Origin of the sequence: Citrobacter sp. CK180 (assembly GCF_030333655.1) — a bacterium.
GTDB lineage: Bacteria > Pseudomonadota > Gammaproteobacteria > Enterobacterales > Enterobacteriaceae > Citrobacter_B > Citrobacter_B koseri.
In genome coordinates this window covers 97,290-153,234 of sequence record NZ_JAOWFM010000057.1, presented here as the reverse complement: position 1 = coordinate 153,234, position 55,945 = coordinate 97,290, and the positions used below count along the sequence as shown (strand labels likewise).

The 55,945-nt window shown below is 56.9% G+C and carries 56 protein-coding genes, 2 tRNA genes and 1 pseudogene (1 of these 59 running past the window's edge); 34 read left to right on the top strand and 25 right to left on the bottom strand.

The window, feature by feature from the left end; all coding sequences use genetic code 11:
- The 5 genes from truD to rpoS form a co-directional block, all read left to right on the top strand.
- Positions 1-202 carry the 3' end of a tRNA pseudouridine(13) synthase TruD gene (gene truD / locus OGV50_RS23050; RefSeq protein ID WP_115608917.1) on the top strand. The gene continues 848 nt to the left of window position 1, outside the view, so 202 of the gene's 1,050 nt are visible here — the last part of the coding sequence; its start codon lies off the left edge, out of view; the stop codon is at positions 200-202.
- A complete protein-coding gene (surE, locus tag OGV50_RS23045) occupies positions 183-944 on the top strand; it encodes a 5'/3'-nucleotidase SurE (protein WP_012134860.1) in 762 nt (253 codons plus the stop codon). The genes truD and surE overlap by 20 nt, the downstream gene beginning before the upstream one ends.
- Positions 938-1,564 carry a protein-L-isoaspartate O-methyltransferase gene (gene pcm, locus OGV50_RS23040; RefSeq protein WP_012134859.1) on the top strand — a complete coding sequence of 209 codons (627 nt, stop codon included), beginning with the start codon at positions 938-940 and terminating at the stop codon, positions 1,562-1,564. The genes surE and pcm overlap by 7 nt, the downstream gene beginning before the upstream one ends.
- Before the next feature lie 138 nt (positions 1,565-1,702).
- Positions 1,703-2,830: a murein hydrolase activator NlpD gene (gene nlpD / locus OGV50_RS23035; RefSeq protein ID WP_104868264.1), complete on the top strand. Its 1,128-nt coding sequence runs from the start codon at positions 1,703-1,705 to the stop codon at positions 2,828-2,830.
- Between the two features lie 62 nt (positions 2,831-2,892).
- Positions 2,893-3,885 carry an RNA polymerase sigma factor RpoS gene (gene rpoS / locus OGV50_RS23030; RefSeq protein WP_000081498.1) on the top strand — a complete coding sequence of 331 codons (993 nt, stop codon included), beginning with the start codon at positions 2,893-2,895 and terminating at the stop codon, positions 3,883-3,885.
- 150 nt (positions 3,886-4,035) lie between these two features.
- On the opposite strand, the gene OGV50_RS23025 is transcribed toward rpoS, so the two are convergent.
- Positions 4,036-4,440, bottom strand: coding sequence for a MarR family winged helix-turn-helix transcriptional regulator (locus OGV50_RS23025; RefSeq protein WP_200092742.1), 405 nt, complete (start codon positions 4,438-4,440; stop codon positions 4,036-4,038).
- 167 nt (positions 4,441-4,607) lie between these two features.
- Here OGV50_RS23025 and OGV50_RS23020 point away from each other — a divergent pair, with 167 nt between their 5' ends.
- The 4 genes from OGV50_RS23020 to OGV50_RS23005 all read left to right on the top strand — a co-directional run bounded on the left by OGV50_RS23020 (position 4,608) and on the right by OGV50_RS23005 (position 7,292).
- Positions 4,608-5,201: a non-oxidative hydroxyarylic acid decarboxylases subunit B gene (locus OGV50_RS23020; RefSeq protein ID WP_200092744.1), complete on the top strand. Its 594-nt coding sequence runs from the start codon at positions 4,608-4,610 to the stop codon at positions 5,199-5,201.
- On the top strand, positions 5,201-6,628 hold the full coding sequence (locus OGV50_RS23015) for a non-oxidative hydroxyarylic acid decarboxylases subunit C (protein ID WP_200092745.1): 1,428 nt from the start codon (positions 5,201-5,203) through the stop codon (positions 6,626-6,628). The genes OGV50_RS23020 and OGV50_RS23015 overlap by 1 nt, the downstream gene beginning before the upstream one ends.
- Positions 6,629-6,638: 10 nt before the next feature.
- Positions 6,639-6,875, top strand: a complete 237-nt coding sequence (locus OGV50_RS23010) for a non-oxidative hydroxyarylic acid decarboxylases subunit D (protein ID WP_012134852.1) — start codon at positions 6,639-6,641, stop codon at positions 6,873-6,875.
- 198 nt (positions 6,876-7,073) lie between these two features.
- The gene (locus OGV50_RS23005) at positions 7,074-7,292 is read left to right on the top strand and encodes a hypothetical protein (RefSeq protein ID WP_200092747.1); all 219 of its coding nucleotides are present in this window, start codon (positions 7,074-7,076) and stop codon (positions 7,290-7,292) included.
- Positions 7,293-7,339: 47 nt separating this feature from the next.
- Here OGV50_RS23005 and mutS read toward each other — a convergent pair whose 3' ends face one another.
- The 5 genes from mutS to sitA all read right to left on the bottom strand — a co-directional run bounded on the left by mutS (position 7,340) and on the right by sitA (position 13,481).
- Entirely contained in the window at positions 7,340-9,901 is a 2,562-nt protein-coding gene (gene mutS, locus OGV50_RS23000) for a DNA mismatch repair protein MutS (protein WP_012134851.1), read from the bottom strand.
- Between the two features lie 148 nt (positions 9,902-10,049).
- Positions 10,050-10,898, bottom strand: coding sequence for an iron/manganese ABC transporter permease subunit SitD (gene sitD, locus OGV50_RS22995; protein WP_012134850.1), 849 nt, complete (start codon positions 10,896-10,898; stop codon positions 10,050-10,052).
- Positions 10,889-11,749: an iron/manganese ABC transporter permease subunit SitC gene (sitC, locus tag OGV50_RS22990; RefSeq protein ID WP_012134848.1), complete on the bottom strand. Its 861-nt coding sequence runs from the start codon at positions 11,747-11,749 to the stop codon at positions 10,889-10,891. Before sitC ends, sitD begins: the two co-directional genes overlap by 10 nt.
- Positions 11,746-12,567 (bottom strand): iron/manganese ABC transporter ATP-binding protein SitB, encoded by an 822-nt coding sequence (sitB, locus tag OGV50_RS22985; protein WP_047461649.1) that lies wholly within the window; start codon positions 12,565-12,567, stop codon positions 11,746-11,748. The genes sitC and sitB overlap by 4 nt, the downstream gene beginning before the upstream one ends.
- Positions 12,564-13,481 (bottom strand): iron/manganese ABC transporter substrate-binding protein SitA, encoded by a 918-nt coding sequence (gene sitA / locus OGV50_RS22980; protein WP_047461652.1) that lies wholly within the window; start codon positions 13,479-13,481, stop codon positions 12,564-12,566. The genes sitB and sitA overlap by 4 nt, the downstream gene beginning before the upstream one ends.
- Before the next feature lie 187 nt (positions 13,482-13,668).
- On the opposite strand from sitA, the gene OGV50_RS22975 reads away from it, so the two are divergent.
- Positions 13,669-14,013, top strand: coding sequence for a nitrous oxide-stimulated promoter family protein (locus OGV50_RS22975; RefSeq protein ID WP_024130896.1), 345 nt, complete (start codon positions 13,669-13,671; stop codon positions 14,011-14,013).
- Between the two features lie 76 nt (positions 14,014-14,089).
- Here OGV50_RS22975 and OGV50_RS22970 read toward each other — a convergent pair whose 3' ends face one another.
- From OGV50_RS22970 to hypA, 8 genes and pseudogenes are all read right to left on the bottom strand, one after another.
- On the bottom strand, positions 14,090-14,518 hold the full coding sequence (locus OGV50_RS22970) for a TOBE domain-containing protein (RefSeq protein WP_012134844.1): 429 nt from the start codon (positions 14,516-14,518) through the stop codon (positions 14,090-14,092).
- Positions 14,519-14,562: 44 nt separating this feature from the next.
- The gene (gene flhA / locus OGV50_RS22965; protein ID WP_024130895.1) at positions 14,563-16,641 is read right to left on the bottom strand and encodes a formate hydrogenlyase transcriptional activator FlhA; all 2,079 of its coding nucleotides are present in this window, start codon (positions 16,639-16,641) and stop codon (positions 14,563-14,565) included.
- A 296-nt stretch (positions 16,642-16,937) separates the two neighbouring features.
- Positions 16,938-17,054: pseudogene (locus OGV50_RS23700) on the bottom strand (hypothetical protein); the annotation flags it as partial.
- A gap of 62 nt (positions 17,055-17,116) precedes the next feature.
- Positions 17,117-18,127, bottom strand: coding sequence for a hydrogenase expression/formation protein HypE (hypE, locus tag OGV50_RS22960; RefSeq protein WP_047461655.1), 1,011 nt, complete (start codon positions 18,125-18,127; stop codon positions 17,117-17,119).
- Entirely contained in the window at positions 18,124-19,245 is a 1,122-nt protein-coding gene (gene hypD / locus OGV50_RS22955) for a hydrogenase formation protein HypD (RefSeq protein WP_200092748.1), read from the bottom strand. Before hypD ends, hypE begins: the two co-directional genes overlap by 4 nt.
- Positions 19,245-19,517, bottom strand: coding sequence for a hydrogenase 3 maturation protein HypC (hypC, locus tag OGV50_RS22950; protein ID WP_047461662.1), 273 nt, complete (start codon positions 19,515-19,517; stop codon positions 19,245-19,247). Before hypC ends, hypD begins: the two co-directional genes overlap by 1 nt.
- Complete coding sequence (gene hypB / locus OGV50_RS22945) at positions 19,508-20,380, bottom strand: hydrogenase nickel incorporation protein HypB (protein WP_012134839.1); 873 nt, start codon at positions 20,378-20,380, stop codon at positions 19,508-19,510. Before hypB ends, hypC begins: the two co-directional genes overlap by 10 nt.
- Before the next feature lie 103 nt (positions 20,381-20,483).
- The gene (gene hypA / locus OGV50_RS22940; protein WP_024130894.1) at positions 20,484-20,855 is read right to left on the bottom strand and encodes a hydrogenase maturation nickel metallochaperone HypA; all 372 of its coding nucleotides are present in this window, start codon (positions 20,853-20,855) and stop codon (positions 20,484-20,486) included.
- 208 nt (positions 20,856-21,063) lie between these two features.
- Between hypA and hycA the strand changes: the two genes are divergently transcribed.
- The 9 genes from hycA (at position 21,064) to hycI (ending at position 28,933) form a co-directional block, all read left to right on the top strand.
- Complete coding sequence (gene hycA, locus OGV50_RS22935; RefSeq protein ID WP_012134837.1) at positions 21,064-21,525, top strand: formate hydrogenlyase regulator HycA; 462 nt, start codon at positions 21,064-21,066, stop codon at positions 21,523-21,525.
- 146 nt (positions 21,526-21,671) lie between these two features.
- Positions 21,672-22,283: a formate hydrogenlyase subunit HycB gene (gene hycB / locus OGV50_RS22930; protein ID WP_047461668.1), complete on the top strand. Its 612-nt coding sequence runs from the start codon at positions 21,672-21,674 to the stop codon at positions 22,281-22,283.
- Complete coding sequence (hycC, locus tag OGV50_RS22925) at positions 22,280-24,106, top strand: formate hydrogenlyase subunit 3 (protein WP_200092749.1); 1,827 nt, start codon at positions 22,280-22,282, stop codon at positions 24,104-24,106. Before hycB ends, hycC begins: the two co-directional genes overlap by 4 nt.
- Before the next feature lie 2 nt (positions 24,107-24,108).
- The gene (locus OGV50_RS22920; RefSeq protein ID WP_012134833.1) at positions 24,109-25,032 is read left to right on the top strand and encodes a respiratory chain complex I subunit 1 family protein; all 924 of its coding nucleotides are present in this window, start codon (positions 24,109-24,111) and stop codon (positions 25,030-25,032) included.
- 17 nt (positions 25,033-25,049) lie between these two features.
- On the top strand, positions 25,050-26,759 hold the full coding sequence (gene hycE / locus OGV50_RS22915) for a formate hydrogenlyase subunit HycE (protein ID WP_012134832.1): 1,710 nt from the start codon (positions 25,050-25,052) through the stop codon (positions 26,757-26,759).
- Positions 26,760-26,768: 9 nt separating this feature from the next.
- Positions 26,769-27,311, top strand: coding sequence for a formate hydrogenlyase complex iron-sulfur subunit (locus OGV50_RS22910; protein ID WP_114848662.1), 543 nt, complete (start codon positions 26,769-26,771; stop codon positions 27,309-27,311).
- The gene (hycG, locus tag OGV50_RS22905; RefSeq protein ID WP_200028773.1) at positions 27,311-28,078 is read left to right on the top strand and encodes a formate hydrogenlyase subunit HycG; all 768 of its coding nucleotides are present in this window, start codon (positions 27,311-27,313) and stop codon (positions 28,076-28,078) included. The genes OGV50_RS22910 and hycG overlap by 1 nt, the downstream gene beginning before the upstream one ends.
- Positions 28,075-28,485: a formate hydrogenlyase maturation HycH family protein gene (locus OGV50_RS22900; RefSeq protein ID WP_200092750.1), complete on the top strand. Its 411-nt coding sequence runs from the start codon at positions 28,075-28,077 to the stop codon at positions 28,483-28,485. The genes hycG and OGV50_RS22900 overlap by 4 nt, the downstream gene beginning before the upstream one ends.
- On the top strand, positions 28,478-28,933 hold the full coding sequence (gene hycI, locus OGV50_RS22895; RefSeq protein ID WP_200092751.1) for a hydrogenase maturation peptidase HycI: 456 nt from the start codon (positions 28,478-28,480) through the stop codon (positions 28,931-28,933). Before OGV50_RS22900 ends, hycI begins: the two co-directional genes overlap by 8 nt.
- Before the next feature lie 82 nt (positions 28,934-29,015).
- Here hycI and OGV50_RS22890 read toward each other — a convergent pair whose 3' ends face one another.
- Together OGV50_RS22890 and ascF are read right to left on the bottom strand one after the other, a co-directional pair.
- Positions 29,016-30,440: a 6-phospho-beta-glucosidase gene (locus OGV50_RS22890; RefSeq protein ID WP_060815974.1), complete on the bottom strand. Its 1,425-nt coding sequence runs from the start codon at positions 30,438-30,440 to the stop codon at positions 29,016-29,018.
- 22 nt (positions 30,441-30,462) lie between these two features.
- Positions 30,463-31,917 carry a PTS cellobiose/arbutin/salicin transporter subunit IIBC gene (gene ascF / locus OGV50_RS22885; RefSeq protein WP_071257935.1) on the bottom strand — a complete coding sequence of 485 codons (1,455 nt, stop codon included), beginning with the start codon at positions 31,915-31,917 and terminating at the stop codon, positions 30,463-30,465.
- A gap of 264 nt (positions 31,918-32,181) precedes the next feature.
- Here ascF and OGV50_RS22880 point away from each other — a divergent pair, with 264 nt between their 5' ends.
- The 3 genes from OGV50_RS22880 (at position 32,182) to hypF (ending at position 36,279) form a co-directional block, all read left to right on the top strand.
- Positions 32,182-33,195 (top strand): LacI family DNA-binding transcriptional regulator, encoded by a 1,014-nt coding sequence (locus tag OGV50_RS22880; RefSeq protein ID WP_110493900.1) that lies wholly within the window; start codon positions 32,182-32,184, stop codon positions 33,193-33,195.
- A gap of 154 nt (positions 33,196-33,349) precedes the next feature.
- The gene (hydN, locus tag OGV50_RS22875) at positions 33,350-33,895 is read left to right on the top strand and encodes an electron transport protein HydN (RefSeq protein ID WP_286488795.1); all 546 of its coding nucleotides are present in this window, start codon (positions 33,350-33,352) and stop codon (positions 33,893-33,895) included.
- Positions 33,896-34,038: 143 nt separating this feature from the next.
- Positions 34,039-36,279 carry a carbamoyltransferase HypF gene (gene hypF, locus OGV50_RS22870; RefSeq protein WP_200026904.1) on the top strand — a complete coding sequence of 747 codons (2,241 nt, stop codon included), beginning with the start codon at positions 34,039-34,041 and terminating at the stop codon, positions 36,277-36,279.
- Between the two features lie 257 nt (positions 36,280-36,536).
- On the opposite strand, the gene norW is transcribed toward hypF, so the two are convergent.
- Positions 36,537-37,670 (bottom strand): NADH:flavorubredoxin reductase NorW, encoded by a 1,134-nt coding sequence (gene norW, locus OGV50_RS22865; RefSeq protein ID WP_012134821.1) that lies wholly within the window; start codon positions 37,668-37,670, stop codon positions 36,537-36,539.
- On the bottom strand, positions 37,667-39,115 hold the full coding sequence (gene norV, locus OGV50_RS22860) for an anaerobic nitric oxide reductase flavorubredoxin (protein ID WP_012134820.1): 1,449 nt from the start codon (positions 39,113-39,115) through the stop codon (positions 37,667-37,669). The genes norW and norV overlap by 4 nt, the downstream gene beginning before the upstream one ends.
- A 186-nt stretch (positions 39,116-39,301) precedes the next feature.
- On the opposite strand from norV, the gene norR reads away from it, so the two are divergent.
- A complete protein-coding gene (gene norR / locus OGV50_RS22855) occupies positions 39,302-40,822 on the top strand; it encodes a nitric oxide reductase transcriptional regulator NorR (protein ID WP_012134819.1) in 1,521 nt (506 codons plus the stop codon).
- Here norR and gutQ read toward each other — a convergent pair.
- From gutQ to srlA, 7 genes are all read right to left on the bottom strand, one after another.
- The gene (gene gutQ, locus OGV50_RS22850; RefSeq protein WP_012134818.1) at positions 40,819-41,784 is read right to left on the bottom strand and encodes an arabinose-5-phosphate isomerase GutQ; all 966 of its coding nucleotides are present in this window, start codon (positions 41,782-41,784) and stop codon (positions 40,819-40,821) included. The two genes, norR and gutQ, sit on opposite strands and share 4 nt — an antisense overlap.
- The gene (srlR, locus tag OGV50_RS22845; protein ID WP_012134817.1) at positions 41,777-42,550 is read right to left on the bottom strand and encodes a glucitol operon DNA-binding transcriptional repressor SrlR; all 774 of its coding nucleotides are present in this window, start codon (positions 42,548-42,550) and stop codon (positions 41,777-41,779) included. The genes gutQ and srlR overlap by 8 nt, the downstream gene beginning before the upstream one ends.
- A gap of 73 nt (positions 42,551-42,623) precedes the next feature.
- Positions 42,624-42,983, bottom strand: a complete 360-nt coding sequence (gutM, locus tag OGV50_RS22840) for a transcriptional regulator GutM (RefSeq protein ID WP_012134816.1) — start codon at positions 42,981-42,983, stop codon at positions 42,624-42,626.
- A gap of 101 nt (positions 42,984-43,084) precedes the next feature.
- Entirely contained in the window at positions 43,085-43,864 is a 780-nt protein-coding gene (gene srlD / locus OGV50_RS22835) for a sorbitol-6-phosphate dehydrogenase (RefSeq protein ID WP_012134815.1), read from the bottom strand.
- An 18-nt stretch (positions 43,865-43,882) separates the two neighbouring features.
- A complete protein-coding gene (gene srlB / locus OGV50_RS22830; protein ID WP_012134814.1) occupies positions 43,883-44,245 on the bottom strand; it encodes a PTS glucitol/sorbitol transporter subunit IIA in 363 nt (120 codons plus the stop codon).
- 11 nt (positions 44,246-44,256) lie between these two features.
- The gene (gene srlE, locus OGV50_RS22825; RefSeq protein ID WP_115625847.1) at positions 44,257-45,228 is read right to left on the bottom strand and encodes a PTS glucitol/sorbitol transporter subunit IIB; all 972 of its coding nucleotides are present in this window, start codon (positions 45,226-45,228) and stop codon (positions 44,257-44,259) included.
- The gene (gene srlA / locus OGV50_RS22820; RefSeq protein WP_012134812.1) at positions 45,225-45,788 is read right to left on the bottom strand and encodes a PTS glucitol/sorbitol transporter subunit IIC; all 564 of its coding nucleotides are present in this window, start codon (positions 45,786-45,788) and stop codon (positions 45,225-45,227) included. Before srlA ends, srlE begins: the two co-directional genes overlap by 4 nt.
- A 255-nt stretch (positions 45,789-46,043) precedes the next feature.
- Here srlA and mltB point away from each other — a divergent pair, with 255 nt between their 5' ends.
- From mltB to OGV50_RS22765, 11 genes are all read left to right on the top strand, one after another.
- Positions 46,044-47,144 (top strand): lytic murein transglycosylase B, encoded by a 1,101-nt coding sequence (mltB, locus tag OGV50_RS22815; protein ID WP_104868275.1) that lies wholly within the window; start codon positions 46,044-46,046, stop codon positions 47,142-47,144.
- 303 nt (positions 47,145-47,447) lie between these two features.
- Positions 47,448-48,101, top strand: coding sequence for a metal ABC transporter ATP-binding protein (locus OGV50_RS22810; RefSeq protein WP_153258541.1), 654 nt, complete (start codon positions 47,448-47,450; stop codon positions 48,099-48,101).
- Complete coding sequence (locus tag OGV50_RS22805; RefSeq protein WP_012134809.1) at positions 48,098-48,958, top strand: metal ABC transporter permease; 861 nt, start codon at positions 48,098-48,100, stop codon at positions 48,956-48,958. Before OGV50_RS22810 ends, OGV50_RS22805 begins: the two co-directional genes overlap by 4 nt.
- Positions 48,959-48,972: 14 nt before the next feature.
- Complete coding sequence (locus OGV50_RS22800) at positions 48,973-49,851, top strand: metal ABC transporter substrate-binding protein (protein ID WP_286488794.1); 879 nt, start codon at positions 48,973-48,975, stop codon at positions 49,849-49,851.
- Between the two features lie 129 nt (positions 49,852-49,980).
- A complete protein-coding gene (pncC, locus tag OGV50_RS22795; RefSeq protein ID WP_286488806.1) occupies positions 49,981-50,478 on the top strand; it encodes a nicotinamide-nucleotide amidase in 498 nt (165 codons plus the stop codon).
- A gap of 96 nt (positions 50,479-50,574) precedes the next feature.
- Complete coding sequence (gene recA / locus OGV50_RS22790; RefSeq protein WP_110493905.1) at positions 50,575-51,639, top strand: recombinase RecA; 1,065 nt, start codon at positions 50,575-50,577, stop codon at positions 51,637-51,639.
- Positions 51,640-51,745: 106 nt separating this feature from the next.
- The gene (gene recX / locus OGV50_RS22785) at positions 51,746-52,246 is read left to right on the top strand and encodes a recombination regulator RecX (RefSeq protein WP_047461718.1); all 501 of its coding nucleotides are present in this window, start codon (positions 51,746-51,748) and stop codon (positions 52,244-52,246) included.
- Positions 52,247-52,377: 131 nt separating this feature from the next.
- A complete protein-coding gene (gene alaS / locus OGV50_RS22780; RefSeq protein WP_049010251.1) occupies positions 52,378-55,005 on the top strand; it encodes an alanine--tRNA ligase in 2,628 nt (875 codons plus the stop codon).
- A 239-nt stretch (positions 55,006-55,244) separates the two neighbouring features.
- A complete protein-coding gene (gene csrA, locus OGV50_RS22775; RefSeq protein ID WP_000906486.1) occupies positions 55,245-55,430 on the top strand; it encodes a carbon storage regulator CsrA in 186 nt (61 codons plus the stop codon).
- A gap of 340 nt (positions 55,431-55,770) precedes the next feature.
- A tRNA-Ser gene (locus OGV50_RS22770) sits at positions 55,771-55,863 on the top strand.
- A 3-nt stretch (positions 55,864-55,866) separates the two neighbouring features.
- Positions 55,867-55,943, top strand: a tRNA-Arg gene (locus tag OGV50_RS22765).
- Positions 55,944-55,945 lie beyond the last annotated feature (2 nt).

Here is a 55,945-nt window from a genome sequence, read left to right as displayed (position 1 = left end):
CGAACTGCAATCGTTACTGCTGCGCGAAAAGGTTGAAGCGGCGCGCAGAGCGATGCTGCTCTATCCGCAACAATTACGCTGGAACTGGTGGGATGACGTCACCGTTGAGCTGCGCTTCTGGCTACCGGCAGGCAGTTTCGCCACCAGCGTCGTAAGGGAACTGATTAACACAATGGGTGATTATGCGCATATTGCTGAGTAACGATGATGGGGTCCACGCGCCCGGTATACAAACGCTGGCGAAAGCGCTGCGTGAGTTTGCTGACGTACAGGTCGTCGCCCCGGATCGTAACCGCAGTGGCGCGTCAAACTCGCTGACGCTGGAATCCTCGCTTCGTACCTTTACCTTTGATAACGGCGATATCGCCGTGCAGATGGGCACACCGACCGACTGCGTCTACCTGGGCGTGAACGCGCTGATGCGTCCGCGCCCGGATATTGTGGTTTCAGGCATTAACGCGGGCCCCAATCTGGGCGATGATGTCATCTATTCCGGGACCGTCGCAGCAGCGATGGAGGGCCGTCACCTGGGTTTTCCCGCGCTGGCGGTATCGCTTGACGGTCATCAGCACTATGAGACGGCGGCAGCGGTAACCTGCTCTATTTTGCGTGCATTACGTCGGGAGCCGCTGCGTACCGGACGCATTCTGAATATCAATGTCCCGGATCTGCCGCTGGATCAAATCAAAGGCATTCGCGTAACCCGCTGCGGCAGCCGCCATCCGGCCGATCAGGTTATTCCACAGCAGGACCCGCGCGGCAACACGCTGTACTGGATCGGCCCGCCGGGCGGCAAATGCGACGCCGGGCCGGACACCGATTTTGCGGCGGTGGATGAGGGCTATGTCTCCGTTACCCCGCTGCATGTGGATTTAACGGCGTATAGCGCGCATGATGTGGTTTCGGACTGGTTAGACAGCGTGGGAGTTGACGCGCAATGGTAAGCAGACGCGTACACACTCTTCTTGAACAATTGCGCGCTCAGGGCATCAAAGATGAGCAAGTGCTGGATGCGCTTGCCGCCGTCCCGCGTGAAAAATTCATTGATGAAGCGTTTGAACATAAAGCCTGGGACAATATCGCTTTGCCGATTGGCCAGGGGCAGACCATTTCGCAGCCCTATATGGTGGCGCGAATGACAGAATTGCTTGAGCTGACGCCGCAATCCAGAGTGCTGGAGATCGGCACCGGCTCCGGGTATCAGACGGCGATTCTCGCGCATCTGGTACAGCATGTGTGCTCGGTGGAGCGCATTAAAGGGCTGCAATGGCAGGCGCGTCGTCGCCTGAAACAGCTTGATTTACACAATGTTTCAACTCGTCATGGCGATGGATGGCAAGGTTGGCAGGCTCGCGCCCCGTTTGACGCCATCATCGTGACGGCAGCTCCGCCGGAAATTCCGACGGCGTTAATGACGCAACTGGATGAAGGCGGGATTCTCGTTTTACCCGTGGGTGAGGAGCATCAGTTCTTGAAACGGGTGCGTCGCCGGGGAGGCGAATTTATTATCGATACCGTGGAGGCCGTCCGCTTTGTGCCTTTAGTGAAAGGCGAACTCGCTTAAGCATCCTTTAATACCCGGATTTTTCCTGGTTATTTTATAAAGGGTAAGCGTATTGTGGGGACGTTTCCAGCGTCCAGGCCGATGCCTTGCACGGTTATTACGTCACTGGTTGTTAACCAAATTTTTCCTGGGGGATAAATGAGCGCGGGAAGCCCAAAATTCACCGTTAGCCGCATTGCGGCATTGTCGCTGGTTTCGCTATGGCTGGCAGGTTGTTCCAATTCTTCGAATCCTCCTGCGCCGGTAAGCTCAGTTAATGGTAATACCCCGTCGAGCACCAGCTCCGGGATGCTGATCACGCCGCCGCCCAAAATGGGGACCACGGCGCAACAAACGCCGCAGATTCAGCCCGTGCAGCCTGTTCAACCGGTTGCCCAGTCCCGGCAGATTCAGCCGGTCGCTGAGCAGCCTGTGCAAATGGAAAATGGCCGTATCGTGTACAACCGCCAGTATGGGAACATTCCGAAAGGCAGCTACACCGGCGGCAGCACATACACCGTTAAAAAAGGCGACACGCTTTTCTATATCGCCTGGATCACCGGGAACGATTTCCGCGACCTTGCTCAGCGTAACAACGTTCCGGCCCCATATGGCCTGAATGTGGGGCAAACGCTCCAGGTCGGCAATGCCTCAGGCACGCCAATTACCGGCGGCAACGCGATTACGCAGGCGGATGCAGTAGAGCAAGGAGTTGTGACCAAACCTGCACAAAATTCCACCGTTGTAGTTGCGTCGAAACCGACAATTACGTATTCTGAGGATTCAGGTGAACAAAGTGCTAATAAAATGTTGCCGAACAACAAGCCTGCTGGGACCGTGGTCACAGCGCCTGTAACGGCACCAACAGCGAGCACAACCGAACCGACCGCAAGCAGTACGTCAACCAGTTCGCCAATCTCCACATGGCGCTGGCCGACTGAGGGCAAAGTGATCGAAAACTTCGCGGCTACCGAAGGTGGCAACAAAGGGATCGACATTGCAGGCAGTAAAGGACAGGCTATTGTCGCGACCGCAGATGGACGCGTCGTATATGCCGGTAACGCGCTGCGCGGTTACGGTAATCTTATTATCATCAAACACAACGATGATTACCTGAGTGCCTACGCCCATAACGATACGATGCTGGTCCGGGAACAACAAGAAGTTAAGGCGGGGCAAAAAATCGCTACCATGGGTAGCACCGGAACCAGTTCTACACGCTTGCATTTTGAAATTCGTTACAAGGGGAAATCCGTAAACCCGCTGCGCTATTTACCGCAGCGATAATTCGGCGGAACCAGGCTTGCACTTGCTAGTTCCGTCCAGGGATCACGGGTAGGAGCCACCTTATGAGTCAGAATACGCTGAAAGTTCATGATTTAAATGAAGACGCGGAATTTGATGAGAACGGAGTAGAGGCTTTTGACGAAAAAGCCTTGAGTGAAGAGGAACCCAGTGATAACGACCTGGCTGAAGAGGAGCTGTTATCGCAAGGGGCCACACAGCGTGTGTTGGACGCGACTCAGCTTTACCTTGGTGAGATTGGTTATTCGCCACTGTTAACGGCCGAAGAAGAAGTTTATTTTGCGCGTCGCGCACTGCGTGGAGATGTTGCCTCTCGCCGTCGCATGATTGAGAGTAACTTGCGTCTGGTGGTAAAAATTGCCCGCCGTTATGGCAATCGTGGACTGGCGTTGCTGGACCTGATTGAAGAGGGCAATTTGGGGCTTATCCGTGCCGTCGAGAAGTTTGACCCTGAACGTGGGTTCCGTTTCTCAACATACGCTACCTGGTGGATTCGCCAGACGATCGAACGGGCCATTATGAACCAAACCCGTACGATTCGACTGCCGATTCACATTGTTAAAGAGCTGAACGTCTATCTGCGTACCGCACGAGAGTTGTCGCATAAACTGGACCACGAACCGAGCGCGGAAGAGATAGCAGAGCAACTGGATAAACCGGTTGATGACGTCAGCCGTATGCTTCGTCTCAACGAGCGCATAACCTCGGTAGACACCCCGCTGGGTGGTGATTCCGAAAAAGCGTTGCTGGATATCCTGGCCGATGAAAAAGAGAACGGCCCGGAAGACACCACGCAAGATGATGATATGAAACAGAGTATCGTCAAATGGCTGTTCGAACTGAACGCCAAACAGCGTGAAGTGCTGGCACGTCGTTTCGGTCTGCTGGGGTATGAAGCGGCGACACTGGAAGATGTGGGGCGTGAAATTGGTCTCACCCGTGAACGTGTTCGTCAGATTCAGGTTGAAGGCCTGCGTCGTCTGCGCGAAATTTTGCAGACTCAGGGGCTGAATATCGAAGCGCTGTTCCGTGAGTAAGTGATTATTCGTCAAAAAAAGGCCAGTCGTGAGACTGGCCTTTTTCTTTGGCCGTCAATTCGTAGGCCAAATAAAGCGTAGCCGCCATCCGGCACTTATTGCCCGATGGCGCTTTGCTTATCGGGCCGACAAAAATATCCCAGGCTGACTTTACCTCATCATCTTGCGCACCAGCTGCGTGAACTGCGCACGCTCATCGTCGCTCAGGCGCCCTAAAAATTCATCATCCACACGATCCCCCAACGGCATGGCGCCGGTCAGCAGCGTTTCTCCTTCGCCAGTGAGATAAACAAAGCGGCGGCGTTTATCTTGTGGATCGCTTTCCCGCGTCACCAGTCCCCGGCTTTCCATTCGGCTTAGCATCTCCGCCAGCGTCGCTTTTGTACTGACCGCCGCCTCCATTAGGGCAATCTGCTCAATGCCTGGGTGCTCAGCAATAGCGCGCATTACCGCATACTGTGGCTTGGTCAGTTCCGGTAATTCGTGCTGCCAGCGGGCCGTATGCTGTTGAAAAAGCTGACGTAACAGATGAAACGCTGTGTTTCGTAACTCCATGTGCGCTCCTGGCAAAATATCTGTTGCTATCATAACGGGTTGTAGCAATTTTTATAATGCTCAATCTTTTAGCTCTCCGTGCGGCTATGGGGAATGAAGCTTGTCCAGGTATTCCGGGTAGCGTATTTTATCTAAAACGTTCGTATGCGAACAAAATGGAGTGATGGATGAGACTGATTGTGGGGATGACCGGCGCAACGGGGGCGCCGCTAGGCATTGTGCTGCTACAGGCGCTGCGGCAAATGCCGACAGTAGAAACACACCTGGTAATGTCTAAGTGGGCCAAAACGACCATTGAGCTGGAAACGCCTTACAGTGCGCGAGATGTTGCCGGACTGGCTGATTACTGCCATAACCCGGCGGATCAGGCGGCGACGATCTCTTCCGGCTCATTTCGCACCGACGGCATGATCATTATTCCTTGCAGTATGAAAACGCTGGCGGGGATTCGCGCAGGATATGCCGAGGGGTTAGTTGGCCGTGCCGCCGACGTGGTGCTGAAAGAAGGGCGCAAACTGGTGCTGGTGCCGCGTGAAATGCCGCTCAGCACGATCCATCTGGAAAACATGCTCGCCCTTTCCCGCATGGGGGTCGCGATGGTGCCGCCCATGCCTGCTTTCTACAACTATCCGCAAACCATTGATGATATTACGCAGCATATTGTGGCGCGTGTGCTGGATCAGTTTGGTCTGGAGTATCCGCGCGCCCGGCGCTGGCAGGGGTTGCAGCAGGCGCAGAATTTTTCACAGGAGAATGAATAATGGCATTTGATGACTTACGCAGCTTTTTGCAGGTGCTCGACGAGCAGGGGCAACTGCTGAAAATCAGTGAAGAAGTGAATGCAGAGCCGGATCTGGCTGCTGCGGCTAACGCAACCGGGCGCATTGGCGACGGCGCGCCGGCGCTGTGGTTCGACAATATCCGTGGCTTCACGGATGCGCGCGTGGCGATGAACACCATTGGTTCCTGGCAGAACCATGCCATCTCTTTAGGCTTGCCGCCTAATACGCCAGTAAAAAAGCAAATTGATGAATTTATCCGCCGCTGGGACACGTTCCCCGTCGCCCCCGAGCGCCGTGTCAACCCGGCGTGGGCGGAAAACACCGTTGATGGCGAGGCGATCAACCTGTTTGATATTCTGCCGCTGTTTCGCCTCAACGATGGCGATGGCGGCTTCTATCTGGATAAAGCCTGTGTCGTCTCCCGCGATCCGCTCGACCCGGATCACTTCGGCAAGCAGAATGTGGGTATCTACCGGATGGAAGTGAAAGGCAAGCGCAAGCTGGGCCTGCAACCGGTGCCAATGCACGATATCGCGCTGCATCTGCATAAGGCGGAAGAGCGTGGCGAAGATCTGCCGATTGCTATTACGCTCGGTAACGATCCGATCATCACTCTGATGGGCGCCACGCCGCTGAAATACGATCAGTCTGAGTATGAAATGGCGGGCGCGCTGCGCGAAAGCCCATACCCGATCGCCACCGCGCCGCTGACCGGCTTTGATGTGCCGTGGGGTTCAGAAGTGATCCTTGAAGGGGTGATCGAAAGCCGTAAGCGTGAAATTGAAGGGCCGTTTGGCGAGTTTACCGGCCACTATTCTGGTGGGCGCAATATGACGGTGGTGCGCATCGACAAAGTGTCTTATCGTACTAAACCGATTTTTGAATCGCTCTATCTGGGGATGCCGTGGACTGAAATCGACTACCTGATGGGGCCAGCGACCTGTGTGCCGCTGTATCAGCAGTTGAAAGCGGAATTCCCGGAAGTGCAGGCGGTTAACGCCATGTATACCCACGGCCTGCTGGCGATTATCTCGACCAAAAAACGCTACGGCGGATTTGCCCGCGCGGTCGGCCTGCGGGCAATGACCACGCCGCACGGTCTGGGCTATGTGAAGATGGTGATTATGGTTGATGAGGATGTCGATCCGTTCAACCTGCCGCAGGTGATGTGGGCGCTGTCGTCGAAGGTCAACCCGGCAGGCGATCTGGTGCAACTGCCGAACATGTCGGTACTGGAACTGGACCCAGGCTCAAGCCCGGCGGGGATCACTGACAAACTGATCATCGACGCCACAACGCCGGTTGCGCCGGATAATCGCGGCCACTATAGCCAGCCGGTATGTGATTTACCGGAAACCAAAGCCTGGGCTGAAAAGCTGACTGCCATGCTGGCCAACCGTAAATAAGGAGTAGCAGATGATTTGTCCACGTTGCGCTGATGAACATATTGAATTGATGGCGACCTCTCCGGTCAAAGGGATCTGGACGGTGTATCAGTGCCAGCATTGTCTGTACACCTGGCGTGATACCGAGCCGCTACGCCGTACCAGCCGTGAACATTACCCGCAAGCGTTTCGCATGACGCAGAAAGATATTGATCAAGCGCCGATGGTGCCGGGCATTCCACCGCTGCTGGCGGAAGATAAGCGTTAATAAAAAAGCCGGATGGCGGCTGGCGCCTTATCCGGCCTACGGATTGTGATGTGTCTTGCTGGCCTGTGCACCGGGCGTTGTGCCGGATGGCGGCTGGCGCCTTATCCGGCCTACGGATTGTGGTGTGTCTTGCTGGCCTGTGCATCGGGCGTTGTGCCGGATGGCGGCTGGCGCCTTATCCGGCCTACGGATTGTGATGTGTCTTGCTGGCCTGTGCATCGGGCGTTGTGCCGGATGGCGGCTACGCCTTATCCGGCCTACGGATTGTGCTGTGTCTTGCTGGCCTGTGCACCGGGCATTGTGCCGGATGGCGGCTACGCCTTATCCGGCCTACGGATTGTGGTGTGTTTTGCTGGCCTGTGCATCGGGCGTTGTGCCGGATGGCGGCTGACGCCTTATCCGGCCTACGGATTGTGATGCTTCTTGTAGGCCCGGTAAGCGTAGCGCCACCGGGCGTTTCTGATTTACACCAGACTCTTCAACCGGTAGATCCACTCCAGCGCCTGGCGTGGCGTCAGAGAGTCAGGGTCGAGGTTCTCCAGCGCTTCAACGGCAGGAGAGGTCTCTTCCGCAACCGACAGCAGCGACATCTGCGTACCGTCCACCTGGGTCGCGGCGGCATTCGGCGAGAGGCTTTCCAGCTCGCGCAGCTTCTGCCGCGCGCGTTTGATCACCTCTTTCGGCACGCCCGCCAGCGCAGCTACCGCCAGACCGTAACTCTTGCTTGCCGCCCCGTCCTGCACGCTGTGCATAAAGGCGATGGTATCGCCGTGTTCCAGCGCGTCCAGATGCACATTCGCGACGCCTTCCATTTTCTCCGGCAACTGCGTCAGTTCGAAGTAGTGGGTGGCGAACAGCGTCAGCGCTTTGATCTTATTCGCCAGATTTTCCGCACACGCCCACGCCAGCGACAGGCCGTCATAGGTCGATGTGCCGCGCCCGATTTCGTCCATCAAAACCAGACTGTTTTCGGTCGCGTTGTGCAAAATATTGGCGGTTTCTGTCATCTCGACCATGAAGGTTGAACGGCCGGAAGCCAGATCGTCCGCCGCGCCTACGCGGGTAAAGATGCGGTCGATCGGGCCAATCTCAACGCTTTGCGCAGGCACGTAGCTGCCAATATACGCCAGCAGCGCAATCAGCGCGGTCTGACGCATATAGGTGCTTTTACCCCCCATGTTCGGCCCGGTGATAATCAGCATCCGGCGCTGCGGGGAAAGGTTCAGCGGGTTGGCGATAAACGGCTCGTTCAGCACCTGCTCGACAACCGGATGGCGACCTTCGGTAATACGAATGCCGGGCTTATCGCTAAAGGTCGGACAGGTATAATTCAGCGTATACGCGCGTTCAGCCAGGTTGACCAGCACGTCCAACTCAGCCAGAGCATTGGCGCTCTGTTGCAGCTCTGCCAGGTGAGGGAGCAGCAGATCGAACAGTTCGTCATAAAGCTGTTTTTCCAGCGCCAGCGCTTTGCCTTTAGAGGTCAGAACTTTGTCTTCGTACTCTTTCAGCTCGGGAATAATGTAGCGCTCGGCGTTTTTCAGCGTCTGACGGCGGACGTAGTTAATGGGCGCCAGGTGGCTTTGCCCACGGCTGATCTGGATGTAATAACCGTGTACGGCGTTAAAGCCGACTTTCAGCGTATCCAGCCCGGTACGTTCACGCTCGCGGATTTCCAGACGATCGAGATAGTCGGTCGCCCCGTCAGCCAGCGCGCGCCATTCGTCCAGCTCTTCGTTGTAGCCCGGCGCAATAACGCCGCCGTCGCGCACCAGAACCGGCGGCGCATCGATAATGGCGCGTTCCAGCAGATCGCGCAGTTCGGTAAACTCGCCCATTTTCTCGCGCAGGTTCTGCACGGGGGCGCTGGTTACGGTTTCAAGCTGTGCGCGCAGTTCCGGTAACTGCTGGAAGGCGTGACGCATACGGGCGAGATCGCGTGGTCGGGCGGTACGCAAGGCCAGACGGGCGAGGATACGCTCCAGGTCGCCCACCTGACGCAGCACCGGTTGCAATTCACTGGTCACATCCTGCAACGCGCCAATGGTCTGCTGACGTTCGATCAGGGTTTTCGTGTCGCGCACCGGCATATGCAGCCAGCGTTTGAGCATACGGCTGCCCATTGGCGTGACGGTGCAGTCGAGCACCGAAGCCAGCGTATTGTCCACGCCGCCCGCCAGGTTCTGGGTGATCTCCAGGTTGCGGCGCGTGGCGGCATCCATAATGATGCTGTCCTGCTGGCGTTCCATCGTAATGGAGCGAATGTGCGGCAGTGAAGTGCGCTGGGTGTCTTTGACGTACTGCAACAGACAGCCTGCGGCGCACAGGCCGCGTGGTGCGTTCTCTACGCCAAAGCCGATCAGGTCCCGTGTACCAAATTGCAGGTTTAGCTGCTGGCGAGCGGTATCGATTTCAAATTCCCACAGCGGGCGACGGCGTAAACCACGGCGGCCGTCGATCAGCGCCATTTCGGCAAAATCTTCGGCGTACAGCAGTTCTGCCGGGTTAGTGCGCTGTAATTCTGCGGCCATCGTTTCACGGTCAACCGGTTCGCTTAAGCGAAAACGCCCGGAGCTGATGTCCAGCGTGGCGTAACCGTAGCCTTTGCTGTCCTGCCAGATGGCGGCCAGCAGGTTGTCCTGGCGCTCCTGCAACAGCGCTTCATCGCTGATGGTGCCAGGCGTAACGATGCGCACGACCTTACGTTCAACCGGGCCTTTGCTGGTGGCCGGATCGCCAATCTGTTCACAGATTGCGACGGACTCCCCTTGATTGACCAGCTTCGCAAGGTAGTTTTCGACGGCGTGATGCGGGATGCCCGCCATCGGAATCGGTTCGCCCGCCGATGCGCCGCGTTTGGTCAGCGAAATATCGAGTAATTGCGAGGCGCGGCGTGCATCGTCGTAAAACAGTTCGTAAAAATCGCCCATGCGGTAAAACAGCAGGATCTCCGGGTGCTGGGCTTTCAGCTTGAGATACTGCTGCATCATGGGGGTGTGGGCGTCGAGATTATCGATTGTACTCATGGAGTCGTGTCCAGTTCCCTGATTTTAAATGGATTGCGATGCTTTTTCTTTTCGTTGTTATCACATAAGGGGCACATGATAACGGAGATACGCATTTCAGGGAAAGCAGCGATGGACGACTTATCGATCCTTATTCCGTTTCTGATTTTTATAACTGCTGTTTGAGCTGCATTTCGGAACGCCGCTCCCGCAACGTAGCGTAAATAAATGCCACGATGAAGATCGCAGTGAACAATACCACGATGGTTGGCGCAGGGGCGCTGTCGAGGAAAAACGACAGATAAACGCCGAGAAAAGAGGTGACGACCGACAGCGTGACCGCCAGCATCAGCGCGCGGGCAAAACGCCGCGTCAGCAAAATCGCAATCGCGCCAGGGGCGATTAACAGCGAGATGGAAAGAATAATCCCCACCGATTTCAGCGTTGCGACGATGGTCAACGCGATCATGCACAACAGACCATAATGCAGCAGGGAGGTATTAAGGCCGCTGGCTTTTGCCTGGTGCGGATCGAAGGCATGCAGTAAAAAATCTTTCCATTTCAGCCCGATAATCAGCGCAATACCCAGCGCAATCAGCGCCGTTTGCAGAATATCGCTGATGGACACGCCCAGCATATCGCCGAACAGAATATGATCCAGATGGACTTCAGACTGGATAGAAACGTACAGCACCAGCCCTGCGCCAAACATTCCTGAGAAGACGATTCCCATGATGGTATCGCGCTTAATGCGGCTGTTATCGTCGAGATAGCCGGTGGCAACCGCGCAGAATAGCCCGGCAATAAACGCGCCGATGGCCAGCGGAATACCGGCGATATAGGCCAGCACAATGCCGGGGAACACGGCGTGACTCATGGCGTCGCCCATTAACGCCCAGCCTTTCAGCACCAGAAACACCGACAATAACGCGCAGGGGATCGCCACAATTGCCGAGACCATGAGCGCGTTGATCATAAAATCAAACTGGAAGGGTTCCAGTAAGGCGGTTAAGCGCATGGGGTCTCCTTATTCAGGCGCGCACGACGGCGGTTGGCAAGCAGGCCGTGTTTCGGGGCGAAGATAAATGCCAGCAGAAACAATAGCGTTTGCAGGACGACGATGATCCCGCCAGTCGCACCATCCAGCCAATAGCTGAGCCAGGCGCCGAAAAAGCTGGTCAGGCTGCCGATGGCGACGGCGATGGTTAACAGACGCGGAAAACGATCGGTCAGCAGCCAGGCGGTGGCGCCAGGCGTGACCACCAGACAGATCACCAGAAAAGCGCCGACGGTTTGCAGAGCGGCGACGGTGGAGACCGACAGCAACGTGAAAAACAGCAGCTTCAGCCGGGCGGGGTTAAGCCCAATCGATCGCGCATGGTTTTCGTCGAAAAAAGTCACCATCAGATCTTTCCACTTCAGCAGCAAAATCACCAGAGAGACCGTGCCGATGATCGCCAGTTGCAGAATATCTTCCGGCGCAATAGCCAGCACGTTGCCGAGGATAATGGTCTGGATGTTGACCGACATCGGATTGAGCGAAACCATAAACAGCCCGATGCCAAAGAAAGAGGAGAAGATAAGACCGATAATCGCGTCTTCCTTCAGGCGTGAACGCTGGTTGAGAAAAAGCATGCTGCCCGCCGCCAGGCCGCCGGAGAGAAACGCGCCGAGAGAGAAGGGCAGCCCCAGCATATACGCGCCCGCCACGCCGGGGACGATGGAGTGGGAAAGCGCGTCGCCAATCAGCGACCAGCCTTTAAGCATCAGATAGCAGGAGAGAAAGGCGCACAGGCCGCCGACCATTGCCGAGACCCACATGGCGTTGAGCATGTACTGGTAGCCGAACGGTTCCACAAGCCAGTTCATGATGATTCACCTCCGCCTGCCGCGCGCCGTGAGATAAAGGGGCGCTCGTCGTCGGTGATGATATGCTCCTCGCCGCCGCTCAGCGCCACATGACGCAATACGCCGCTGAACGCCAGTTCGAGGTTTTCAGCGGTGAAGGTGGTTTCCGTCGGGCCGCTCGCCAGCACGGTGCCTTTGATCATCACCGTGTAATCGCAAAACTCCGTTACCGAGCCGAGGTTATGCGTTGAAACCAGCATGGTGCGGCCTTCATCGCGCAGCTCGCGCAACAGGGCAATAATGCGGGCTTCGGTTTTTACGTCAACGCCGGTAAAAGGCTCATCCAGAAGAATAACCTGCCCGTCCTGGGCAATGGCTCTGGCCAGAAAGACGCGTTTTTTCTGCCCGCCGGAAAGCTCGCCAATCTGCCGATAGCGATATTCCAGCATGTCCACCCGCGCCAGCGCAGCGTCCACGCTTTCACGATCGTGCGCGCTGGGGCGGCGCAGCCACCCCATATGGCCGTAGCGCCCCATCATCACCACATCTTCCACCAGTACCGGAAACGACCAGTCCACCTCTTCAGATTGCGGGACATAGGCGATCAGATTCTGTTTCAACGCTTTGTTGACGGGCTGTTGCAGGATGGCGATTTCTCCCTTCGCCAGTCGGACAAACCCCATCAATGCTTTAAACAGCGTCGATTTCCCTGAACCGTTGACGCCAACCAGCGCGGCAATTGAGCCGCCAGGCACCTGAAACGTCGTGTCCCGCAGGGCAGTGTGACCATTGCGATACGTCACCGTGACGCGATCAACGGTAATCGCAGATTGACTCATTTCTGGCTCCTCAGCCCGTCAGTGATGCCGCTGACGATGGTTTCAGTTGTGACGCGCAGCAGATCCAGATACGTCGGCACCGGACCGTCGGCAGCGCTCAGAGAATCAACATATAGCACACCACCGTAGTGCGCGCCGGATTCACGCGCGACCTGGCGGGCTGGTTTATCGGAAACGGTACTTTCGCTGAACACCGCCGGGATGTGATGTTCCCTGATCGCGTCGATCACTTTGCGTACCTGTTTAGGCGTGCCTTGCTGATCGGCGTTGATCGGCCAGAGGTACAGCTCTTTCAGGTCGTTATCGCGCGCCAGATAGGAAAACGCCCCTTCACTGGTCACCAGCCAGCGTTTGTCGGCAGGAATCTTCGCCAGCGCGTCGCGTAGTGGATCGAGCGTCTGGCGGATTTGGGCTTTATAGTTTTCGGCGTTTTTCTGGTACGTCGCGGCGTTATCTGGATCGTATTTCACCAGCGCATCGCGAATGTTATCCACGTAAATCAGCGCATTTTCCGCCGACATCCAGGCGTGCGGGTTGGGTTTGCCGTTATACGGCCCTTCGGTAATGCCCATCGGCTTCACGCCGTTGGATACCGTAACTTCCGGCACGCCGGATAAGTGCTGGTAGAACCGGGCGAACCACAGCTCCAGGTTCAGGCCGTTAGAGAGGATCAACTGCGCGCCCTGCGCTCGCTTAATGTCGCCGGGCGTCGGCTGATACTCATGGATCTCCGCGCCAGGCTTCGTGATTGAACTGACGTCCGCCGCATCGCCCGCTACGTTTTTCGCCATGTCGGCGATGACGGTAAACGTTGTGATGACCTTAAATTTATCTTTTGCATAAGCAGGCGACAGCGCAAGCATTGCCAGCGCGCTGGCAAGGAGAATGGATTTCAGACGGAGCAAGTGCGGCATAGTATCCCTCATCATAATGCGGTTAATTATTCATCGAATATAGCCTTTGCTATGTTATATAGCACAAGGTATAGATAAATGAAAATAATTCTTATTTACGTAGGGCGCTAAGGATGTGTCACCTTAGGGTGATAGTCCTGAGAGAAGATAAGGTGTATTATTTATGCAACTTATTTGTGGAGGCATCATGTCCGGTAAGCGTATTGCTCGTGAAAAACTGACGATTAAAAAAATGATCGCGCTGTACGAGAGCCAGTGCCCGCAGGCCTCAAACGAGCAAGGTCATTACGATGCGCTGTTTGCCTATGCGCAAAAGCGGCTGGATAAGTGCGTGTTTGGCGAGGAAAAACCGGCCTGTAAGCAGTGTCCGGTGCACTGTTATCAGCCCGCGAAGCGTGAGGAGATGAAGCAGATCATGCGTTGGGCAGGCCCAAGAATGCTCTGGCGCCATCCGATTTTGACCATCCGTCACCTTATTGATGACAAACGCCCCGTCCCGGAATTGCCGGAAAAATATCAGCGCAAGAAATAAATGTGTCTTGCCGGATGGCGGGAGTTAATCGCAGTTGCGTAGGCCCGATAAGCGTTAGCGCCATCGGGCAACACCATTACGCTTTGGTCGCAATCAGAATCGCTGACGCCTTAATCAGCGCAATAACGCGACTGCCCTGCGCCAGTTTCATCTCTTCCTGACTCTCATTGGTGACAACGGCCACAATCTCAAAACCAGCGTCGGTTTTGATGTGTACAGTCGCGTTGACTGCGCCTTCCGTCACCTGAGATACGCTACCGGCAAACTGGTTGCGGGCGGAAAACTTCAGGCCGCAATCTTCGCTTGCCAGAGTAACCCAGGGGGCTTTAATCAAAGCAATGGCGTCTTTTCCGTTTGTCAGACCCAGCGCCTGCTGGCTGCTGTGAGTGACAATCGCCACCAGTTTTGCGCCGCCCGCCAGCGTCAGTTCAACTTCATCATTCACCGCACCTGTTGCGACTGCGCTAACCGTACCGGTCAGTTGATTACGTGCTGATACCGCCATACTGCCTCCTTTCGTTGAGATATCTGCCAGTATAGCCAGAGATGCTATACCAATGCATCTTTATCAATGCCTAATCGTTTCATGCGAGAGAGCAGGGTGGTGCGCTTCAGCCCCAGACGCTGCGCGGCGCCTTTTGGCCCCGCCACCACGCCATTTGTCTCTTTCAACACGCGCATAATGAGCTGAAATTCATCCTCGCCCTCCTGGGCGACTTCGGTGGCGACCGGCGGCGCGCCCGGCGTGAGCATTCCCATGTCCGGCAGCGAGAGTTGCAGCACGTTGCCCCGCGTCAGCAGAACGGCGCGCTCGACGACGTTTTCCAGCTCGCGGACGTTCCCCGGCCACTCCATATTGCTCAGCGTGCGCAGCGTTTCGGCAGGAATACTGTTGATGTTGCGCCCCATCCGGCGGGCGATTTTAAAGGTGAAGGCTTTGACCAGCAGCGGAATGTCCTCCGGGCGCTCGCGCAGCGGCGGGAGCTGGATCGGAAAGACGTTCAGACGGTAATAGAGATCGTTGCGGAACTCACGATCGGCCACCATTTTTTTCAGATCGCGATTGGTGGCGGCGATCAGCCTGACGTCCGTCTGGATCAGTTTATTGCTGCCCAGACGTTCAAATTCCTGCTCCTGAAGTACGCGCAGCAGTTTCGGCTGTAGCTCCAGCGGCATGTCGCCCACTTCATCAAGAAACAGCGAGCTTTTATCCGCCAGCTCAAAACGACCAATACGCTGCGCGCTGGCGCCGGTAAAGGCGCCGCGCTCGTGACCAAACAGATCGCTTTCCAGCAGCCCGGCGGGCATCGCCGCGCAATTCATCTTCACCATTCGCCGTGCGTTACGCCCGCTCAGATTATGAATCGCCCTGGCAATCAGCTCTTTACCGGTTCCTGTTTCACCGAGGATCAGGACGGTGCTGTCGCTTTGCGCCACCATCTCCACCTGCTTGAGCACGTTGTACATGGCTTCGCTGCGACCGATTATCTCGCCAAATTCGCTATCCACGTTATTGAGCTGCTCGGTAAGCGCCAGGTTCTCGTCGACCAGACGCTCTTTCAGCCGGTGAATCTCCTGATAGGCGAGGGCGTTGTCCACGGCAATCGCCACGCGTTCGGCAATCTGGCGCAGCAGTTTGAGGTTGGCGGTGGTAAACACTTTCTCTTCGCATTGCGCCAGCTTCAGCACACCGAGCATTGTATTGCCGGACATCAGCGGCAGCAGACACAGGGTCTGTATCTGGTTGCCCCAGGTGTCGAACAGCATACGTTCGTACGGCGCAAGCGTATCCCGCTCGTTCAGGTTAATCAGCAGCATCTCTTTGCTTTTGAAAACCCGTTCAGAGAGCGTTCCCGCCTCGTCCACTTCGCTTTGTTCATGCGCGGGATTATGTTCATCCAGATAATGTGTGGAATAGATACTCAGCTTGTTTTTGCGGGAGCTGTGCAGGACGATGCTAATGGCATCGATATTAAAGTAGTGGTGGATCTCTTTCGCGACTTCGCTCACCAGTTCGTCGATGTCCAGCCGTGAAAGCACGGCATTGGTGATCGCCACCAGAATGCGGAAGTTGTCGCGCTCACGGCACAGGAGATCGTAGTCAACGTTATTGCTGACCCGACACTGAATTTGCTCAGCGACCACTGCGACAATCTGGGTGAAGGTTTGCAGGCGTTCGTACTCTTTCTCGCTCCACGGCTGGTCGTTTTGGCGGATGAATTCGCAGCCGCCAAAAATGCGCCCTTCAGCGGCCAGCGGCAGCAAACAGTAGTGGCCAAATTCACCGTACAGCCCGTTTGTCGCCAGTTGCGGCCAGGTTTCGCTGAATTCATGATGATTGCAGTGCAGCGCATCGGGGCGCGAGAGAATGCGCCGAACCGGGCCGTGTGCCAGCACGGTTTCGTCTTCATACGCGACAGGTTTACCATTTTCGCGAGTTGCATAATAACGCGCGCGTTGTGTCTGTGGCTGCCATAACACAATAGCCGCGCTGTCGGCCAGCGCTGAGCGCTTGACCAGTTGCGAAAGCGCTTCACTGAGCGACGCCAGGTCGGGCTGCTGCAATAATGTACGAGTGATGTCGAACAAACCTTGTTGTCCGAGATCGCTCATCGGTGTATACGACATGTTGCTTTTCCAGAAAAGCACCGCGATGCGGTGCGAAAACGGTAAATAAATTATAGATATAGGTAATATATTTTGGGTATCACCGCAGGCCTGTCCATCCGCAGGCCTGATAAGCATAGCGCCATCAGGCGCCTTTGCCGGATGGCGGCGTAAACGCCTTATCCGACCTACAAACTGCGTCGGACCGTAGGCCTGATAAACGTAGCGCCATCAGGCGCATTTGCCGGATGGCGGCGTAAACGCCTTATCCGGCCTACAAACTGCATTGAACCGTAGGCCTGATAAGCGCAGCGCCATCAGGCGCCTTTGCCGGATGGCGGCGTAAACGCCTTATCCGGCCGACAAACTGCGTTGAACCGCAGGCCTGATAAGCGCATCGCCATCAGGCGCCTTTGCCGGATGGCGGCGTAAACGCCTTATCCGACCTACAAACTGCATTGAACCGCAGGCCTGATAAGCGTAGCGCCATCAGGCGCTAGCATATACGCGGCAACGGTTCGGCGTGGGGTAAATCAAGGGTACGTTTCACGCCATACAGACCGGCCAGGCGAACGCCTCTGCGTTCAACTACCTCGCCGATCGGCGCCGCATCGCGGCCCAGCGGGTGCGCGCGCAGCGCGTCAAGCACCGCGTCTGCGGCCTGGCGCTCAACGGCGATCACCAGTTTGCCTTCATTGGCAAAGTTAAGCGCATCCAGCCCCAGCAGTTCGCAGACGCCGCGCACCGCCGGTTTGACCGGCAGCGCGGATTCAGACAACTCAATACCGAAGCCGCAGGCGGCGGCAAACTCATGGGCGACAGCATTCACGCCGCCGCGCGTCGCATCGCGTAAGGCTTTCACGCCTGGAATATCGCGCAGCGTCTGAATAAGTGGGGTTAATACCGCGCAGTCGCTGACCAGCTCGCCATCCAGCCCCAGTTGTTCACGCAAATTGAGGATCGTTGCGCCATGATCGCCGAGCGTGCCGCTGACCAGCAGCACATCTCCCACGCTTAATGTCTGCGCCCCCCAGTGAATATTGGCGGGAATCGCCCCCATCCCGGCGGTGTTGATGAACAGCTTATCCGCCGCGCCGCGCTGAACGACTTTGGTATCACCGGTCACAATGGCGATACCGGCTTCGCGCGCGGTTGCCGCCATGCTGTTCACCACGCTTTTCAGCGTCTCCATCGGCAGACCTTCTTCGAGGATAAAGCCGCAGGAGAGATAACGCGGGATTGCGCCGCTGACCGCCACGTCGTTGGCCGTGCCGCAAATCGCCAGTTTGCCGATATTGCCGCCGGGGAAAAACAGCGGGTCAATAACATAGCTGTCGGTGGAGAAGGCCAGGCGATCGCCTTCCGCCGCCAGTTGCGCCAGTTCAAGACGCGCCTGATCTTCCTGCTCAGCCAGCCACGGGTTGGCAAAAGCTTCCATAAACAGGCTGTTAATCAGCTGCTGCATGGCCAGACCGCCGCTGCCGTGGGCAAGTTGTACGCTGTTCATGCTTCACACTCCTGCTGACGATATTGATACCAGGCGGCGCATGCCCCCTCGGAGGAGACCATTAACGCGCCGAACGCCGTCTGCGGGTTACAGGTCGTGCCAAACAACGGGCACTGGTGCGGTTTGCACTTGCCGGTGAGCACTTCTCCGCAGCGTGCACGCGGATCGTCGCACACCTGTTGCGGCGCCGGGCGGAAGTGCGCTTCGGCGTCAAACCGCTGGTAGTCTGGCGTCAGGTGGACACCGGATGATTCAATCACGCCCAGCCCGCGCCATTCGCTGTCGCCGTTGACGCAAAACACCTCGGCGATAGCCTGTTGCGCCAGCAGATTACCGGCATCCGGCACCACGCGACGGTACTGGTTCTCAACCTGGCTATGGGAGGCTATTTTCTGCTCAACCAGCATGACGACGCCTTGCAGTAGATCAAGCGGTTCGAATCCCGCCACCACCAGAGGACGATGGAAATCCGTCGCGATGAAGCTATAGGCGTCGGTGCCGATCACCATGCTGACGTGACCCGGCGCGAGAAACGCGTCAATTCCGTTATCCGGCTGCTCCAGCAGGCTGCGCAGCGTTGGAATAAGCGTGATGTGCTGGCAGAAAAAGTAAAAGTTCTGCACGTTGCGAAGCTTCGCCTGTTGCAGCGTGATGGCGGTGGTCGGCATGGTGGTTTCAAATCCCAGACCGAAGAAAACGACTTTGCGCGTTGGGTTTTCCTGCGCCAGTTTCAGGGCATCCATTGGCGAATAAACAATGCGGATATCTGCGCCACGGGATTTGGCCTGCAATAGCGAACCCTGTTTCCCCGGTACGCGTATGGCATCGCCAAAGGTGCAGAAAATCACCTCAGGATGGCTGGCGATCTCCACGCAGCTGTCAATTCTGCCCATCGGCAGCACGCACACCGGGCAACCGGGGCCGTGGATAAACTCCACGTTGTCGGGCAGCAGCTGGTCGAGGCCGAACTTGAAGATGGCGTGCGTATGACCGCCGCATACTTCCATGATGCGCAGCGGACGTTCGGCGGTATAAGGGAGATGCGCGGCACGTTCACGCAGGTGATCAATCAACTGCATCACCTGTTCCGGTGCGCGATATTCGTCAACAAAACGCATTATTTTTCCTCGCCATACAACAAAGCGCCGACGTCCGGTTCGACATCAAACATGTTTTGCAGCGCGTCGAGGGTGTCGCGCGCTTCCGCTTCGTTAATCACACTCATGGCAAAACCAACGTGAACCAGCACCCACTGGCCCAGACGCGGCTCACCGCTCTCATCGCAACTGCCAACCAGCGTCAGGTCGACATCGCGCTGGATGCCGCAGACATCGACTTTCGCCTGATTGCCGTCAATGGAGCGAATTTGCCCCGGAACGCCTATGCACATCGCTGTGCCTCCAGCCAGTTCAGCCACCGATCCATCCCTTCGCCGCTGGTGGCGGAGATGAGGATGATCTCAATGTCAGGATTGACTTCCCGGGCGCTGGCGATGCACTTCTCAACGTCAAAATTGAGGTACGGCAGCAGATCGACTTTGTTCAGGAGCATGAGCGAAGCGGCGGCGAACATATGCGGGTATTTCAGCGGCTTGTCTTCGCCTTCCGTAACGGAAAGCACCGCCACTTTATGGCGCTCGCCGAGGTCAAAGCTGGCCGGGCAGACAAGGTTGCCGACGTTTTCGATAAACAGAATACCGTTGTCGGCCAGCGGCAGACGCGGAGCGGCATCGGCAATCATTTGCGCATCAAGATGGCAGCCTTTGCCGGTGTTGACCTGAATAGCAGGCGTACCGGTCGCGCGGATGCGGGCGGCGTCGTTGACCGTCTGCTGGTCGCCTTCAATCACCGCGCACGGCACACTGTCTTTTAACTTCATCAGCGTTTCGGTCAGCAGGGTGGTTTTACCGGAACCGGGGCTGGAGACAAGGTTGAGCACCAGATGCTGGCGGGCGGCGAAGCGGGCGCGGTTGCGCTCGGCCAGACGGTTGTTTTTGTCCAGCACGTCAATTTCGACTTCCAGCATCCGGCGCTGGCTCATACCCGGCGCATGGGTTCCCGCTTCACCGTGACCGTAGTGCAGATCGCCTTCTGCGGTCTGGCTCGGGGTAAAGGCGGATGTCTTCACGCCGGTGATGTTCAGTGCCGGGCGAGCCGCCGGGGCAAAAGGCGCGCTACGAAACGCCGAATGGGGATTATGCTCATCTCCCTCTATATAAAGGTTGCCTTCACCGCAACCGCATGTCGTACACATCGCTCACTCCTGATCTCTATCTTGCGGTAAATCTATTGCCGGATGGCGGCTTTGCTTTATGCAGCCTACAACTCAGGCCATTCCTGTCGGCCGGATAAGACGCTCAGGCGTCGCTATCCGGCGTTGGATTACTGTCTATTTCAATTCGGCGAATCTGCAACCCGTCATCGGCCACAATGCGTAATGTGTCGCTCTGGCATTGCGGACAACGGCGCACGCGCTGCGTCAGTAACGTGACGTACTGCTGACAAGACTCGCACCAGCATTCGGCTTCTTGTTCTTCGAGGTGGAGTTTACAACCTTCCGCCAGGGTGCCACGGCATACCAGATCAAAACAAAAGGCGAGAGCGCTGGTTTCTACGCAAGAAAATGCGCCAATTTTGAGCCAGACCCCAGTTACCCGTTTTGCACCGTGCGCTGCGGCCTGTTGTTCAATTAATTCCAGTGCCCGTTGGCAGAGAGTTATTTCGTGCATATCGCCTCCCGAATTCATTGCCCTGAATAAGCAATAAATATGCCAGTTATTTTTCCCTTGCTTGTGACAATGACGACGATGACGAAATGACATGTCGTCACAGCGTCGAACGTGATGGCTTTTTTGTATCATTATGAAAAATAAAGGTTTAAAAACTGGCATGGAAAATGCTTAAGGCTGGCTATCTCTGCTAACCGGGTAACCTGACATGACTATTTGGGAAATAAGCGAAAAGGCTGATTACATCGCGCAGCGGCATCATCGCCTGCTGGACCAGTGGCGAATCTACTGTAACTCACTGGTTCAGGGGATCACCTTATCAAAAGCGCGTCTGCATCACGCCATGAGCTGTGCGCCGGACAAAGATCTGTGTTTTGTGCTTTTCGAGCACTTCACGATTTACGTCACCCTGGCGGACGGTTTTAACAGCCACACCATCGAGTATTACGTCGAAACCAAAGACGGTGAAGATAAGCAGTTGATTGCACAAGCGCAATTGACCATTGACGGCCTCGTTGATGAGAAGGTCAGTAACCGCGATCGCGAGCAGGTGCTGGAGCACTATCTCGAAAAAATCGCCAGCGTTTACGACAGCCTGTACACCGCCGTGGAAAACAATCGCCCGGTGAATTTACGTCAACTGGTAAAGGGAAATAGCCCGGCGGCATAAGCACGAGGCGCTGCCCGTTGTTACTCGCGGCGTGCGCTTCACGCTGCATATGAATGTTTGAGGGGATGGGAATGTCGATAAGTGTCGAAAATGACATTTTTCAGACATGTTTTCGTCAAAAATGACTATCACCTGAGGAATGCCTGGTGAATCGTTTTGTAATTGCTGACTCCACGCTCTGTATTGGCTGCCACACTTGTGAAGCAGCCTGTTCAGAGACGCATCGCCAGCACGGCCTGCAATCAATGCCGCGGCTGAAAGTGATGCTCAATGAAAAAGAATCCGCGCCGCAGCTGTGTCACCACTGTGAAGATGCGCCCTGTGCCGTGGTGTGCCCGGTGAACGCCATCAATCGGGTAGACGGCGCCGTACAGTTGAATGAAAGCCTGTGCGTAAGCTGCAAGCTGTGTGGCATTGCCTGCCCGTTCGGCGCGATTGAATTTTCCGGCAGCCGTCCGCTGCATATTCCGGCGAATGCCAATTCACCGAAAGCCCCGCCGGCGCCTCCCGCGCCGGCACGCGTCAGCACGCTGCTGGACTGGGTGCCGGGCGTGCGCGCCATCGCGGTCAAATGCGATCTGTGCAGCTTTGACGAACAAGGCCCGGCCTGCGTGCGGATGTGTCCGACCAACGCGTTACACCTGGTGAATAACATGGATATCGCCCGCGCCAGCAAACGCAAACGTGAGCTGACCTTCAACACCGATTTTGGCGATCTCACCTTGTTTCAGCAGGCGCAAAGTGGGGAGGCAAAATGAACGCAATTTCACTGATCAATAGCGGTGTGGCCTGGTTCGTGGCGGCGGCCGTACTGGCATTTCTGTTTTCCTTTCATAAAGCGCTGAGCGGCTGGGTCGCCGGTGTCGGCGGCGCGGTCGGCAGTCTGTATACCGCGGCGGCGGGTTTTTCCGTCCTGGTGAATGCGACAGCGGTCAGCGGCGTGATGCCGTTGATCGGTCATGGTTTACAAATCACCCCGCTGAACGCCATCTGGCTGATTACGCTGGGGCTGTGCGGGCTGTTCGTCAGCCTGTACAACATCGACTGGCATCGTCACCCGCTGGTGTTAGCCAACGGGCTGCTGGTAAACCTGCTGATGGCGGCGGCAGTTTGCGCGGTCGTCGCCAGCAATCTTGGTACGCTGGTGGTGATGGCGGAAATCATGGCGCTGTGCGCGGTGTTTCTTACCGGTTGCAGCAAAGAGGGCAAACTGTGGTTTGCGCTGGGGCGTATCGGTACGCTGCTGCTGGCTGTCGCCTGCTGGCTGGTGTGGCAGCGTTACGGCACGCTGGAGCTGCGTCTGCTCGATCTGCGCGCCCAGGCGCTGCCGCTCGGTTCTGACATCTGGCTGCTCGGCGTAGTCGGTTTTGGTCTGCTGGCCGGGATTATCCCGCTGCACGGTTGGGTGCCGCAGGCGCACGCCAACGCCAGTGCACCGGCGGCGGCCCTGTTCTCTACCGTGGTGATGAAAATGGGTCTGCTGGGCATTCTCTCTTTATCGCTGATTGGCGGCAATGCGCCGCTGTGGTGGGGCGTTCTGCTGCTGGTGCTCGGCATGATCACCGCGTTTGTCGGCGGTCTGTATGCGCTGATGGAACATAACATTCAGCGTCTGCTGGCGTACCACACCCTGGAAAACATCGGCATTATCCTGCTCGGTCTGGGCGCGGGCGTCACCGGTATTGCCCTTAATCAACCGGCGCTGATTGCGCTCGGCCTGACCGGTGGTCTCTATCATCTGGTCAACCATAGCCTGTTCAAAAGCGTGCTGTTTTTGGGCGCGGGCAGCATTTGGTTCCGTACCGGGCACCGTGACATCGAAAAACTGGGCGGCATCGGCAAGCGTATGCCGGTGATTTCTGTCGCGATGCTGATTGGCCTGATGGCGATGGCCGCGCTGCCGCCGCTGAACGGGTTTGCCGGTGAGTGGGTTATCTATCAGTCCTTCTTCAAGCTGGGCAACAGCGGCGCGTTCATTGGCCGTCTGTTAGGGCCGTTGCTGGCCGTCGGGCTGGCGATTACCGGTGCGCTGGCGGTGATGTGTATGGCGAAAGTCTATGGCGTTACGTTCCTCGGCGCGCCGCGTACCAAAGAGGCGGAAAACGCCTGCTGCACGCCAATCCTGATGGGGGTGAGCGTCGTCGCGCTGGCCATTTGCTGCGTGCTGGGCGGCGTTGCCGCGCCGTGGCTGCTGCCGCTGATCTCCGCTGCCGTGCCGCTGCCGCTGGAGACGGCGAACACCACCGTTTCTCAGCCGATGATTACGCTGCTGCTGATCGCCTGTCCGCTGCTGCCGTTCATCATCATGGCGATTTTCAAAGGCAACCGTCTGCCGTCACGTTCACGCGGCGCGGCCTGGGTCTGTGGCTACGACCACGAGCAGTCGATGGTGATTACCGCCCACGGTTTCGCCATGCCGGTAAAAGAGGCCTTTGCCCCGGTACTTAAGTTGCGTAAATGGCTTAACCCGGTATCGCTGGTTCCGGGCTGGCAGAATGCGGCGGCACCGGTTCTGTTCCGCCGCCTGGCGCTGATTGAGCTGGCGGTGCTGGTGGTGATTGTGGTTTCACGAGGAGCCTGAGAATGAGTGTGTTATATCCGTTAATTCAGGCGCTGGTGTTATTTGCCGCAGCGCCGCTGCTGTCCGGTATTACCCGCGTGGCGCGTGCCCGGTTGCACAACCGTCGCGGGCCGGGCGTTTTGCAGGAGTATCGCGACCTGATCAAACTGTTGGGGCGCCAGAGCGTTGCGCCTGCCGATTCCGGCTGGGTCTTTCGCCTGACGCCGTTTGTGATGGTCGGCGTCATGCTGACTATCGCGACCGCGCTGCCGGTGGTGACGGTTGGTTCGCCGTTGCCGCAGTTGGGCGATCTGATCACCCTGATCTACCTTTTTGCGATCGCCCGCTTCTTCTTCTCTATTGCCGGTCTGGATACCGGGAGTCCGTTTACCGCGATCGGCGCAAGCCGCGAAGCGATGCTCGGCGTACTGGTGGAGCCAATCCTGCTGCTCGGCCTGTGGGTGGCGGCGCAGGTGGCCGGTTCCACGCACATCAGCAATATCACCGACACGATTTACCACTGGCCGGCAGCGCGCAGCATTCCGCTGATGCTGGCGCTGTGCGCCTGCGCATTCGCCACCTTTATCGAGATGGGCAAACTGCCGTTCGATCTGGCGGAAGCGGAGCAGGAGTTGCAGGAAGGCCCGCTGACCGAATACAGCGGCAGCGGCTTCGCGGTGCTGAAGTGGGGCATCAGCCTGAAACAGCTGGTGGTGCTGCAAATGTTTGTCGGCGTATTCCTGCCGTGGGGACAGATGGAGACCTTCAGCGCGGGTGGGCTGCTGCTGGCGCTGGTGATTGCCATCGTCAAGCTGATCGCTGGCGTGCTGGTGATTGCCCTGTTCGAAAACAGCATGGCGCGCCTGCGTTTTTGCGCCACTTCACGCGTGACCTGGGCCGGTTTTGGGTTTGCGTTTTTAGCATTCGTCTCCTTGCTGGTGGCGTGATTTAAGAGAGTTTGAGCATGTCTGAAGAAAAATTAGGTCAACAATACCTTGCGGCGCTGCACCAGGCTTTTCCGGGCGTGGTGCTGGACGAAGCCTGGCAGACCAAAGATCAGCTGACCCTCACCGTGAAGGTGAACTACCTGCCGGAAGTGGTGGAGTTTCTCTACTACAAACAGGGCGGATGGCTCTCGGTACTGTTTGGCAACGACGAACGCCAGCTGTGCGGCCACTATGCCGTTTACTACGTGCTGTCGATGGAGCAGGGGACGAAGTGCTGGATAACCGTGCGCGTTGAAGTCGATGCCAACAAACTGGAGTTTCCGTCCGTGACGCCGCGCGTGCCGGCTGCGGTGTGGGGCGAACGCGAAGTCCGCGACATGTATGGCCTGATCCCGGTCGGCCTGCCTGATGAACGCCGCCTGGTGCTGCCGGATGACTGGCCGGATGAACTCTATCCGCTGCGTAAAGACAGCATGGATTACCGTCAACGCCCGGCGCCGACCACCGATGCTGAAACCTACGAATTTATCAACGAGCTGGGTGACAAGAAAAACAACGTGGTGCCGATCGGCCCGCTGCACGTCACCTCTGATGAACCGGGTCACTTCCGCCTGTTTGTTGACGGCGAAAACATTATCGACGCCGATTACCGCCTGTTCTACGTCCATCGCGGCATGGAGAAACTGGCGGAAACCCGCATGGGTTACAACGAAGTCACCTTCCTGTCGGACCGCGTGTGCGGCATTTGCGGCTTTGCTCACAGCACCGCCTATACCACCTCCGTCGAGAATGCGATGGGCATCGTGGTGCCGGAACGCGCGCAGATGATTCGCGCCATTCTGCTGGAGGTGGAGCGTCTGCACTCGCACCTGCTGAACCTCGGCCTGGCCTGTCACTTCACCGGCTTTGACTCCGGCTTTATGCAGTTCTTCCGCGTGCGTGAAACGTCGATGAAAATGGCGGAGATCCTTACCGGGGCGCGTAAAACTTACGGTCTGAACCTGATCGGCGGGATTCGTCGCGATCTGCTGAAAGAGGACATGATCCAGACCCGTCAACTGGCGCAGCAGATGCGCCGCGAGGTGCAAGAACTGGTGGATATGCTGCTCAGCACGCCGAACATGGAGCAGCGCACCGTCGGCATTGGGCGCCTCGACCCGGAAATCGCCCGCGACTTCAGTAACGTGGGGCCGATGGTGCGCGCCAGCGGTCACGCCCGCGATACCCGCGCCGATCACCCGTTTGTCGGCTACGGCCTGCTGCCGATGGAAGTGCATAGCGAGCAGGGCTGTGACGTCATCTCCCGTCTGAAAGTGCGCATCAACGAAGTGTACACCGCGCTGAACATGATCGATTTCGGCCTGGATAACCTGCCGGGCGGCCCGCTGATGGTGGAAGGCTTTACCTATATCCCACACCGTTTTGCGCTGGGCTTTGCCGAAGCGCCGCGCGGGGATGACATCCACTGGAGCATGACCGGCGACAACCAGAAGCTGTACCGCTGGCGCTGCCGTGCGGCGACCTACGCCAACTGGCCGACCCTGCGCTATATGCTGCGCGGTAACACGGTCTCCGACGCGCCGCTGATCATCGGTAGCCTCGACCCTTGCTACTCCTGTACCGACCGCATGACCGTGGTGGATGTGCGTAAGAAGAAGAGCAAAGTCGTGCCGTACAAAGAACTTGAGCGCTACAGCATTGAGCGTAAAAACTCGCCGCTGAAATAAGGAATCGCCATGTTTACCTTTATCAAAAAAGTTATCAAAACCGGCGCGCCGACGTCGTCGTATCCGCTGGAGCCGATTGCGGTCGATAAAAACTTCCGTGGCAAACCGGAGCATAATCCGCAGCAGTGTATTGGCTGCGCAGCCTGCGTTAATGCCTGCCCGTCGAATGCGCTGACGGTTGAAACCTGCCTTGTTACCGGTGAGCTGGCCTGGCAGTTCAACCTCGGGCGCTGCATCTTTTGCGCCCGCTGTGAAGAAGTGTGCCCGACAGCGGCGATTAAACTCTCTCAGGAATATGAGCTGGCGGTGTGGAAGAAAGCGGACTTTCTGCAACAGTCCCGCTTTACGCTGTGCAATTGCCGCGTGTGCAACCGTCCTTTCGCGGTGCAGAAAGAGATTGATTACGCCATCGCGCTGCTGAAACACAATGGCGACAGCCGCGCGGAATATCACCGTGAAAGCTTTGAGACCTGCCCGGACTGCAAGCGTCAGAAATGCCTGGTGCCGTCCGACCGTATTGAACTGACTCGCCATATGAAAGAGGCCAGCTGATGAGCAATTTATTAGGCCCACGCGACGCCAACGGCATTCCGATGCCGATGACGGTGGATGAATCCATCGCCAGCATGAAGGCGTCTTTGCTGAAAAACATTAAGCGTTCGGCGTATGTCTACCGCGTGGACTGCGGTGGCTGCAACGGCTGCGAAATCGAAATTTTTGCCACCCTTTCTCCGCTGTTTGACGCCGAACGTTTTGGCATCAAAGTCGTCCCGTCACCGCGTCATGCGGATATTCTGCTGTTCACCGGGGCGGTGACGCGCGCGATGCGTTCTCCGGCGCTGCGCGCCTGGCAGTCCGCGCCGGACCCAAAAATCTGTATCTCTTACGGCGCCTGCGGCAACAGCGGCGGTATCTTCCACGACCTGTACTGCGTCTGGGGCGGCACCGACAAAATCGTACCGGTGGATGTCTACATTCCGGGCTGCCCGCCGACGCCTGCGGCAACGTTGTACGGTTTCGCGATGGCGCTGGGTTTGCTGGAGCAGAAAATTCACGCCCGCGCGCCGGGTGAACTGGACGAGCAGGCGGCAGAGATTCTGCATCCCGACATGGTGCAGCCGCTGCGCGTGAAGGTGGATCGCGCGGCGCGTCGTCTGGCGGGTTATCGCTATGGCCGTCAGATCGCCGATGATTACCTGACCCAACTGGGACAGGGTGAACATCAGGTGGCGCGCTGGCTGGAAGTGGAAAACGATCCGCGTCTGACCGAGATCGTCACTCACCTGAATCATGTGGTTGAAGAGGCGCGTATCCGATGAGTGAAATGGTGGTGTTCAGTCAACTGAGCCGTAAGTTTATTGATGAGAACGATGCGACGCCCGCCGAGGCGCAGCAGGTTGTCTATTACAGCCTGGCGATTGGCCACCACCTTGGGGTCATCGACTGCCTGGAAGCGGCGTTAACCTGCCCGTGGGAGGATTATCTGGCGTGGATTGCGACTCTGGAAGAGGGAAGCGAGGCCAGACGTAAAATGGAAGGCGTGCCGAAGTACGGCGAGATCGTCATCGATTTTAACCATGTGCAAATGCTGGCGCGCGCTTTCGACAGCGCGCTCTCTGCGCAAAACCCGCAACAGCAGGCGTGGAGCAAGCTGATGCTGAGTATGCTCCACGATATTCATCAGGAAAGCGCCATCTATCTGATGGTGAGGAGACACCGTGACTGACGTTTTATTGTGCGTCGGCAACAGTATGATGGGCGATGACGGCGCCGGGCCGCTGCTGGCCGAAATGTGCGCCGCGCAGCCTAAAGGCAACTGGGTTGTTATTGACGGCGGCAGCGCGCCGGAGAACGATATTGTCGCGATCCGCGAACTGCGCCCGGATCGTCTGCTGATTGTCGATGCGACCGACATGGGGCTGAATCCGGGCGAGATCCGCATCATCGACCCGGATGACATCGCCGAAATGTTTATGATGACCACCCACAATATGCCGTTGAATTATCTGGTGGATCAGCTGAAAGAGGACGTTGGCGACGTGATTTTCCTCGGCATCCAGCCGGATATCGTTGGCTTTTATTATCCGATGACGCCGCTGGTGAAAGAGGCGGTGGAAGTGGTTTATTCAAGGCTTGCAGAGTGGGTTGGCGACGGGGGATTTTCTCCGCTCTGAGCAGGTGCCCGGTGGCGCTACGCTTACCGGGCCTACGGTTTTGTAGGCCGGGTAAGGCGAAGCCGCCACCCGGCAAAACGGGCTACGCCAGATCTTCCCCGTTACTCGCAATCACTTTCTTGTACCACCAGAATGATTTTTTGCGGGTACGCGCCAGCGTGCCGTTGCCAGCGTCGTCACGGTCGACATACACAAACCCGTAGCGTTTGCTCATTTCGCCTGTCGAGGCGGACACCAGATCGATGCAGCCCCAGGTGGTGTAACCCATCAGCGGCACGCCGTCTTCAATGGCGTCGGCCATCGCCCGAATATGCTCGCGCAGGTAGCGGATGCGGTAATCATCATGGATCTCACCTTTCGCGTCCGGCTCATCTTTCGCGCCGAGGCCGTTTTCCACCAGAAACAGCGGCTTCTGGTAGCGGTCATACATCATATTCATAGTGATGCGCAGACCAAGCGGGTCAATCCCCCAGCCCCATTCGCTGACGTCAAGGTGCGGATTGCGCAGCGATTTCACCACGTTGGCGGCGTTGGTGTTATTGGCGTTCATCTCCGCTGAAGCGCAGCGTGACGCGTAGTAGCTAAACGAGACGAAATCGACGGTGTTCTTCAGGATAGCGTCGTCTTCCGGGGCTTTTTCAATCACCACGCCTTTCTCGCGAAAGACGCGGGCGGAATAGGCCGGATAAGCGCCGCGCGCCTGCACATCGATAAAGAACAGGTTTTCGCGGTCTTTCTCCAGCGCGGTCCAGACGTCCTGCGGTTTACAGGAGTAAGGATAAAAATTGCCGCCCGCCAGCATACAGCCGACCTGGTTTTGCGGGTTGACCTCATGGGCGATTTGGGTCGCCAGCGCGCTGGCAATCAGCTCGTGATGCGCGGCCTGATACTTCACCTGATCCTGATTTTCACCTTCCTCAAACACCAGGCCCGCGCCGGAGAATGGGCTGTGCAGCATGATGTTGATTTCGTTGAACGTCAGCCAGTATTTCACCAGACCGTCAAAGGCTTCAAAGCAGGTTCGCGCGTAGCGGGTAAAGAATTCCACCATTTTGCGATTGCGCCAGGAGCCGTACTCCGTCACCAGGTGCATCGGCACATCGAAGTGGCACAGCGTGACTAGCGGCTCAATACCGTACTTTTTACACTCTTCAAACACCGCGCGATAAAACGCGATGCCTTCTTCGTTCGGCGTCAGCTCATCGCCGTCAGGGTAGAGACGGCTCCAGGCGATCGAGGTGCGAAATACCGTAAAGCCCATCTCCGCCATCAGGGCGATATCGTCTTTATAGCGATGGTAAAAATCAATCGCGTCATGGCCTGGATAAAATTCGTCATCCCGCAGTTGAAAGCGTTTCTCCAGCCCCAGTTTGACCGGCATACGGTGCTCGCCATGCGGGATCATATCGACGGTGCTCAGCCCTTTGCCACCTTCCCGGTATGCCCCTTCAGACTGGTTGGCGGCCAGTGCGCCGCCCCATAAAAATCCTTGCGGAAATACAGACATAGTCATCCTCAATATGCGCCAGTCAGATGCTGGCTTCTTTTGCAGTAGTCGGTTGCGCGGCCTGGTTTTTTCTTGCCTGCGCGGCTGCGTCTTCCACGGGGATATCTTCAAAGCCGAGGATCAGCGTCAGAACAAAAGAGAGCACCACGGCCAGCGCCATCACGCCAAACACCCAGGCGATGGTCATCGGGTTCGCCGGGTCGAAGAACTGGACGCTGGTGAACAGGCCCGGTGCCGCCATCGAGTGGCTGGCAAGCCCCGCCATACCTGCCACCGCGCCGCAGATAAAGCCGCTGATCAGGCTCGCAATCAGCGGACGCTTCAGACGTACCGCCACGCCGTACAGCGCTGGTTCGGAGATCCCCGCCATAATTGCGGAAGCGGCGGCGGCAAGCGCCGTCTGGCGCAGTTCCGGGTTTTTGGTTTTCCATGCGACGGCCAGAGAGGAGCCGCCCAGCGACAGGTTAGCGCCAATTTCAGACGGCATGACCATGCCTTCTTTGCCGGTTTCAGCAATGGTCTGGATGATGGTTGGGGTAAAGACGCGGTGCATCCCGGTCATGACCAGCAGCGGCCACAGCGCGCCCATGATGGCGACGGAAAGCCAGCCCAGATAGCCGTGAATGGTGTAAACCAGCGCGGAGATGGCGCTACCGATCCAGATCCCGATTGGGCCGATTAAAACAATGGCGAGCGGGGCGGCGATCAGGACGATCAGCATTGGTTTCAGGAAGTTTTTCGTGACGGCCGGGGTAATGCGATCCACCCAGCGTTCGATGTATGAAAGACACCACGTCATCACCAGCGCCGGGATCACCGTGTAGGTGTATTTCACCGCCGTCACCGGGATCAGGGCAAATTCAACGTGTTCACCTTCGGCGGCTTTCGCCATCAGGTCGATAAAACTCGGGTGAACCAGCACGCCTGCGATGGCAATCGCCAGCGACATGTTCGTTTTGAACTTGATTGCCGCTGACGCCGCCACCATCAGCGGCAGGAAGAAGAACGCGCCGTCGCCAATCACCGTCAGGATGGTCAGCGTGGAGGCGCCTTTTTCCAGCAGCCCCGTCATTTCGAGGATCATGGCCAGCAGTTTCAGCATCGATCCGCCGATAATCGCCGGGATCAGCGGGGACATGGTGCCGATCAGCGCGTCAAGTATTCCCGCGCCGATGCGTTTAAAGGTGAGTTTAGGTTTGCCGACGGGTGCTGCGGGCTGCATATCGGTCGGCAGCAGACTGACGACTTCGCGATACGCCTGTGAAACGGTGTTGCCGATAATCACCTGACACTGGTTGTCGCTGCGAACCACGCCGAGAACGCCGCTGAGGGTTTTCAACGTCGCGCTGTCGACCTGCGCGTCATCTTTGAGAACGAAACGCAGACGCGTCATGCAGTGTGTCACGGCGGTGATGTTATCCACACCGCCCAGCGCCGTCACCACGGAGCGCGCCAGTGCCGCATAATTCTTAGACATCGGATTTTATCCTGTTTTATCAATAGGGTAGTTTTATCGTCTTACGCCTTTTCGCTAAAAAAACGTGGGCAATGAAACGCAAAATAGGAAACCGGTTCCACAAAATCATGAATAGTTTCACTGAGTGATACAAGATTACAATTCGATCATTTTTTATAATTGTGATAATGATCACTTGTTGTTTTGGGCGGTGATTTACCATCAAGGACAACAACGGTACGGTGAAGTACACTGCGTGTCATTGAGTGCTAATGGATGAGTAATATGACGACGATGCTGGAGGTGGCTAAGCGGGCCGGGGTGTCGAAAGCGACGGTTTCCCGGGTGCTTTCAGGTAACGGCTACGTCAGCCAGGAGACCAAAGACCGCGTGTTTCAGGCCATTGAAGAGAGCGGCTATCGACCCAATTTGTTAGCGCGCAGTCTGGCGGCGAAGAAAACGCAGACCCTCGGTCTGGTGGTGACGAACACCCTTTACCACGGCGTTTATTTTAGCGAGCTGCTGTTTCATACGGCGCGAATGGCAGAGGATAAGGGGCGTCAGCTTCTGCTCGCGGACGGCAAACACAGCGCGGAAGAAGAGCGTCAGGCGATTCAGTATCTGCTCGATCTGCGCTGCGACGCCATTATGATTTATCCCCGTTTTCTCAGCGTGGATGAGATTGACGACATTATCGACTCACACGCCCAGCCCATTATGGTGCTTAACCGTCGGCTGCGAAGAAACAGCAGCCACTGCGTTTATTGCGACCAGAAGCAGACCAGTTTTAACGCGGTGGAACAGTTGATCGCCGGGGGGCATCGCGAGATTGCGTTTATCACCGGTTCGATGGATTCCCCTACCGGCGTGGAGCGTCTCTCAGGGTATAAAGACGCATTGACGCGACACGGCATTGCTATCAATAACGAATTGATTGTCAACGGAAAGTGGACGCCCGCCAGCGGTGCTGAAGGGGTGGATACGCTTCTGGCGCGCAAGGTGAGTTTTACCGCGCTGGTAGCCAGTAATGACGATATGGCGATTGGCGCCATCAAACAGTTACACGAGCGTGGCATGAGCGTGCCTGCGCAGACCTCGGTCATCGGATTCGACGACATCGCGATGGCGCCCTATACCATCCCGGCGCTTTCCAGCGTTAAAATTCCGGTTACGGAGATGATTCAGGAGACGATTGGACGTCTTATCTTCATGCTGGACGGCGGTGAATTTACGCCGCCAAAAACCTTTACCGGTGCGCTGATCCTGCGCGATTCGGCAGCGCTGCTGCCTGCCCGCTGATCCCGCTTTACATTGTCATTTGTCATCGTCATTCGTGACGATGACAGTACCTGGTCACAACGTCATCATCAAATATCAAGCAATAACAATCAGTTAAAAACTGGCACGATTTATGAATGTTTCGGCACATAATCTGTCATTGCTGGAGAATTTGATGAACCGTTTCATCATTGCCGACGCCAATAAATGCATTGGTTGCCGTACCTGTGAAGTGGCCTGTGTGGTGTCTCATCAGGAAAACCAGGACTGCGCGTCGCTGACCCCTGAAACTTTCTTACCCCGCATCCATGTGATCAAAGGTGTAAATGTCTCCACGGCGACGCTGTGCCGCCAGTGTGAAGACGCGCCGTGCGCCAACGTCTGCCCGAACGGCGCCATCAGCCGTGATAAAGGTTTCGTATATGTGATGCAGGAGCGTTGCATTGGCTGTAAAACCTGCGTGGTCGCTTGCCCATACGGCGCGATGGAAGTGGTTGTGCGTCCGGTGATTCGCAACAGCGGCGCGGGCCTGAACGTCCGGGCGGAAAAAGCGGAGGCCAACAAATGCGACCTTTGCCACCACCGCGAGGCCGGCCCTGCCTGTATGGAAGCCTGTCCGACCCACGCGCTGATTTGCGTCGATCGCAATAAACTTGAACAACTGAGCGCGGAAAAACGTCGCCGTGCGGCGCTGGACTCCTCCGCGTCTTTGCTTTTCTGATTACTGAAAAACCGCGTAAAATACGGTGGTATTCATGACGGATGGCGGTCTTGCCTTATCCGGCCTACTGTTCGTATCCCCGTAGGCCTGATAAGCGTAGCGTCATCAGGCAAACCGGGATAGATGACTGCGGGAACGACTTCATGACAATAAACAACCACTCCGGCGTACAGTTGCGTATTCGTGGCAAGGTGCAGGGCGTTGGATTTCGCCCCTACGTCTGGCAACTGGCGCAGCGGTTACAACTGCATGGCGACGTGTGTAACGACGGTGACGGTGTGGTTGTGCGCTTACAGGAAGATCCGGCGGAGTTTATTGTGCAGTTACATCAACATTGCCCGCCGCTGGCCCGTATTGACAGCGTCGAGAGCGAGCCGTTTGCCTGGTCTCAACTGCCTGCCGATTTCTCCATCCGCCAGAGTGCGGGCGGAACGATGAATACGCAAATTGTGCCCGATGCGGCCACATGCCCGGCCTGTCTCGCCGAAATGAATACGCCCGGCGAGCGGCGCTACCGTTACCCTTTTATCAACTGCACCCACTGCGGCCCGCGTTTTACGATCATTCGTGCGATGCCTTACGACCGTCCGTTTACCGTGATGGCATCGTTTCCGTTGTGCAGGAAGTGTGCGACGGAATACCGCGATCCGTACGACCGCCGTTTCCACGCCCAACCTGTTGCCTGCCCGGCCTGCGGCCCGCATCTGGCGTGGCGCTCTGGCAGCGCGCGGGCGGAAAAAGACGCTGCGCTACAGGCTGCCGTCGCGATGTTAAAAGCGGGGGGCATTGTCGCCATCAAAGGTATTGGCGGCTTTCATCTGGCCTGCGATGCGCAAAACGATGAGGCGGTGGCGATGCTGCGGGCGCGTAAACGCCGCCCTGCGAAACCGCTGGCGGTAATGTTGCCGGATGCGGAAGGCTTGCCGGATGCGGCGCGCCGACTGCTGACTACGCCGGCCGCCCCCATCGTGCTGGTGGATAAACAGCATGTCGCGTCGCTGTGCGAGGGGATCGCGCCGGGGCTGGCGGAAGTGGGGGTAATGCTGCCCGCGAATCCGCTCCAGCATCTGCTTTTACAGGCGCTGAATTGTCCGCTGGTGATGACCTCCGGCAACCTTAGCGGTAAACCGCCGGCCATCACTAACCAACAGGCGCTGGACGACCTGAAGGCGATCGCCGACGGTTTTCTGTTGCACAACCGCGATATCGTGCAGCGAATGGATGACTCGGTCGTGCGTGACAGCGGCGAAATGCTACGCCGTTCGCGGGGCTATGTGCCGGATGCGATCGCGCTGCCGCCGGGATTTCGTGATGTGCCGCCGATGCTTTGTCTGGGCGCCGATCTGAAAAATACCTTCTGTCTGGTGCGCGGCGAGCAGGCGGTGGTAAGCCAGCATCTGGGGGATCTCAGCGATGACGGCATTCAAACGCAGTGGCGTGACGCGCTGCGTTTGATTCAGAACATTTACGATTTTACGCCGCAACGCGTTGTCTGCGACGCGCATCCGGGCTACGTCTCCAGCCAGTGGGCCAGCGAGATGACGCTTCCGACCGAAACGGTATTGCACCACCATGCGCATGCGGCGGCATGCATGGTCGAACACGGCTGGCCGTTGAACGGCGGCGATGTGATTGCCCTGACGCTCGACGGCATCGGTATGGGAGAGGGCGGCGCGCTGTGGGGCGGAGAGTGTTTACGCGTTAATTACCGTGAATGCGAGCATCTTGGCGGCCTACCCGCCGTCGCGCTGGCGGGCGGCGATCTCGCCGCGAAGCAGCCCTGGCGCAACCTGCTGGCGCAGTGTCTGCGCTTTATTCCTGACTGGCGGGACTATCCAGAAACGGCTGCGCTGCAACAACAGCAGTGGAACGTGCTGGCGCGGGCCATTGAGCGCGGAATCAACGCCCCGCTGGCGTCGTCGTGCGGACGCCTGTTCGATGCCGTCGCCGCCGCATCAGGCTGCGCGCCTGACACGCTCAGTTATGAAGGAGAAGCGGCCTGTGCGCTGGAGGCGCTGGCTTCGCGATGCAATCGCGTTGAACATCCGGTGACAATGCCGGTTAAAAACAACCAACTGGATTTAGCCACGTTCTGGCGGCAGTGGCTGAACTGGCAGGCCGCTCCCGAGGAGCGGGCGTGGGCTTTTCACGACGCGCTGGCGCATGGGTTCGCCGCGCTGCTGCGTCAGGAAGCGACCGCACGCGGGATCACCACGCTGGTATTTGGCGGCGGCGTGCTGCATAACCGCTTGCTGTGCAGGCGTCTGGCGTTCTGTCTTGCTGATTTTACCTTACTGTTTCCGCAGCGTTTACCGGCCGGGGATGGGGGAGTGTCGTTAGGGCAGGGAGCGATCGCCGCAGCGCGTGTGCTGGCGCAAAAATAAAAAAAAGCCCCGGGACTGGCGGGGCGAAACGTGTCGGGGCATACCGACAAGCAGCAGCGCACTTCCGTGTGCGTGAGGTTAATAAATCAGTGGCAGTATCGCCGGATGGCGACGTACAAACAGGCGCTTCCCGTAGGCCGGATCAGGCGTTTACGCCGCCGTCCGGCAAAGATGTTCGAACATTGCCTGATGGCGCTGCGCTTATCAGGCCTACGGGGTCATGATTTGCAGGTCAGCCGCCATCCGACACAATGAACTTACGCGGGCAGCGTTTTCAGCAGCGCAAAGGCCTCCTTCATGCGGTCTTCGCTCACCACAAAGGCGCAAAGCTGACCTTCGGTATTTATGCCTCGGGCGACCATCCCTTCGGACTCCGCCGCAATGTGCCAGTTCAGGTCGCAACGCTGAGTTTCGCCTGCAAGATGTAACGGCAATTCCGGCGTTTTGATTTTCACCAGCATGGCGGGCAGCTTCAGCGGCGCGTTCCCGCCGAGCAGATTTTTCGCCAGATACATGGCGCTTAACTGAATCGGTTGCAGGAAAGGCAGAACCTGGCCGTTAATTTCCGCGCAGTCTCCCAGCGCATAAATATCCGGGTGGCTGGTTTGCAGATAGCTGTCAACGCAGACGCCACGGTTGATGGTCAACCCGGCACGGCGCGCCAGCGCGGTTTCCGGGCGCAGGCCGGTCGCGGCGATGACCGCATCCACCTCTACCTGACGATCGCGATCCAGCGTGGCGCGAATACCGGTAGCGGTTTTCTCCAGACCCTGCAACTGCGATTTCAGCAGCAGATGTACGCCCATATCGGTCAGACGATGCTGCAAGCGGCTGCTCACTTCCGGCGGCATCAGCGAGGCCAGAATGCTGGCGGCATTGTCAATCAGCGTGACGGCTTTACCCGCACGGCAGAAATCCATTGCCAGTTCGCTACCAATCAGACCGCCGCCGACAATCAGTACGCGCTGCGCGTCACGCAGTTGCGTTTCGCAGGCGCGATACTCCTGCTGGCTGTTCAGTGTGAGCATTAACTCACGTCCGGCAACCGGCGGAACAAAGGCTGATGCCCCTGTCGCCAGTACCAGTTTGTCGAACTGCCATTGCTTGTCCTGGCTTTTTACCACATGGGCGTCGGCATCAATGTCCGTAATCCAGGTGTGTGGGAACAGACGCAGATTAAACTGTTCGGCAAACTCCCCCGCCGACTGGCGGGTGAGGTCGTCGGCGCGCTGCGCCTGGCTGATGACGTGACTGAGGTCGGGTTTGTTGTACTCGTCCATACTGTCAGCGGCAATCAGGGTCAGCGCTACGGTCGCGTCCTGTTTACGGATGTTTTTGACTAACTGGCGGGCGGCGAAGCCCGAACCAATAATGACAATTCCCCGGCTCATTTTGCCTCCGTTGCCAACACATCAAAGACGTCTTTACCTAATGAACATTCCGGGCACAGGAAGTTATCCGGTACGTCGCTCCACGGCGTACCCGGCGCGACATCCTGCAACGGTTCACCTTTTGCAGGGTCGTAAATCCACTGGCACACGCTGCACTGCATGCTTGGGCCGAGGTCAGCCGCAGCGGCGGCGGCACAGGCGCACTCTTCTTCCTGGGTTGTCGCTTTCACATTTGTTTCCGGCAGCGGAGCGAGCGCCCACTGACGGGCAATATCGCGGCCGTGCTGGCGGCAAAGTTCCAGGGCATCAATATCAGGACGCCATTTCGCTTTCAGACTCAGTGACATCTCGAAGCCGGCATCTTGCAGGCGGGTGGACAGACGGTCTACCGCGCCGCCGCTCCAGCCGTGGGAACCGAAAGCGCTGGCGCGTTTGTTACGAAAGCGCAGGCCAGTCATCTCTTCAACGAGACCGGCGATTTTCGGCATCATCACGTTGTTCATCGTAGAAGTACCGACCAGCACGCCTTTGGAACGGAACACGTTGGTCAGAATTTCGTTTTTATCGCTGCGTGCGACGTTAAAGATTTTCACCGCCACGTTCGGGTCAACTTCGTTGATGCCTTGCGCAATCGCGTCGGCCATCATGCGGGTGTTGTTGGACATGGTGTCGTAGAAAATGGTGATGCGATCTTCCTGATAATCCGCCGCCCATTTCAGATACAGTTCAACGATCTGGGTTGGGTTGTCGCGCCATACCACACCGTGGGAGGTGGCAATCATATCTACCGGCAGGTTGAAGCCGAGGATTTCGGTGATTTTTGGCGTGACCAGACGGCTGAACGGCGTCAGGATGTTGGCGTAGTAACGCTGGCACTGCTCGAACAGCTCGGTCTGATCGACTTCATCGTTGAACAGACGTTCGTCACAATAGTGCTGACCAAAGGCGTCGTTACTGAACAGTACCGCGTCGCCCGTCATGTAGGTCATCATGCTGTCCGGCCAGTGCAGCATCGGGGTTTCAACAAAAATCAGCTGCTTGCCGTTGCCGATATCCAGCGTGTCGCCTGTTTTTACGACGTTAAAGTTCCATTCCGGGTGATGGTGGTGACCGGTAATGGAGTCAATGGCGTTTGCGGTGCAGTAGATCGGCGTATCCGGGATTTGCGCCATCAGTTCGGTCAGCGCGCCCGCGTGGTCTTCTTCCGCATGGTTAATAATGATGTAATCAATGTCGGCCAGGTCGATTTCGCTACGCAGGTTTTGCACGAATTCGCGGCTGAATTTATGATCTACGGTATCGATCAGAACATTTTTTTCTTCACGGATGAGATAGCTGTTGTAGCTGCTGCCGCGCAGCGTTTTATATTCGGTCCCGTGAAAATCACGAACTTCCCAGTCACGTTGGCCAACCCAATGAATGTTATTTTTAACCAGAATAGACATAGCAACCTCAGTAAATACAGTTTTTTTAAGAAAGATGTATTGCTAATAGCAGGATGCGTGCCAACTTTTTAACTAATTGATTTTAAATAATTAAAAAATTTATACTCATAAAATGGTAGTCAAAAAGACTATTCAATTAATTGTCAATATGACACTATTGATTGTCAAAATGACAATGAGGTAGCCATGAGCTTTTCAGTTGATGTCCTGGCGGGCATCGCCATTGAATTACAAAGTGGTATCGGGCATCAGGACCGCTTTCAGCGCCTGATCACCACGCTGCGTCAGGTGCTGGAGTGCGATGCGTCGGCGCTGCTGCGCTATGAGGGGCGGCAGTTTATTCCGCTGGCGATCGACGGTCTGGCGCAGGATGTACTGGGCAGGCGCTTCACTCTGGAAGGGCACCCGCGGCTGGAAGCCATTGCCCGTGCCGGGGATGTGGTGCGTTTTCCGGCCGACAGCGACCTGCCGGACCCGTATGACGGGCTGATCCCGGATCAGGAGAGCCTGAAGGTACACGCCTGTATCGGGCTGCCGCTGTTCGCCGGGCAAACCCTGATTGGTGCACTCACGCTTGACGGCATGGAACCCGATCAGTTTGATGTTTTCAGCGATGAAGAGCTGCGGCTCATCGCAGCGCTGGCGGCGGGGGCGCTGAGCAATGCGCTGCTTATTGAGCAATTAGAAAGCCAGAATATGTTGCCGGGGTCTTCCGCCTCTTTCGAACAGGTGAAAGAAACGCAGATGATCGGCCTGTCGCCAAATATGATGCAGTTGAAAAAAGAGATTGAGATTGTGGCGGGGTCGGATCTCAACGTGCTGATCAGCGGCGAAACGGGAACCGGGAAAGAGCTGGTGGCGAAAGCGATTCACGAAGGCTCGCCACGGGCGGTGAACCCGCTGGTGTATCTGAACTGCGCCGCGCTGCCGGAAAGCGTGGCGGAGAGCGAGCTTTTCGGCCACGTCAAAGGGGCGTTTACCGGGGCAATCAGCAACCGTAGCGGTAAGTTCGAAATGGCCGATAACGGCACGCTGTTTCTTGATGAGATCGGCGAGCTGTCGCTGGCGTTGCAGGCGAAACTGCTGCGCGTTTTGCAGTATGGCGATATTCAACGCGTCGGGGACGATCGCAGCCTGCGCGTTGACGTGCGCGTGCTGGCGGCGACTAACCGCGACTTACGCGAAGAGGTGCTGGCCGGGCGTTTTCGCGCCGACCTGTTCCACCGTTTGAGCGTGTTCCCGCTCTCCGTGCCGCCGCTGCGTGAGCGTGGTGAGGATGTGGTCTTGCTGGCCGGGTATTTTTGCGAACAGTGCCGCCTGCGGCTGGGGCTTTCCCGCGTGGTGCTGAGTCCGGGGGCGCGTAGCCATCTGCTGAGCTATGGCTGGCCGGGAAACGTCCGCGAACTGGAACATGCGATCCACCGTGCGGTGGTTCTGGCAAGAGCGACCCGGGCGGGGGATGAGGTGGTGCTGGAAGCGCAGCATTTTGCCTTACAGGAGGAGGTTTCTCCCGCTCTGCCTGACGACAGTACGCCGACGCTACCGGCAAATCACAATCTGCGCGACGCGACCGAGGCTTTCCAGCGGGAGATGATTCGCCGTGCGCTGGCGCAAAATAACCACAACTGGGCCGCCTGCGCGCGAGCGCTGGAGACAGACGTCGCCAACCTGCATCGGCTGGCGAAGCGTCTGGGGCTGAAAAGTTAGATGATGCCTGCCTGGTAGAAGTCTTGCAGGTTGATTGCGCCGGTGAGTTTACCGTTTTCATCCACCACCGGCGCGGCGGTGATCTTGCGCTTCATCAGAAGTTCTTTGGCATCGATGGCGCGGCTCTGCTCCTGCAACGTAATGCCGTTGTGGGTCATCGCTTCGCTGACCGGCGTAGCCAGCGTGCCGCCGCCAACCAGCCAGCGGCGCAGGTCGCCGTCGGTAAAGACGCCTTTTACAACGCGCTGCGCGTCGCATACCGCAACCAGACCTAACCCGGTACGGCTCAGCTCCAGCATGGCGTCCATCACGCTGGTGGTGAGCTGAACCTGCGGCACCGCATCGTCACGGCGCATCAGGTGATGGACTTTGTTGAGCAGACGCGCGCCCAGCGCCCCGGCAGGGTGTGAACGGGCGAAATCCTCTTCATTGAAACCGCGCGCCTGCATCACCGCCATAGCCAGCGCGTCGCCCATCATCAGGGTGTTGACGGTGCTGGAGGTCGGCGCCAGGTGCATCGGGCAGGCTTCACGCTCAACGGAGATATCCAGCACAGCCTTTGCCGCCAGACCCAGCGGGGAGGTTGGCTTTCCGGTCATCGCCAGCAGGGTTATCGATTTATCTTCCAGGCGCGGAATAATGAGATCCAGCTCTTTCGCTCCGCCGGAATAGGAGATGAACAGCATCACGTCCCGGCTTTCGATCATGCCGAGATCGCCATGTAACGCTTCTGCCGGGTGGACAAAGAACGCGGGCGTTCCTGTACTGGCGAGAGTCGCGGCGATTTTTTTGCCGATATGGCCTGACTTGCCAATACCGGAGACAATCACTTTGCCTTCGCAGTGGAGGATAGTATTGGCGGCACGGACAAAATCATCGCCCAGGCGTTCCGGCAGACGGCTTGCTTCCTGTAACTCCAGCAGTAATGTCTGGCGACCCGCGTTCAGTAATGCATCACTCATTGGTTTCTCCGGTTATGATCACTTCAATCCCTTTTGCTTCCAGCGCCTGACGAAACGCGGGGTCGATACCCGCGTCGGTAACCAGTTTGTCGACGCTTTCCAGACTGCACACAACGTTGGGGCTTTTACGCCCAAATTTTGAGGAGTCCGCCATCAGAATCACTTCGCGCGCGGCATTGCACATCGCTTTGCTGACGGTATAGACCTCGTTAAAGGTGGTCACTCCGGCATTGAGATCGATGCCGTCGGTGCCCATGAACAGTTTATCAAAACTGAACTGCTCAAAGGCGTTTTCTGCCAGCTGACCGTGAAATGACGCAGATTTTTTGCGGAATGTGCCGCCGGGCATCAGGATGGTCTGCTCGTTGTCCAGCTCCGAAAGGGCGTTAACAATGTGCAGGCTGTTGGTCATGACGGTGATATTGCTAAAGCGGGTAAGCATCGGCACCATCTGCAACACGGTGCTTCCGGCATCAAGGATGATGGAGTCGCCATCGTGGATAAACTGGACGGCCGCTTGTGCGATCAACGCCTTTTTATGGGTGTTGATCAGCGTTTTGTGATCGATAGGCGGGTCGGATTCATCTTTATTCAACACCACGCCGCCATATGTGCGAATAACGGTTCCGGCATTTTCCAGAATGACCAGGTCTTTGCGAATGGTGGTGCCCGTGGTGTCAAAGTACTGGGCCAACTCCTCAACCGAGCATTTTCCCTGCTTTTGCAGATGCTCCAGAATAGCAGCCTGACGCTGACGTGGTTTCATAGGCGTAATTACCCTGACTGATGTATAAGTTGTGAAATGATAATTTCGCAAGCAATTAGCATTCACAACGAAATTACCCATGTTTCAGTTTAAGCGCTAATGATAGTGCATTCTGTGAGAGCGAATCATGGGGAAAGATCACATCAGGCTGTAATTCATCAAGATGTTTGCCCTGTATTGCGGGAATTTTAACCGGTCGGGCAAAGACGGTGAGACCTTTCATGAATAAGGTATCCGTAACGCGCTGCTGGTCATCCAGAGCGATGGCGACCACCACTCGCGGTTTAAAGCGTCCGCCGGAGCGCCCGACGCCCACTCGCCCTCGTTGGCAAAGTTTGTCGAACGCCCGGTTAAAGCGGGAGATTTGCCAGCCGCCCAGCGCCAGTTGCGCACACCAGGCGATAACGGCGACGGTGATCAGTGCGGAAACCATAATGCGCTCCTTTGATTTTGCCGGATGGCGGCTGCGCCTTATCCGGCCTACATAATATTCGTAGGCCCGGTAAGCGCAGCGCCACCGGGCAATCATACCTCTTAAAACATCACCTGACCGCCGGTTACATTGATGGACTGTCCGGTGCAGTACGACGCCTTTGCGCTGGCGTAAAACAGCAGCATGTCCAGTACGTCCTGATAATCGCAGCCGCGTTTTAACGGAACTTTGTCGATGTAATACTGCTCCACTTCGTCCGGCTTGATGCCAAGCTTGGCGGCGTATTGCGGCAGCAGCGACTGGAACATTGGTGATTTCAGCAGGTTGCCAAGCATCAGCGAATGCACGGTAATGCCGTATTCTGCCAGATCCAGCGCCAGCGACTGGGTTAAGCCCACGCCGCCGAACTTCGCCGCGCTATAGCCGGAGTTGTGTTTACTGCCCACTTTCCCGGACTTGGAGTTGATCTGGATAATACGTCCCTGAATGCCGTCGCGGATCATCAGGCGGGAGAATTCGCGAGCGCAGAGGAAATACCCCACCAGATTCACCTGTAGCGAGCGGTCGAAATCGCCGAGTTGAAAATCGCTGATAAACGCCGCTTTGGCGATGCCCGCGCTGTAGACCAGCAGATCAACCCGACCAAAAATTTCATCGACTCCGCGAGAGAGCGCCAGAACGCTCTGCTCGCTGGTGGCATCGGCGCCAAAACCGTACGCCATGCCTTCGCCAAACGCGGCGTTAATCTCCTGCGCCACATTTGCGGCTTTATCACTCTGAATATCGACAACGGCGACGCGATAACCAACCTCTGCAAGCCCACGGCAGAGGAAGGCCCCCAGGGTCTGGCCTCCACCAATGACAACGGCAACCTGATTCATTTTTCTCTCCTTAAACCTTTAAGCCACAAACTTCAAAATACAGCCCGGCGCGATGTCGTCCGGTACTGGCCCCGCAACGTGTACGGTGCCGGGAAATTCCGCCTCGTTCAGCCCGTCGAAGCGCAGGGTGATATGCCCCAGTTCACGCAGATTCTGCTCGGCCACGCTGCCCACAGCAGTCACCGGATAGCGATGCTCACCCAGCTGAAACTGTGCGCCGGGTTGCAGCGTGCCGTTCAGCTCGCCGTGGCAGTGGATAAAGCAAAACGCTTCGATATCCGCAGGCGCGCCTTCACGAAAGGTAATCAGCATCCTGTCGCAGAGCGCGTCCGGCGCGCTCTCGCCGATACGGGTGATGGTGGTCTGGTAAATCACGGTCATCTCTGAACCTCTTATTGATAAATAAAGCCGGAAACAAACCAGGCGATGAGAACGGTAGGCGCGCCGGTCAGGAAGCGGCTCACCAGCACGGAAGGCACGCCGACGCGAACGGTGTCCTGGCGGGCCTCTGCCAGCGATAAACCGACCGGAATAAAGTCGCACGCGGCCTGAGCGTTAATCGCGAACAGCGCGGGCAGCGCCAGATGGGGAGGGATATTACCCAGACCAATCTGCACGCCAATCAGCACCCCGATAACCTGGGCGATCACCGCGCCAGGGCCGAGGAAGGGCGACAGCAGCGGGAATGAACAGATGAGCGCCAGCGTGACCAGCCCCAGCGGATGGCTGGCAAGCGGCGCCAGGCCGTGAGCGATCCAGTCGCCGAGACCGGAGGCCATAATGATGCCGATCAGCGCCGAGACGAAGGCCATAAACGGCAGAATGGTTTTCAGCACCGTATCGATGGTGTCGCGCCCGGACTGGAACAGCACCGCTACCGCTGAGCCCATCCCCATACCGACTTTTGCCAGCAGGCCATCGCTCTGTTCGGTGATTTTTTTGCTGGCGTCGTAATCGCGGCCCGTAGGCGAGGCGACAGGCTGCGCGTTTGCAGGCGCTTCGCCGCTCAGCGTGATGTTCTCTTCTTTCACCCCGGAGACGTAAATATCTTCCACGATGTACTGCGCCAGCGGCCCCGACTTCCCGGTAGAGTGGATGTTGATGGTTGGAATGCGCCGCTTCGGATAAATCCCGCAGCGTAGCGTGCCGCCGCAGTCGATGATCGCCGCGCCGATCTCTTCCTCAGGCGGTTCGCCCTCTTTAAAGCCATCCACCGCCTGCCAGCCTGTCAGTTGCGCCAGTTTGTCGACAATCCCCGGACGCGTCCCGGCGGTGATGTAGACGATTTTCTTTCCGGGTGTTGCATCCAGTTCAAGCGGGCCGCCCCAGCCGCCGGTGCCTTTCTCAATACGAATACGCGTCATGATGTTGCTCCAGCCAGGTGGACTTTCTGCTCAAGTTGAATGCCCATTTTTTTCTCAAAGATGGATGTGGTGAGGTCAGTCACCCAGCCACGGAAGAAGTTGGTGACCAGACCGACCAGCAGATAGCTGACGGCGAGCGGGCCAAGCGGGAGGCCGAGTGTCGTCAGGCCGCTGGCGATGCCCAGGTAAACAAACAGTTCGCCGGGGTTGATGTGCGGGAACAGTCCGTTCATCGAGTGGCAGCTGTAGGAAGCCGCCGCGTAGTAACTGGGCTTGTATTTTTCTGGCATAAAGCGGCCCAGACTCAGCGTCATCGGGTTACAAAACACAAACGTACCGATGCACGGCAACAGCAGGTAACGGGATAACGGGTTCCCGGCGCAGCGCTGGGCAAAACGTTCAATACGCTGCTGGCCAATGAAGTTTATTAAGGCATTCATGATGACCAGCAGGCTTATCAAAAGCGGAAGGATGCCGGTCACCATACTGGTGAACACCTCTCCGCCTTTCTGGAACAGCCCGATAAACCACTCCGCACCATGTGTAATGGTTTCGATCATTGTTCTCTCCTGTAGGGTTTGTTGTTATCTTGCCAATTGGTGAGTTATTTTAATCAGATCGAAAGATTTAAAAGTGTTATTTTGATCTCAAAATGAAAGATAAATATTTTAAAATGAAAGTTTGCGTTTATTACGGAGAAAAAAAGCAGGGATGTTACGGGAGAATAGTGCGTATTCTGTGAAGAGCGCTTCCTTGTGCGAAGCGGGATGCTTTACCATACTTCCCCCTGGCTGAATCTGTTTAATGGATGTCTCATGTTCAAGCGTCGTTATGTAGCACTACTTCCTCTCTTTGCGTTGCTTGCTGCCTGTAGCAGCAAACCACAGTCTTCAGAAATTCAAACGACAACGGGAGCGCCGTCCGGCGGTTTCCTGCTTGAGCCACAGCACAATGTCATGGTGATGGGCGGTGATTTCGCCAATAATCCGAACGCGCAGCAGTTCATTGAGAAGATGGTGAACAAGCACGGTTTTAATCGCCAGCAGTTGCAGGAGATCCTGTCGCAGGCGAAGCGCCTGGACTACGTTCTGCGACTGATGGACAGACAGGCGCCGACCACGCAACCGCCAGCGGGGCCGAATGGCGCATGGTTGCGCTATCGCAAGCAGTTTATTACCCCGGACAATGTGCAAAACGGCGTGGCGTTCTGGAATCAATATGAGGATGCGTTGAACCGTGCATGGCAGGTTTATGGCGTCCCGCCGGAGATTATCGTTGGCATTATTGGCGTGGAAACCCGCTGGGGCCGCATCATGGGTAAAACGCGAATTCTGGATGCGCTGGCGACGCTGTCGTTTAACTATCCGCGTCGGGCGGAGTATTTCTCCGGCGAGCTGGAAACGTTCCTGCTGATGGCGCGTGATGAACAGGACGACCCGCTGGATCTGAAAGGGTCTTTTGCCGGTGCGATGGGGTACGGACAGTTTATGCCGTCGTCCTATAAGCAGTACGCGGTGGACTTTAACGGCGACGGGCACATCAACCTGTGGGACCCGGTTGATGCCATCGGCAGCGTGGCGAACTATTTCAAAGCCCACGGTTGGGTGAAAGGCGATGTGGTCGCCGTTCCGGCCAACGGTCAGGCGCCGGGGCTGGCGAACGGCTTTAAAACCCAGTACAGCATTTCTCAGCTTGCGGCCGCCGGGCTGACGCCGCAGCAGTCGCTGGGCAATCATCAGCAGGCCAGCCTGCTGCGCCTGGATGTGGGTACGGGCTATCAGTACTGGTACGGGTTGCCGAACTTCTATGCCATCACGCGCTATAACCACAGCACTCACTATGCGATGGCGGTCTGGCAGCTTGGTCAGGCCGTCGCGCTGGCGCGTGTACCTGCGGCGTCGCCGTTTAGTCAGTAGCCGCCGCGTGTTTTCCGGGGGGCTACGCTTACCCGGTCTGGATTACGCTCCCTTTTCCCTGAGAGAAAGGGGAGCGTGCAGCGCCGCTGCTGCGCTATTTCACGTCTGAAACATTTCGCCACACTCCCTTTTTTCCTGGCATTTACATCCGCATCGCATTTCATTATTGTTATGTTATAACATTTTTTGTGGTGCGAATATGTCTGCTTCACTCTTCTCTCTTTCGGCTCTGACTCGCCTGCTGATGGCTATCGCGCTTGTTTTGTTTATCGGACTGGCCGTGCGCTGGGCGGTGGCATTGCCATGATTATCCTGAATCAACTGGTGGCCGGTTACGAGCGACAGCCGGTCACGTCGCCGCTGACTGGCACGCTGGAACGCGGCAGCATGACGGCGATTATCGGCGCTAACGGCTGCGGCAAATCAACGCTGCTGAAAACGCTGGCTGGTTTTCTTCCTCCGGTGAGTGGCGCATTTCGCTGGCGCGGACGCCGCCCGGTAATTGGCTGGCTGGCGCAACGTCACGCGCTGGAGACGCAGTTTCCGCTTACCGTTCAGGACGTGGTGAGCATGGGGTGCTGGCCTGCTATTTCCCTGCTGGGGGGATTTCAACGCAAAACCCGTCTGCGTATTGCCCACGCTATTGAGCGCGTGGGGCTGGAGGCAATGGCGACGATGACCATTGATGAACTCTCCGGCGGTCAGTTTCAACGCATGCTGTTTGCCCGTGTGCTGGTGCAGGAAGCGCCGCTGGTCATGCTGGATGAACCCTTTACCGGCGTGGATGAGGAGACCTGCAACGTACTGATGGGGCTGATGCTGGAGATGTATCAGCGAGGGCAAACGGTGCTGGCGGTGCTGCACGACAGCGAACGGGTGGCGCGCTATTTTCCGCAGACGTTACGGCTGGATACGGACGTGTCTCACTGGATGACCGAGCGGGTGAGGGTGGCATGATCTGGCATATCTTCTTTCAGCCGTTTATTGAATACGGCTTTATGCGGCGGGCGCTGGTGGTCTGTCTGGCGCTTTCGGTCAGCACGACGGCGCTTGGCGTCTTTTTACTGCTGCGACGTATGAGCCTGATGGGGGACGCGCTGTCGCATGCGGTGCTGCCCGGCGTGGCGGTGGGCTATCTGCTCAGTGGAATGTCATTGCTGGCAATGAGCATCGGCGGGTTTATCGCCGGGATTACGGTAGCGCTGGTGGCGGGAATGGTGAGTCGCCGTACGCCGCTAAAAGAAGACGCCAGCTTCGCCGGGTTCTACCTGGGATCGCTGGCGCTGGGGGTTACGCTGGTGTCGCTGCGCGGGTCAAATGTCGATCTGCTGCATCTTCTGTTTGGTTCCATTCTGGCGGTCGATCGCGATTCCGCGCTGTTCGTGGCGGGGGTATGCGCATTCACATTGATCATGCTGGCGATTTTCTATCGTGGTCTGGTGAGTGAAGCGTTTGATACCGCATGGTTGCAGGTTAACGCGCGCTGGCTGCCTTCGCTGCTGCACGGGCTGTTTCTCTCGTTGCTGGTGTTGAATCTGGTGGCTGGCTTTCAGGTACTCGGCACGCTGATGGCGGTGGGGCTGATGATGCTTCCTGCCGTTGCGGCACGCTGCTGGGCGCGCACGTTACCGGGGCTGTTATTGCTTGCCGGCGGCAGCGGCGTCGTCTGTGCATGGCTGGGGCTAAGCCTTTCCTGGGCGGTGAGTTTACCCGCCGGGCCGTCGATTGTACTGACCGCCAGCGCGCTGTTCTTTATTTCCATTTTATTCGGCACGCGCAGCAGGCTGGCTGACAGTCTGCGCGCGCTTTTTTAATGCAAGGGGAAAAGATGAAACGTACAGGGGTAATGATTGTGCTCGCGTTGGGGTTGATGACGCAAGGCGCGCTGGCGAAAACGCTGAATGTGGTGACGAGTTTTTCTATTCTCGGCGACATCACCCAGGAGGTCGGCGGCAAGAATGTCAACGTCACTACGCTGGTTGGGCCGGATGGCGATCCGCATACCTTCGAGCCTTCGCCGAAAGACAGCGCGGCGTTGAGCAAAGCGGATGTGGTGGTAGTGAACGGGCTGGGGCTGGAGGGGTGGCTTGACCGGCTGGTAAAAGCCTCCGGTTTCAAAGGTACGCTGGTGGTGGCTTCCGACGGGGTGAAGACGCATACGCTGGATGAAGACGGCGAAACCGTCACCGATCCGCATGCCTGGAATAGCGCAGCGAACGGCGCGCTGTATGCGCAGAATATTCTTTCCGGGCTGGTCAACGCCGACCCGCAGGATAAAGCCGCGCTGGAGGCTTCCGGCAAACCTTATATCGCACAGCTGACTGAACTGGACGCGTGGGCGAAAGCGCGCTTTAGCCAGATCCCGCAGGAGAAACGCAAGGTGCTGACCAGCCACGACGCCTTCGGTTATTTCGGTCGCGCCTACGGCGTTGAGTTTTTGGCGCCGCAGGGGCTGTCGTCGGAAAGTGAAGCCTCTGCCGCGCAGGTCGCCGCGCTCATTAAGCAGATTAAAGCGGATGGGGTGAACACCTGGTTTATGGAGAATCAGCTCGATCCGCGTCTGGTAAAACAGATCGCCAGCGCGACGGGCGCGCAGCCGGGCGGCGAGCTGTATCCTGAAGCCTTGTCGGCAAAAGGCGGCGTGGCGGATAGCTACGTAAAAGCGTTTCGCCACAATGTTGAGACCATCGCCAACAGCATGAAGTAACCGTACGATTGGCCGATGCTTCGCATCGGCTTTTTTCTGAAGCCTCCTCGTAAAATCCTCACCTCGTCCCCATATCTGCTCAGAAAGTGCTATCTTGTGCTGCACGTTTTTCAGGAGCCTTAAGCGATGATGACTGACCATGAATTGATGCAGTTAAGCGAAGTGGTAGGGCTGGCGCTGAAACAGCGCGGCGCAACGCTAACGACAGCGGAGTCCTGCACGGGCGGTTGGGTAGCGAAAGTGATTACCGATATCGCCGGGAGTTCCGCCTGGTTTGAACGCGGTTTTGTTACCTACAGTAATGAAGCGAAAGCGCAAATGATTGGCGTGCGCGAACCGACGCTTGAGCAGCACGGCGCGGTCAGCGAACCGGTGGTGATTGAGATGGCGATTGGCGCGCTCAGAGCGGCCCGCGCGGATTATGCCGTTTCTATCAGCGGTATTGCCGGGCCGGACGGCGGCAGCGACGTGAAGCCCGTCGGCACTGTCTGGTTTGGTTTCGCAACCGCACAGGGCGAGGGGATCACCCGCCGGGAGTGCTTTAGCGGCGACCGTGACAGAGTACGTCGCCAGGCGACGGAATATGCGCTCAAAACGCTCTGGCAACAATTTCTACAAAACACTTGATACTGTATGACTGTACAGTATAATTGCACCTAACAGTACAGAATTCACTATCCGGTACAAGCGCAAGCGGACCCCGGCTCATGACAGGAGTAGTTAATGGCTATCGACGAAAACAAACAGAAAGCGTTGGCGGCAGCGCTGGGCCAGATCGAAAAACAATTCGGTAAAGGCTCCATCATGCGCCTGGGTGAAGACCGTTCCATGGATGTGGAAACCATCTCCACCGGTTCGCTTTCTCTGGATATCGCGCTGGGCGCGGGTGGCCTGCCGATGGGGCGTATCGTAGAAATCTACGGGCCGGAATCCTCCGGTAAAACCACCCTGACGCTTCAGGTGATTGCCGCTGCACAGCGTGAAGGCAAAACCTGTGCGTTTATCGACGCCGAACATGCGCTGGACCCTATCTATGCCCGCAAACTGGGCGTCGATATCGACAACCTGCTGTGCTCCCAGCCGGACACCGGCGAGCAGGCGCTGGAAATCTGTGATGCGCTGGCGCGTTCAGGCGCTGTAGACGTTATCGTTGTTGACTCCGTGGCGGCGTTGACGCCGAAAGCGGAAATCGAAGGTGAAATCGGCGACTCTCATATGGGCCTCGCGGCGCGTATGATGAGCCAGGCGATGCGTAAGCTGGCCGGTAACCTGAAACAGTCCAACACCCTGCTGATCTTCATCAACCAGATCCGTATGAAAATTGGCGTCATGTTCGGCAACCCGGAAACCACTACCGGGGGTAACGCGCTGAAATTCTACGCGTCCGTTCGTCTGGATATCCGCCGTATCGGCGCGGTGAAAGAGGGCGAAAACGTCGTGGGTAGCGAAACCCGCGTGAAGGTTGTGAAGAACAAAATCGCCGCGCCGTTTAAACAGGCTGAGTTCCAGATCCTCTACGGCGAAGGCATCAACTTCTATGGCGAACTGGTTGACCTGGGCGTGAAAGAGAAGCTGATCGAGAAAGCCGGTGCGTGGTACAGCTATAACGGCGAGAAAATCGGTCAGGGTAAAGCGAATGCCACTACCTGGCTGAAAGAGAACCCGGCGACCGCCAAAGAGATCGAGAAAAAAGTGCGTGAGCTGCTGCTGAGCAATCAGGACTCGACGCCAGACTTCTCCGTTGATGACAACGGTGAAGGTGTGAAAGAAACCAACGAAGATTTCTAATCGTTGCATTGCCCGGTGGCGGCGCTCTGGCGCCTTATCGGGCTTATACTTTGAAGGGCTGCATATCTTGCGGCCCTTTTTGCATTTCTTTTTCCGAAGGTTTGTTATGAGTGAATCCACACCGCGACGCCCCGCGTATAACCGTCTGTTGGATCGCGCGGTACGTATTCTGGCGGTACGCGATCACAGTGAACAGGAACTGCGGCGTAAACTCTCCGCACCGGTTATGGGAAAAAACGGGCCGGAAGAGATCGATGCGGCGCCGGAAGACTATGAACGGGTTATCGCCTGGTGCCATGAGCACAACTACCTTGATGATCATCGTTTTGTTTCGCGCTTTATCGCCAGCCGCAGCCGTAAAGGTTATGGCCCGGCACGTATTCGGCAGGAGCTGAATCAAAAAGGCATTGCGCGTGAGGCGATTGAACGCGCAATGCGTGAATGCGAGATTGAGTGGTTGCTTCTTGCTCGCGAACAGGCGATCCGCAAATATGGCGAACCCTTACCAGCCGCATTTTCGGAAAAGGTCAAAGTCCAGCGTTTCCTGCTTTATCGTGGCTATCTGATGGAGGATATTCAGGAGATATGGCGAAATTTTGACGATTGACTGCATACGGGATTTTACTTCCCCGTAAAGAAAACTTATCTTATTCCCACTTTTTTCAATTGCCAGCCGGGCAGGGCATATGAGCGCTGAGGCGGGTAATGATATTTCGTTAGCTTGATTTCAGGATAATTATGAGCAAGAGCACCGCTGAGATCCGTCAGGCGTTTCTCGATTTTTTCCACAGTAAGGGACATCAGGTAGTTGCCAGCAGCTCCCTGGTGCCAAACAATGACCCAACTTTGTTGTTTACCAACGCCGGGATGAACCAGTTCAAGGATGTTTTCCTTGGGCTCGACAAGCGTAATTATTCCCGCGCCACCACTTCGCAGCGTTGCGTACGTGCGGGCGGTAAACACAACGATCTGGAAAACGTCGGTTACACTGCACGTCACCACACCTTCTTCGAAATGCTGGGTAACTTCAGCTTCGGCGACTATTTCAAACACGACGCGATTCAGTTTGCGTGGGAACTGCTGACCGGTGAAAACTGGTTTGCCCTGCCAAAAGAGCGTCTGTGGGTGACCGTCTATGAAACTGACGATGAAGCCTACGAGATCTGGGAAAAAGAAGTCGGCATTCCGCGCGAACGTATCATCCGAATTGGTGATAACAAAGGCGCGGCATACGCGTCCGACAACTTCTGGCAAATGGGCGATACAGGGCCGTGCGGTCCATGTACCGAGATCTTCTACGACCACGGCGATCACATCTGGGGCGGCCCTCCGGGAAGCCCGGAAGAAGATGGCGATCGCTATATTGAGATCTGGAACATCGTCTTCATGCAGTTCAACCGTCAGGCTGACGGTACGATGGAACCGCTGCCGAAACCGTCCGTCGATACCGGTATGGGTCTGGAGCGTATTGCCGCTGTATTGCAACACGTTAACTCCAACTATGAAATTGACCTGTTCCGCACGTTGATTGAAGCCGTTGCGAAGGTGACTGGCGCGACCGACCTGAGCAACAAGTCGCTGCGCGTGATTGCTGACCACATCCGTTCCTGCGCTTTCCTGATCGCCGACGGAGTGGTTCCGTCGAATGAAAACCGTGGCTATGTGCTGCGCCGTATCATTCGTCGTGCGGTTCGTCATGGCAACATGCTGGGTGCGAAAGAGACCTTCTTCTACAAGCTGGTTGGGCCGCTGATTGACGTTATGGGCTCTGCCGGTGAAGAGCTGAAGCGCCAGCAGGCGCAGGTTGAGCAGGTTCTGAAAACGGAAGAAGAGCAGTTTGCCCGTACGCTGGAACGTGGTCTGGCGCTGCTGGACGAAGAGCTGGCGAAGCTTTCCGGCGACACGCTGGATGGCGAAACCGCTTTCCGTCTGTATGACACCTACGGCTTCCCGGTTGACCTGACGGCGGACGTTTGCCGCGAGCGCAACATCAAAGTTGATGAAGCGGGATTTGAAGCCGCGATGGAAGAACAGCGTCGTCGTGCGCGTGAGGCCAGCGGTTTTGGCGCAGACTATAACGCGATGATCCGTGTTGACGGCGCGTCAGAATTTAAAGGTTATGACCATCTGGAACTGAACGGTAAAGTGACCGCGCTGTTTGTGGATGGTAAAGCGGTAGATGCGATTAGCGCGGGTCAGGAAGCCGTTGTCGTACTGGATCAGACGCCGTTCTATGCGGAATCCGGCGGTCAGGTTGGCGATAAAGGCGAACTGAAAGGCGCAGGCTTCGCGTTTGCGGTTAGCGATACGCAAAAATATGGCCAGGCGATTGGACATATCGGTACGCTTTCGACCGGTTCCCTGAAAGTGGGTGATGCGGTGCAGGCTGATGTGGATGAAGCTCGCCGGGCGCGTATTCGCCTGAATCACTCTGCGACGCACCTGATGCACGCGGCGCTGCGCCAGATTCTGGGCACGCACGTAGCGCAGAAAGGCTCGCTGGTTAACGACAAAGTCCTGCGTTTCGACTTCTCGCATAATGAAGCGATGAAACCGTCTGAAATCCGTGCGGTGGAAGATCTGGTGAATGCGCAAATCCGTCGCAACCTGCCGGTCGAAACCAACATCATGGACCTTGAAGCGGCGAAAGCCAAAGGTGCGATGGCGCTGTTTGGCGAGAAGTATGACGATCGCGTTCGTGTGCTGAGCATGGGCGATTTCTCCACTGAACTGTGTGGCGGTACGCACGCCAGCCGTACGGGGGATATCGGTCTGTTCCGCATCGTTTCTGAATCCGGTACTGCGGCAGGCGTTCGTCGTATTGAAGCGGTTACGGGCGAAGGCGCGATTGCTACGCTGCACGCTGAAAGCGATCGCTTAAGCGATATCGCACAGCTGCTGAAGGGCGACAGCCAGAATCTGGGCGAAAAAGTCCGTTCTGTACTGGAACGTACGCGTCAGCTTGAAAAAGAGTTGCAGCAGTTGAAAGAACAGGCTGCCGCGCAGGAAAGTGCGAACCTTTCCAGCAAAGCGGTTGATATCAACGGCGTGAAGCTGCTGGTTAGCGAGCTTGCGGGCGTTGAGCCAAAAATGCTGCGTACGATGGTTGATGATCTGAAAAATCAACTGGGTTCTACCGTTATCGTTCTTGCAACGGTAGCGGAAGGTAAGGTTTCTCTGATTGCGGGCGTGTCGAAGGATGTGACCGACCGCGTGAAAGCAGGGGAGCTGGTCGGCATGGTCGCTCAGCAGGTGGGCGGCAAGGGCGGCGGACGTCCAGACATGGCGCAAGCCGGTGGTACGGATGCGGCTGCTCTGCCAGCAGCGTTAGCCAGTGTGAAAGGCTGGGTTAGCGCAAAACTGTAATAACTATAAGCGTTATCTAACGCCGCAGGCCCCGGTCTGCGGCGTTTGCATCAACGTTATTGACAACGATAAAGTCAGGTTGAAGTTGTGTATATCGGCTAAACTTAGGTTTAACAGAATGTGATGCCGTGACTGCTTACACTTTACGTGTTTGTCATCGCTTACTTTTTGGCGTTATATGATGGATAATGCCGGGATACAGAGAGACCCGACTCTTTTAATCTTTCAAGGAGCAAAGAATGCTGATTCTGACTCGTCGAGTTGGTGAGACCCTCATGATTGGAGATGAGGTCACCGTGACAGTTTTAGGGGTAAAGGGCAACCAGGTGCGCATTGGCGTAAACGCCCCGAAAGAAGTCTCTGTCCATCGTGAGGAGATCTACCAGCGTATCCAGGCTGAAAAATCCCAGCAGTCCAGTTACTAAGGTTTTCGCGTCTCATCTCTTCCGATGAGGCGCAACCTGCTCCTCGCGTCCTTTCTCTTTTTCATTTTTCTTCACTCTTTTTCCGTATCGCTTCCGGTGCCGGCAGGCTCTTTCCTGGTTATTCGGTTTTTCTGCCTGCGCTCAGGCGGTGTAACACGCCGATTTATCTGTTGATAAAACACCCTTTTTGCCGTTTTTGCAGACTAATTGAGCGTGAAGTGTGCAAACGATAAAAGCGTGGGAAAAATTGTTTGACTTATAAGTCCCAGAAAGTAATATGTGCGCCACGCAGCGACGATGAGCAGAAACAAGTTCTTCGAAGCACTCGTAAGAGGCGCGTGGTGAGGTGGCCGAGAGGCTGAAGGCGCTCCCCTGCTAAGGGAGTATGCGGTCAAAAGCTGCATCCGGGGTTCGAATCCCCGCCTCACCGCCATTTGCATCCGTAGCTCAGCTGGATAGAGTACTCGGCTACGAACCGAGCGGTCGGAGGTTCGAATCCTCCCGGATGCACCATC

Bases quoted from the DNA above. Each gene is read 5' to 3' on its own strand.
- surE (WP_012134860.1), top strand. From the start codon at position 183: ATGCGCATATTGCTGAGTAACGATGATGGGGTCCACGCGCCCGGTATA.
- pcm (WP_012134859.1), top strand. From the start codon at position 938: ATGGTAAGCAGACGCGTACACACTCTTCTTGAACAATTGCGCGCTCAG.
- nlpD (WP_104868264.1), top strand. From the start codon at position 1,703: ATGAGCGCGGGAAGCCCAAAATTCACCGTTAGCCGCATTGCGGCATTG.
- rpoS (WP_000081498.1), top strand. From the start codon at position 2,893: ATGAGTCAGAATACGCTGAAAGTTCATGATTTAAATGAAGACGCGGAA.
- OGV50_RS23025 (WP_200092742.1), bottom strand. From the start codon at position 4,440: ATGGAGTTACGAAACACAGCGTTTCATCTGTTACGTCAGCTTTTTCAA.
- OGV50_RS23020 (WP_200092744.1), top strand. From the start codon at position 4,608: ATGAGACTGATTGTGGGGATGACCGGCGCAACGGGGGCGCCGCTAGGC.
- OGV50_RS23015 (WP_200092745.1), top strand. From the start codon at position 5,201: ATGGCATTTGATGACTTACGCAGCTTTTTGCAGGTGCTCGACGAGCAG.
- OGV50_RS23010 (WP_012134852.1), top strand. From the start codon at position 6,639: ATGATTTGTCCACGTTGCGCTGATGAACATATTGAATTGATGGCGACC.
- mutS (WP_012134851.1), bottom strand. From the start codon at position 9,901: ATGAGTACAATCGATAATCTCGACGCCCACACCCCCATGATGCAGCAG.
- sitD (WP_012134850.1), bottom strand. From the start codon at position 10,898: ATGCGCTTAACCGCCTTACTGGAACCCTTCCAGTTTGATTTTATGATC.
- sitC (WP_012134848.1), bottom strand. From the start codon at position 11,749: ATGAACTGGCTTGTGGAACCGTTCGGCTACCAGTACATGCTCAACGCC.
- sitB (WP_047461649.1), bottom strand. From the start codon at position 12,567: ATGAGTCAATCTGCGATTACCGTTGATCGCGTCACGGTGACGTATCGC.
- sitA (WP_047461652.1), bottom strand. From the start codon at position 13,481: ATGCCGCACTTGCTCCGTCTGAAATCCATTCTCCTTGCCAGCGCGCTG.
- OGV50_RS22975 (WP_024130896.1), top strand. From the start codon at position 13,669: ATGTCCGGTAAGCGTATTGCTCGTGAAAAACTGACGATTAAAAAAATG.
- OGV50_RS22970 (WP_012134844.1), bottom strand. From the start codon at position 14,518: ATGGCGGTATCAGCACGTAATCAACTGACCGGTACGGTTAGCGCAGTC.
- flhA (WP_024130895.1), bottom strand. From the start codon at position 16,641: ATGTCGTATACACCGATGAGCGATCTCGGACAACAAGGTTTGTTCGAC.
- hypE (WP_047461655.1), bottom strand. From the start codon at position 18,127: ATGAACAGCGTACAACTTGCCCACGGCAGCGGCGGTCTGGCCATGCAG.
- hypD (WP_200092748.1), bottom strand. From the start codon at position 19,245: ATGCGTTTTGTTGACGAATATCGCGCACCGGAACAGGTGATGCAGTTG.
- hypC (WP_047461662.1), bottom strand. From the start codon at position 19,517: ATGTGCATAGGCGTTCCGGGGCAAATTCGCTCCATTGACGGCAATCAG.
- hypB (WP_012134839.1), bottom strand. From the start codon at position 20,380: ATGTGTACGACATGCGGTTGCGGTGAAGGCAACCTTTATATAGAGGGA.
- hypA (WP_024130894.1), bottom strand. From the start codon at position 20,855: ATGCACGAAATAACTCTCTGCCAACGGGCACTGGAATTAATTGAACAA.
- hycA (WP_012134837.1), top strand. From the start codon at position 21,064: ATGACTATTTGGGAAATAAGCGAAAAGGCTGATTACATCGCGCAGCGG.
- hycC (WP_200092749.1), top strand. From the start codon at position 22,280: ATGAACGCAATTTCACTGATCAATAGCGGTGTGGCCTGGTTCGTGGCG.
- OGV50_RS22920 (WP_012134833.1), top strand. From the start codon at position 24,109: ATGAGTGTGTTATATCCGTTAATTCAGGCGCTGGTGTTATTTGCCGCA.
- hycE (WP_012134832.1), top strand. From the start codon at position 25,050: ATGTCTGAAGAAAAATTAGGTCAACAATACCTTGCGGCGCTGCACCAG.
- OGV50_RS22910 (WP_114848662.1), top strand. From the start codon at position 26,769: ATGTTTACCTTTATCAAAAAAGTTATCAAAACCGGCGCGCCGACGTCG.
- hycG (WP_200028773.1), top strand. From the start codon at position 27,311: ATGAGCAATTTATTAGGCCCACGCGACGCCAACGGCATTCCGATGCCG.
- OGV50_RS22900 (WP_200092750.1), top strand. From the start codon at position 28,075: ATGAGTGAAATGGTGGTGTTCAGTCAACTGAGCCGTAAGTTTATTGAT.
- OGV50_RS22890 (WP_060815974.1), bottom strand. From the start codon at position 30,440: ATGTCTGTATTTCCGCAAGGATTTTTATGGGGCGGCGCACTGGCCGCC.
- ascF (WP_071257935.1), bottom strand. From the start codon at position 31,917: ATGTCTAAGAATTATGCGGCACTGGCGCGCTCCGTGGTGACGGCGCTG.
- OGV50_RS22880 (WP_110493900.1), top strand. From the start codon at position 32,182: ATGACGACGATGCTGGAGGTGGCTAAGCGGGCCGGGGTGTCGAAAGCG.
- hydN (WP_286488795.1), top strand. From the start codon at position 33,350: ATGAACCGTTTCATCATTGCCGACGCCAATAAATGCATTGGTTGCCGT.
- hypF (WP_200026904.1), top strand. From the start codon at position 34,039: ATGACAATAAACAACCACTCCGGCGTACAGTTGCGTATTCGTGGCAAG.
- norW (WP_012134821.1), bottom strand. From the start codon at position 37,670: ATGAGCCGGGGAATTGTCATTATTGGTTCGGGCTTCGCCGCCCGCCAG.
- norV (WP_012134820.1), bottom strand. From the start codon at position 39,115: ATGTCTATTCTGGTTAAAAATAACATTCATTGGGTTGGCCAACGTGAC.
- norR (WP_012134819.1), top strand. From the start codon at position 39,302: ATGAGCTTTTCAGTTGATGTCCTGGCGGGCATCGCCATTGAATTACAA.
- gutQ (WP_012134818.1), bottom strand. From the start codon at position 41,784: ATGAGTGATGCATTACTGAACGCGGGTCGCCAGACATTACTGCTGGAG.
- srlR (WP_012134817.1), bottom strand. From the start codon at position 42,550: ATGAAACCACGTCAGCGTCAGGCTGCTATTCTGGAGCATCTGCAAAAG.
- gutM (WP_012134816.1), bottom strand. From the start codon at position 42,983: ATGGTTTCCGCACTGATCACCGTCGCCGTTATCGCCTGGTGTGCGCAA.
- srlD (WP_012134815.1), bottom strand. From the start codon at position 43,864: ATGAATCAGGTTGCCGTTGTCATTGGTGGAGGCCAGACCCTGGGGGCC.
- srlB (WP_012134814.1), bottom strand. From the start codon at position 44,245: ATGACCGTGATTTACCAGACCACCATCACCCGTATCGGCGAGAGCGCG.
- srlE (WP_115625847.1), bottom strand. From the start codon at position 45,228: ATGACGCGTATTCGTATTGAGAAAGGCACCGGCGGCTGGGGCGGCCCG.
- srlA (WP_012134812.1), bottom strand. From the start codon at position 45,788: ATGATCGAAACCATTACACATGGTGCGGAGTGGTTTATCGGGCTGTTC.
- mltB (WP_104868275.1), top strand. From the start codon at position 46,044: ATGTTCAAGCGTCGTTATGTAGCACTACTTCCTCTCTTTGCGTTGCTT.
- OGV50_RS22810 (WP_153258541.1), top strand. From the start codon at position 47,448: ATGATTATCCTGAATCAACTGGTGGCCGGTTACGAGCGACAGCCGGTC.
- OGV50_RS22805 (WP_012134809.1), top strand. From the start codon at position 48,098: ATGATCTGGCATATCTTCTTTCAGCCGTTTATTGAATACGGCTTTATG.
- OGV50_RS22800 (WP_286488794.1), top strand. From the start codon at position 48,973: ATGAAACGTACAGGGGTAATGATTGTGCTCGCGTTGGGGTTGATGACG.
- pncC (WP_286488806.1), top strand. From the start codon at position 49,981: ATGACTGACCATGAATTGATGCAGTTAAGCGAAGTGGTAGGGCTGGCG.
- recA (WP_110493905.1), top strand. From the start codon at position 50,575: ATGGCTATCGACGAAAACAAACAGAAAGCGTTGGCGGCAGCGCTGGGC.
- recX (WP_047461718.1), top strand. From the start codon at position 51,746: ATGAGTGAATCCACACCGCGACGCCCCGCGTATAACCGTCTGTTGGAT.
- alaS (WP_049010251.1), top strand. From the start codon at position 52,378: ATGAGCAAGAGCACCGCTGAGATCCGTCAGGCGTTTCTCGATTTTTTC.
- csrA (WP_000906486.1), top strand. From the start codon at position 55,245: ATGCTGATTCTGACTCGTCGAGTTGGTGAGACCCTCATGATTGGAGAT.